Source organism: Alphaproteobacteria bacterium, assembly GCA_019635875.1.
Classification (GTDB): domain Bacteria; phylum Pseudomonadota; class Alphaproteobacteria; order Reyranellales; family Reyranellaceae; genus JAFAZJ01.
On the sequence record JAHBYP010000015.1, the window covers coordinates 1 to 56,942 of the forward strand.

General features: G+C 67.5%; 54 protein-coding genes (1 of these 54 running past the window's edge). 24 read left to right on the forward strand and 30 right to left on the reverse strand.

Annotation, left to right across the window (positions count from 1 at the left end):
* A partial coding sequence (locus KF889_30125) for a hypothetical protein (protein ID MBX3503721.1) occupies positions 1-400 on the forward strand: 400 nt, incomplete at its 5' end.
* A gap of 49 nt (positions 401-449) precedes the next feature.
* On the opposite strand, the gene KF889_30130 is transcribed toward KF889_30125, so the two are convergent.
* Positions 450-1,391, reverse strand: coding sequence for a dihydrodipicolinate synthase family protein (locus tag KF889_30130; protein ID MBX3503722.1), 942 nt, complete (start codon positions 1,389-1,391; stop codon positions 450-452).
* A gap of 239 nt (positions 1,392-1,630) precedes the next feature.
* Here KF889_30130 and KF889_30135 point away from each other — a divergent pair, with 239 nt between their 5' ends.
* From KF889_30135 to KF889_30150, 4 genes are all read left to right on the forward strand, one after another.
* Positions 1,631-2,791, forward strand: a complete 1,161-nt coding sequence (locus KF889_30135) for a fumarylacetoacetate hydrolase family protein (protein ID MBX3503723.1) — start codon at positions 1,631-1,633, stop codon at positions 2,789-2,791.
* 1 nt (position 2,792) lies between these two features.
* Entirely contained in the window at positions 2,793-3,569 is a 777-nt protein-coding gene (locus tag KF889_30140) for a GNAT family N-acetyltransferase (protein MBX3503724.1), read from the forward strand.
* Positions 3,570-3,571: 2 nt separating this feature from the next.
* The gene (locus KF889_30145; GenBank protein MBX3503725.1) at positions 3,572-4,996 is read left to right on the forward strand and encodes an amidase; all 1,425 of its coding nucleotides are present in this window, start codon (positions 3,572-3,574) and stop codon (positions 4,994-4,996) included.
* A 97-nt stretch (positions 4,997-5,093) separates the two neighbouring features.
* Complete coding sequence (locus KF889_30150) at positions 5,094-5,819, forward strand: M23 family metallopeptidase (protein MBX3503726.1); 726 nt, start codon at positions 5,094-5,096, stop codon at positions 5,817-5,819.
* A gap of 15 nt (positions 5,820-5,834) precedes the next feature.
* Here KF889_30150 and KF889_30155 read toward each other — a convergent pair whose 3' ends face one another.
* On the reverse strand, positions 5,835-6,677 hold the full coding sequence (locus KF889_30155; protein ID MBX3503727.1) for a TauD/TfdA family dioxygenase: 843 nt from the start codon (positions 6,675-6,677) through the stop codon (positions 5,835-5,837).
* 129 nt (positions 6,678-6,806) lie between these two features.
* On the opposite strand from KF889_30155, the gene KF889_30160 reads away from it, so the two are divergent.
* Genes KF889_30160 through KF889_30180 form a run of 5 tightly spaced genes read left to right on the forward strand, consistent with a single transcriptional unit; the run spans position 6,807 to position 13,118 of the window.
* Positions 6,807-7,778 carry an ABC transporter substrate-binding protein gene (locus KF889_30160; protein ID MBX3503728.1) on the forward strand — a complete coding sequence of 324 codons (972 nt, stop codon included), beginning with the start codon at positions 6,807-6,809 and terminating at the stop codon, positions 7,776-7,778.
* Positions 7,775-8,731, forward strand: a complete 957-nt coding sequence (locus KF889_30165) for an ABC transporter substrate-binding protein (GenBank protein ID MBX3503729.1) — start codon at positions 7,775-7,777, stop codon at positions 8,729-8,731. Before KF889_30160 ends, KF889_30165 begins: the two co-directional genes overlap by 4 nt.
* The gene (locus KF889_30170; protein MBX3503730.1) at positions 8,728-11,598 is read left to right on the forward strand and encodes a GAF domain-containing protein; all 2,871 of its coding nucleotides are present in this window, start codon (positions 8,728-8,730) and stop codon (positions 11,596-11,598) included. Before KF889_30165 ends, KF889_30170 begins: the two co-directional genes overlap by 4 nt.
* Positions 11,595-11,960, forward strand: coding sequence for a response regulator (locus tag KF889_30175; protein ID MBX3503731.1), 366 nt, complete (start codon positions 11,595-11,597; stop codon positions 11,958-11,960). The genes KF889_30170 and KF889_30175 overlap by 4 nt, the downstream gene beginning before the upstream one ends.
* Positions 11,961-13,118 (forward strand): response regulator, encoded by a 1,158-nt coding sequence (locus tag KF889_30180; GenBank protein ID MBX3503732.1) that lies wholly within the window; start codon positions 11,961-11,963, stop codon positions 13,116-13,118. It abuts the gene before it with no gap.
* Positions 13,119-13,147: 29 nt separating this feature from the next.
* Here the strand turns inward: KF889_30180 and KF889_30185 are convergent, their stop codons facing one another.
* On the reverse strand, positions 13,148-13,984 hold the full coding sequence (locus KF889_30185) for an enoyl-CoA hydratase/isomerase family protein (GenBank protein ID MBX3503733.1): 837 nt from the start codon (positions 13,982-13,984) through the stop codon (positions 13,148-13,150).
* A 197-nt stretch (positions 13,985-14,181) separates the two neighbouring features.
* Between KF889_30185 and mepA the strand changes: the two genes are divergently transcribed.
* Positions 14,182-15,003, forward strand: coding sequence for a penicillin-insensitive murein endopeptidase (mepA, locus tag KF889_30190; protein MBX3503734.1), 822 nt, complete (start codon positions 14,182-14,184; stop codon positions 15,001-15,003).
* 53 nt (positions 15,004-15,056) lie between these two features.
* Here mepA and KF889_30195 read toward each other — a convergent pair whose 3' ends face one another.
* From KF889_30195 to KF889_30240, 10 genes are all read right to left on the reverse strand, one after another.
* Positions 15,057-15,854, reverse strand: coding sequence for an ABC transporter permease (locus tag KF889_30195; protein MBX3503735.1), 798 nt, complete (start codon positions 15,852-15,854; stop codon positions 15,057-15,059).
* Between the two features lie 3 nt (positions 15,855-15,857).
* Positions 15,858-16,619: an ABC transporter ATP-binding protein gene (locus KF889_30200; GenBank protein ID MBX3503736.1), complete on the reverse strand. Its 762-nt coding sequence runs from the start codon at positions 16,617-16,619 to the stop codon at positions 15,858-15,860.
* Positions 16,620-16,775: 156 nt separating this feature from the next.
* Positions 16,776-17,969, reverse strand: coding sequence for a pyridoxal phosphate-dependent aminotransferase (locus KF889_30205; protein ID MBX3503737.1), 1,194 nt, complete (start codon positions 17,967-17,969; stop codon positions 16,776-16,778).
* An 82-nt stretch (positions 17,970-18,051) separates the two neighbouring features.
* On the reverse strand, positions 18,052-19,029 hold the full coding sequence (locus KF889_30210) for a phosphotransferase (GenBank protein MBX3503738.1): 978 nt from the start codon (positions 19,027-19,029) through the stop codon (positions 18,052-18,054).
* A complete protein-coding gene (locus KF889_30215) occupies positions 19,019-19,912 on the reverse strand; it encodes a polysaccharide deacetylase family protein (GenBank protein ID MBX3503739.1) in 894 nt (297 codons plus the stop codon). Before KF889_30215 ends, KF889_30210 begins: the two co-directional genes overlap by 11 nt.
* A 2-nt stretch (positions 19,913-19,914) precedes the next feature.
* On the reverse strand, positions 19,915-20,817 hold the full coding sequence (locus tag KF889_30220) for a polysaccharide deacetylase family protein (protein ID MBX3503740.1): 903 nt from the start codon (positions 20,815-20,817) through the stop codon (positions 19,915-19,917).
* 180 nt (positions 20,818-20,997) lie between these two features.
* A complete protein-coding gene (locus KF889_30225; GenBank protein ID MBX3503741.1) occupies positions 20,998-21,672 on the reverse strand; it encodes an amino acid ABC transporter permease in 675 nt (224 codons plus the stop codon).
* Positions 21,660-22,340: an amino acid ABC transporter permease gene (locus KF889_30230; GenBank protein ID MBX3503742.1), complete on the reverse strand. Its 681-nt coding sequence runs from the start codon at positions 22,338-22,340 to the stop codon at positions 21,660-21,662. The genes KF889_30225 and KF889_30230 overlap by 13 nt, the downstream gene beginning before the upstream one ends.
* A gap of 73 nt (positions 22,341-22,413) precedes the next feature.
* Positions 22,414-23,154 carry an amino acid ABC transporter ATP-binding protein gene (locus KF889_30235; protein ID MBX3503743.1) on the reverse strand — a complete coding sequence of 247 codons (741 nt, stop codon included), beginning with the start codon at positions 23,152-23,154 and terminating at the stop codon, positions 22,414-22,416.
* Positions 23,155-23,167: 13 nt separating this feature from the next.
* On the reverse strand, positions 23,168-24,010 hold the full coding sequence (locus KF889_30240) for a transporter substrate-binding domain-containing protein (GenBank protein MBX3503744.1): 843 nt from the start codon (positions 24,008-24,010) through the stop codon (positions 23,168-23,170).
* Positions 24,011-24,141: 131 nt separating this feature from the next.
* Here KF889_30240 and KF889_30245 point away from each other — a divergent pair, with 131 nt between their 5' ends.
* Positions 24,142-24,807: an aspartate/glutamate racemase family protein gene (locus KF889_30245; protein ID MBX3503745.1), complete on the forward strand. Its 666-nt coding sequence runs from the start codon at positions 24,142-24,144 to the stop codon at positions 24,805-24,807.
* 2 nt (positions 24,808-24,809) lie between these two features.
* Positions 24,810-26,018, forward strand: a complete 1,209-nt coding sequence (locus KF889_30250; protein MBX3503746.1) for a hypothetical protein — start codon at positions 24,810-24,812, stop codon at positions 26,016-26,018.
* Positions 26,019-26,111: 93 nt separating this feature from the next.
* Here the strand turns inward: KF889_30250 and KF889_30255 are convergent, their stop codons facing one another.
* The 6 genes from KF889_30255 to KF889_30280 all read right to left on the reverse strand — a co-directional run bounded on the left by KF889_30255 (position 26,112) and on the right by KF889_30280 (position 31,263).
* Positions 26,112-26,732: a flavin reductase family protein gene (locus tag KF889_30255; GenBank protein MBX3503747.1), complete on the reverse strand. Its 621-nt coding sequence runs from the start codon at positions 26,730-26,732 to the stop codon at positions 26,112-26,114.
* Between the two features lie 28 nt (positions 26,733-26,760).
* The gene (locus KF889_30260; protein MBX3503748.1) at positions 26,761-27,714 is read right to left on the reverse strand and encodes an N-carbamoyl-D-amino-acid hydrolase; all 954 of its coding nucleotides are present in this window, start codon (positions 27,712-27,714) and stop codon (positions 26,761-26,763) included.
* A 14-nt stretch (positions 27,715-27,728) separates the two neighbouring features.
* Positions 27,729-28,055, reverse strand: coding sequence for a type II toxin-antitoxin system RelE/ParE family toxin (locus tag KF889_30265; protein MBX3503749.1), 327 nt, complete (start codon positions 28,053-28,055; stop codon positions 27,729-27,731).
* A 3-nt stretch (positions 28,056-28,058) separates the two neighbouring features.
* Positions 28,059-28,307 carry a type II toxin-antitoxin system ParD family antitoxin gene (locus KF889_30270; protein ID MBX3503750.1) on the reverse strand — a complete coding sequence of 83 codons (249 nt, stop codon included), beginning with the start codon at positions 28,305-28,307 and terminating at the stop codon, positions 28,059-28,061.
* 531 nt (positions 28,308-28,838) lie between these two features.
* On the reverse strand, positions 28,839-30,305 hold the full coding sequence (gene hydA / locus KF889_30275; GenBank protein ID MBX3503751.1) for a dihydropyrimidinase: 1,467 nt from the start codon (positions 30,303-30,305) through the stop codon (positions 28,839-28,841).
* A 4-nt stretch (positions 30,306-30,309) separates the two neighbouring features.
* Positions 30,310-31,263 carry a dihydrodipicolinate synthase family protein gene (locus tag KF889_30280; GenBank protein ID MBX3503752.1) on the reverse strand — a complete coding sequence of 318 codons (954 nt, stop codon included), beginning with the start codon at positions 31,261-31,263 and terminating at the stop codon, positions 30,310-30,312.
* Between the two features lie 100 nt (positions 31,264-31,363).
* Between KF889_30280 and KF889_30285 the strand changes: the two genes are divergently transcribed.
* From KF889_30285 to KF889_30315, 7 genes are all read left to right on the forward strand, one after another.
* Positions 31,364-32,833 carry an amidohydrolase family protein gene (locus tag KF889_30285; GenBank protein ID MBX3503753.1) on the forward strand — a complete coding sequence of 490 codons (1,470 nt, stop codon included), beginning with the start codon at positions 31,364-31,366 and terminating at the stop codon, positions 32,831-32,833.
* A gap of 64 nt (positions 32,834-32,897) precedes the next feature.
* Positions 32,898-33,605, forward strand: coding sequence for an RraA family protein (locus KF889_30290; protein MBX3503754.1), 708 nt, complete (start codon positions 32,898-32,900; stop codon positions 33,603-33,605).
* A 319-nt stretch (positions 33,606-33,924) separates the two neighbouring features.
* Entirely contained in the window at positions 33,925-35,265 is a 1,341-nt protein-coding gene (locus KF889_30295) for an extracellular solute-binding protein (protein ID MBX3503755.1), read from the forward strand.
* A 69-nt stretch (positions 35,266-35,334) separates the two neighbouring features.
* A complete protein-coding gene (locus KF889_30300; GenBank protein ID MBX3503756.1) occupies positions 35,335-36,264 on the forward strand; it encodes a sugar ABC transporter permease in 930 nt (309 codons plus the stop codon).
* Positions 36,264-37,178, forward strand: a complete 915-nt coding sequence (locus KF889_30305; GenBank protein MBX3503757.1) for a carbohydrate ABC transporter permease — start codon at positions 36,264-36,266, stop codon at positions 37,176-37,178. Before KF889_30300 ends, KF889_30305 begins: the two co-directional genes overlap by 1 nt.
* Positions 37,179-37,184: 6 nt before the next feature.
* Positions 37,185-38,285 (forward strand): sn-glycerol-3-phosphate ABC transporter ATP-binding protein UgpC, encoded by a 1,101-nt coding sequence (gene ugpC / locus KF889_30310; protein ID MBX3503758.1) that lies wholly within the window; start codon positions 37,185-37,187, stop codon positions 38,283-38,285.
* 76 nt (positions 38,286-38,361) lie between these two features.
* A complete protein-coding gene (locus tag KF889_30315; protein ID MBX3503759.1) occupies positions 38,362-39,135 on the forward strand; it encodes an SDR family oxidoreductase in 774 nt (257 codons plus the stop codon).
* A gap of 138 nt (positions 39,136-39,273) precedes the next feature.
* On the opposite strand, the gene KF889_30320 is transcribed toward KF889_30315, so the two are convergent.
* Positions 39,274-40,281 (reverse strand): fatty acid desaturase, encoded by a 1,008-nt coding sequence (locus KF889_30320; GenBank protein ID MBX3503760.1) that lies wholly within the window; start codon positions 40,279-40,281, stop codon positions 39,274-39,276.
* Positions 40,282-40,358: 77 nt separating this feature from the next.
* Between KF889_30320 and KF889_30325 the strand changes: the two genes are divergently transcribed.
* Together KF889_30325 and KF889_30330 are read left to right on the forward strand one after the other, a co-directional pair.
* Positions 40,359-41,447, forward strand: a complete 1,089-nt coding sequence (locus KF889_30325) for a malate/lactate/ureidoglycolate dehydrogenase (protein ID MBX3503761.1) — start codon at positions 40,359-40,361, stop codon at positions 41,445-41,447.
* 20 nt (positions 41,448-41,467) lie between these two features.
* Positions 41,468-43,237 carry a dihydroxy-acid dehydratase gene (locus KF889_30330; protein ID MBX3503762.1) on the forward strand — a complete coding sequence of 590 codons (1,770 nt, stop codon included), beginning with the start codon at positions 41,468-41,470 and terminating at the stop codon, positions 43,235-43,237.
* On the opposite strand, the gene KF889_30335 is transcribed toward KF889_30330, so the two are convergent.
* Together KF889_30335 and KF889_30340 are read right to left on the reverse strand one after the other, a co-directional pair.
* Positions 43,234-45,435: a TRAP transporter permease gene (locus tag KF889_30335; protein ID MBX3503763.1), complete on the reverse strand. Its 2,202-nt coding sequence runs from the start codon at positions 45,433-45,435 to the stop codon at positions 43,234-43,236. The genes KF889_30330 and KF889_30335 overlap by 4 nt on opposite strands.
* Positions 45,436-45,558: 123 nt before the next feature.
* Positions 45,559-46,563 carry a TAXI family TRAP transporter solute-binding subunit gene (locus KF889_30340; GenBank protein ID MBX3503764.1) on the reverse strand — a complete coding sequence of 335 codons (1,005 nt, stop codon included), beginning with the start codon at positions 46,561-46,563 and terminating at the stop codon, positions 45,559-45,561.
* Between the two features lie 116 nt (positions 46,564-46,679).
* Here KF889_30340 and KF889_30345 point away from each other — a divergent pair, with 116 nt between their 5' ends.
* Complete coding sequence (locus tag KF889_30345; protein ID MBX3503765.1) at positions 46,680-47,276, forward strand: DUF4337 domain-containing protein; 597 nt, start codon at positions 46,680-46,682, stop codon at positions 47,274-47,276.
* 73 nt (positions 47,277-47,349) lie between these two features.
* Here the strand turns inward: KF889_30345 and KF889_30350 are convergent, their stop codons facing one another.
* The 8 genes from KF889_30350 to KF889_30385 all read right to left on the reverse strand — a co-directional run bounded on the left by KF889_30350 (position 47,350) and on the right by KF889_30385 (position 56,379).
* Positions 47,350-48,309: a terminase small subunit gene (locus KF889_30350; GenBank protein ID MBX3503766.1), complete on the reverse strand. Its 960-nt coding sequence runs from the start codon at positions 48,307-48,309 to the stop codon at positions 47,350-47,352.
* A gap of 179 nt (positions 48,310-48,488) precedes the next feature.
* Entirely contained in the window at positions 48,489-49,235 is a 747-nt protein-coding gene (locus tag KF889_30355; GenBank protein MBX3503767.1) for a Sir2 family NAD-dependent protein deacetylase, read from the reverse strand.
* A gap of 29 nt (positions 49,236-49,264) precedes the next feature.
* The gene (locus tag KF889_30360; protein ID MBX3503768.1) at positions 49,265-50,059 is read right to left on the reverse strand and encodes an ABC transporter ATP-binding protein; all 795 of its coding nucleotides are present in this window, start codon (positions 50,057-50,059) and stop codon (positions 49,265-49,267) included.
* A gap of 96 nt (positions 50,060-50,155) precedes the next feature.
* Positions 50,156-51,412, reverse strand: coding sequence for an ABC transporter substrate-binding protein (locus KF889_30365; GenBank protein ID MBX3503769.1), 1,257 nt, complete (start codon positions 51,410-51,412; stop codon positions 50,156-50,158).
* Positions 51,413-51,442: 30 nt separating this feature from the next.
* Complete coding sequence (locus KF889_30370; GenBank protein ID MBX3503770.1) at positions 51,443-52,531, reverse strand: branched-chain amino acid ABC transporter permease; 1,089 nt, start codon at positions 52,529-52,531, stop codon at positions 51,443-51,445.
* Positions 52,531-53,415, reverse strand: a complete 885-nt coding sequence (locus tag KF889_30375) for a branched-chain amino acid ABC transporter permease (protein ID MBX3503771.1) — start codon at positions 53,413-53,415, stop codon at positions 52,531-52,533. Before KF889_30375 ends, KF889_30370 begins: the two co-directional genes overlap by 1 nt.
* Before the next feature lie 199 nt (positions 53,416-53,614).
* Complete coding sequence (locus KF889_30380; protein MBX3503772.1) at positions 53,615-55,558, reverse strand: AMP-binding protein; 1,944 nt, start codon at positions 55,556-55,558, stop codon at positions 53,615-53,617.
* Complete coding sequence (locus KF889_30385; GenBank protein MBX3503773.1) at positions 55,555-56,379, reverse strand: ABC transporter ATP-binding protein; 825 nt, start codon at positions 56,377-56,379, stop codon at positions 55,555-55,557. The genes KF889_30380 and KF889_30385 overlap by 4 nt, the downstream gene beginning before the upstream one ends.
* A 272-nt stretch (positions 56,380-56,651) precedes the next feature.
* Here KF889_30385 and KF889_30390 point away from each other — a divergent pair, with 272 nt between their 5' ends.
* Positions 56,652-56,942 carry the 5' portion of a polysaccharide deacetylase gene (locus KF889_30390; protein MBX3503774.1) on the forward strand. The gene runs 564 nt beyond the window's last position, so only the first 291 of its 855 coding nucleotides appear in the window; its start codon is at positions 56,652-56,654; the stop codon falls past the right edge of the window.

Genomic DNA, 56,942 nt, shown 5'->3' on the forward strand with positions numbered 1-56,942 from the left:
CGCGCTCGCGGCGGCGCACGCCACCATCGACGCCGCCAACCTGATCCGCCCCGGCCCCGGCAAGCCGCCGCCAGAGTCGCCTACAGAGTCGCCGCCCGCCGAGTCGCCACCCGCCGAGTCGCCGCCTGCCGAGACGAAAGCCGAGCCGCAGCGCGTGGTCGAGCCGCAGCGCGTGGTCGAGCCGGGCATGCCGACGACGCCGCCGCCGAACTTCGCGCCCGGCCTCCATTCTTACGCCCAGCTCGTCTACACAAACGGGCGCCAGCGCCGCCCGGAACCGGACTCGGGCAACGCCCGGCGCGATACGGAACCCGGCGACTTCGACCCACTCGGCTATTCCCAGGAAGCCGAGGATGCCATCGCCGAACTGCAGGCCTCGATCTACGGGACAGGTGAGTGAGGCAGCTTCAACTTCCCCCGTGTTTGGAGGGACGAGTGACGCCTCTGCCCTACTCCGCCGCCTGCTGCATCGCCTGGCGCAGGCCGGGCATGGTGAAGCCCAGCGCCTCGAGCTTGTCGATCGCCTGGCGGCCCTGCTCGGCGGTGACCTCGACCAGCGGCGGGCGCACCACCGTCCAGCCCGGATCCTGGCCGTAATGCGCGATCAGGTGCTTCATCGCCGGGATCATGACGTAGCCCGACATCACGCCGCGCACGTCGTTGATCTGCTTCTGCAGGGCGTCGCCCTCTGCGGTGCCGACCTTGGCGTAGGTCTCGGCGATCGCGCCCGGGTTGATGTTGGCGGTGGCGCTGATGCAGCCGGCGCCGCCCGACTTCACGTTGTCGACCAGCGGCTTCTCGTTGCCCGAGAAGACGTCGAAGCCCGACTTGGCGAAGGCGTCGATCATGCTCTTGGTGTGCGGCCAGTCGTCGGAGCTGTCCTTCATGCCGACGACCTGCTGCGGGTAGGCCTTGATCAGGCGCTCGACCAGCGCATGGGTGATAGGCACCTGGGCCACCGGCGGGATGTGATAGAGATAGATGCGCAGCCGCGAGTCGCCGACGCGCTGCACGACCTCCGAGAAATGCCGGTACAGACCCTCGTCGCTGACGCCCTTGTAGTAGAAGGGCGGCAGCATCAGCACGCCGGCCACGCCATGCCTGGTGGCGTGCGCCGTGACCTTCACCGTCTCGGTCAGCGAGCAGGCGCCGGTGCCCGGCATCATGCGCTGCGGATCGACGCCCGCCGCCACCAGCGCGTCGAGCAGTTCCATGCGCTCCTCGGCCGCCATCGAGTTGGCTTCGCTGTTGGTGCCGAACACCGCCAGGCCGCAATTCTGGCTGACCAGCCACTTGCAATGGGCGATGAAGCGCCGCGTGTCGGGGCTGTAGTCGGGCTTGAACGGCGTGACGACGGGCGACAGCACGCCCTTGATGCGGGCCTGGGCCATGGAAAGCTCCTCAGCAGGGTCACGGCTGGATTGCCACGCCCGATGCGCGCCGTCCAGAGCGCTTGCTTGCAGGCGGTCGAGACGACACGATCAAGTCTCATTCCCGTCATTCCGAGCGCAGCGAGGAATCTCCCTGGAACGGGCGCTCCTTCTCGGGAGATCCCTCGCTGCGCTCGGGATGACGAAGTGTCCAGGAGAATTCGTCCGTGACCCAGAAGCTCAGCCTCGCCGGCCATCCCATCCTGCCCGATGACGGCACCACCGGCACGCTGGTGGGCCGCGTCTGGCGACCGGCGCATGGCGCCTGGCCGGCCGGTCCCAGCGTCGTGGCGATCCGCGCCCGCGGCGTCTTCGACATCTCGCGCGCCGTGCCGACCATCGCCGACCTGCTGGCGCAGGCGAACCCGGCGGAAGTGGCGGCCCACGCCACCGGCGATCGCATCGGCTCGCTGGAGGAGATCGTCGCCAACACCGTGGCCGACCAGCCCTCGCCCGAATTCCCCACCCTGCTGGCGCCGGTCGACCTGCAGGCGGTGAAGGCCGCCGGCGTCACCTTTGCCGTGAGCCTGCTGGAACGGCTGATCGAGGAGCAGGCCAAGGGCGACCCCTCGCGCGCCGCCCAAGTGCGCGCCGAACTCGGCACAGCCATCGGCGGCGACATCGCGCGCGTGAAGCCGGGCTCGCCCGACGCCGAGAAGCTGAAGCAGGCGCTGATCGCCAAGGGCATGTGGTCGCAATACCTCGAGGTCGGCATCGGCCCGCATGCCGAGATCTTCACCAAGGCGCCGCCCATGGCCTCGGTCGGCTACGGCGCCGAGGTCGGGCTGCGCGACGATGCCGAGTGGACCAACCCCGAGCCCGAGGTGGTGCTGGTGGTCACGCCCGATGGCCGCATCGTCGGCGCGACGCTGGGCAACGACGTCAACCTGCGCGACATCGAGGGCCGCAGCGCGCTGCTCCTGGGCAAGGCCAAGGACAACAACGCGTCCTCCGCCATCGGCCCGTTCATCCGCCTGTTCGATGCGACCTACTCGCTCGACGACGTGCGCAAGGCCGAGGTGTCGCTGGAGATCACAGGCACCGACCAGTTCCGGCTCACGGGGCGCAGCGACCTCACCCAGATCAGCCGCGATCCCACCGAGCTGGTGGCGCAGACCATCGGCGCCAATCACCAGTATCCCGACGGCGTGGTGCTCTACACCGGCACCCTGTTCGCGCCGACGCAGCAGCGCGGCTCGGGCGGCAAGGGCTTCACCCACGAGGTCGGCGACATCGTGTCGATCCGCTCGCCCAAGCTGGGCGCGCTGGTCAATCGGGTGAACCTCTGCAAAGCCGTGCCGCCCTGGACCTTCGGCGCGCGCGATCTGATGCGCAACCTCGCCGCCCGCGGGCTGCTCTGAGATGAATCCTGTCGTCGAAGCGCTGGAGCGCGAGCCGCTGCGCAACATCGTGCTGCTCAAGCACCTGGACGCGTACCCTGACCACACAACGCTACATCGCGTCGAACGCGACGGCGGCGCTGCCACGATGGTGCTGCTGGAGGTGGCGGCCAGCGCCTACGACCTGCGCACCTATCCCGGGGCACGCTACGCCGCGTTGATCTCCAGCGATGGCCCCGACCTCACGCGCGAGCTGATCGAGGCGGTACCGCGCAAGGAGGGCGTGGTGTTCAAGCTCTCCAGCGACGCCGACCGCGATGTCGTGGCGTTGTCGTTCCCCCACCTGCAACGCACGACGGCCGTCTTGTCGTTCACCTGCGACCCCGAGTTCGTCCGCGACGACTCCGTGCGGACGACCATGACGCCATCCGATGCGGTGTTCGCCTGTTTCGAGTCGCAGAAGCACGGTAGGGATTGGCTCAAGCCCCTGCTCCACACCGGTCGTGCCTTCATCTGCGTGACCGGGCCGGACGAGCAGCCGCATGCGGTCTGCTTCGCCTTCGAGAACTACCGCCGGATCTGGGAGATCGGCGGTGTCTTCACGCCGCCGGAGGTGCGCGGCCGAGGCTACGCCGCGCGTGTCGTGCGCACAGCGTTGGCCGAGCTGGGCGCGCGCCGCCTGTCGCCGCGCTACCAGGTGCACGACGACAACATCCCTTCCATCCGCCTGGCCGAATCGATCGGCCTGACGCGCTTCCTCGAGACCACGCATTTCCTCTACACGCCGGGAGCCGCCTGATCATGTCCTCCGAACTCTGGCAGCTCACGGCCGAGACCCTGCGCGGCATGATCGCCAGCAGGCAGGTCTCGCCGGTCGAGGTCACCAAAGCCGTGCTGGCGCGCATCGACGCGCTGCAGCCGAAGCTCAACTGCTTCATCACCGTGTGCCACGAGCATGCGCTGGCGCAGGCGCGCTGGGCCGAGGAGACGGTGATGCGCGGCGGCGCGCTGGGCCTGCTGCACGGCGTGCCCTATCACGTGAAGGATCTGGTCAACACCGCCGGGGTGCGCACGACCTTCGGCTCGCTGCTGCACGAGAGCAACGTGCCCAAGACGGACGCGGCGGCGGCGGCGCGCGTGAAGGCGGCCGGCGGCATCCTGGTAGGCAAGACGACGACCCCGGAGTTCGGCCACAAGGCGCTGAGCGACGGCCCGCTGTTCGGCAAGTGCCACAACGCCTGGGACCAGAGCCGCACGTCCGGAGGCTCCAGCGGCGGCTCCGCCGTCGCCGTGGCCGCCGGCCTGGCGCCGATCGGCATCGCCACCGATGGCGGCGGCTCGACGCGCATCCCGGCGGCCTGCAACGGCATGGTCGGGCTGAAGCAGAGTAACGGCGTGATCCCGCACAGCCAGGCGCCCGACGCCTTCGGCAACTACACCTATGTCACGCCGATGACGCGCACGGTGATGGACACCGCGCTGATGCTGCAGGCCATGGCCGGCGAGGACGCCAGCGATCCCTGGTCGATCGGCGTGCCGGTGCAGGACTACGTCGCCGCCGCGCGGCCCGAGGGTGACCTCGGGGGCAAGCGCGTCCTCTTCGCCGCACGGCTGGGCAACACGGTGGTGGCGCGCGACGTCGAAGCTGCCTTTCGCGCCGCCGTCCAGCGGCTGGAATCGCTGGGCGCCATCGTCGAGGAACTGCAGGACATGCCACCGTCGAACTACGAGGTGTGGCAGATCATCAACCACAGCACCTGGCGGGCGCGCTTCGCCGACATGGTGGCGCGCGACGGCAACCGCATGACGCCCTCGCTCGTGCGCCAGGTGCAGATGGCCGCCGACTGGAGCGCCGCCGACTACCAGAAGGCGATGTTCGCGCGCGGCGAGCTGTTCCGTCACATCCAGGGCTGGTTCGAGCGCTACGACTATTTCGTCACGCCGACGCTGTCGCGCACCGCGCTGCCGGTCGATCACGACCTGTTCGACCCGATCGAGATCGACGGCCAGGTCGTCGGCGAGCTGCGCCAGAGCCTGTTCCCCTACACCATGCCGTTCAACATCACCGGCCATCCGGCGATGAGCATTTGTTGCGGCTTCGCATCGGACGGCTTGCCGATCGGCCTCCAGCTGGTCGGCCGCTTCCGCGACGAGGCATCGGTGCTGCGGCTGGGCGCGCTCTACGAGGCAGCCACCGACTGGCATCGACGCTGGCCGGCCCTGTAGCGGAGGTGCGATACAAACGATACCAATTTCCGTTGCAGAGAAACGCCGCCGATACGCTCGACGCGCATGGTGCCCTCCGACAGCAACGGAGGGTTCCATGCACTTTCCCATCGCACCAGGCCACGGCTACACCAAGAAGTGGCGTACCGCAGGCAGCTCCGCTGGCTTCGGCGCGGATCGCAAGGGCCGTCTGCACGCCGGCTGCGACATCGGCGCGGCCCACGGCACCCCGGTGATCGCGATCGAAGGCGGCAAGGTCGTGGAACGCGGCACCAAGCCGTTCATCGCGGGCACGATGCTCTTCGCCATCGCGATCAAGCACGATTCGGGCTTCGTGGGGCGCTACACCGAGATCAACGGCATCCCGGAGAGCCTGCAGACGGGTGCCTCCGTCAGCGCCGGCCAGGAACTCGGATACACCCAGCAGGGTGGCGAGAAGTGCATGCTGCACTTCGAGCTCTATCGCGGCACCCGCAAGGGCTCGCTGAGCTGCCCCAAGGCCAAGCTGCCCAAGGGCAAGAGACCCAACGAGTACACCGAGGCCGAGGCCGCGGCGATCCGTGCCGCCGGCTACCTGCCGATGTACGGCCGTCGCGACGATGTGCTCGATCCGCGCGACTTCCTGCTCAAGCTCGAGAAGGGCTCGGCGGCCGGTGCACAGGACATTCTCAAGGGCTCGGCCAACGGGCTGGGCGCCGGCACGGTGATCGACACGGCGCAGAACCTCGCCAGCACGATCTACAAGGGCATCTCATCGCCCTTCAACCAACTGCTCGCGCTGGACTTCTTCGGCGCCACCGACCAGCACGAGATGGCCGACTGAACGCCCGGGAGCGCATCACGCCGGCCGGTCTCCGGCCAGCGTGATGCGGTGCAGGATGCGGCGATAGCCGTGATAGTCGTTGATCGCGTTGTGCATGGCGCAGCGATTGTCCCACAGCGCCAGCGAGCCCGGCCGCCAGCGGAAGCGGCAGGTGAGCTCCGGCCGGATCTGGTGCTCGAACAGGAAGGCCAGCAGGCCGGCACTCTCCTGCTCGGTCCAGCCCCTGATCCGCACGGTGTGGCCGATGTTCAGGTACAGCGCCTTGCGTCCGGTCTCCGGATGCGTGCGCACGATCGGGTGCTCGGCCTCAAGCGGCCTGACCTCGACACCGGCGGCCTTCAGCCTGTCCTCGCGCGTCTTCGACGCCTCGGCCTTCGTCGAGGAGCTGACGCCGACCAGCCCGTCGAGCATCGCGCGCATGCCCTCCGACAGCGTGTCGTAGGCCAGGTACTGGTTGGCGAACTCGGTGTCGCCGCCGACCGGCGGCAGCTCGATGGCGTAGAGCATGCTCGCCATCGGCGGCACCTGCAGATAGGTCGTGTCGGAGTGCCAGACGCCGCCGAAATTGTTGCGCTCGTTCTCCAGCTTGACCACGGGCGTGATCATCGGGAAGTCGTCGAGGCCCCTGAGCTGGGGATACTCGATCGGTTCGCCCAGCCGCCGCGCGAACGCCAGCTGCTGCGCCGGCGTGATCTTCTGGTCGCGGAAGAACACCACGAGATGGTCGAGCCAGGCCTGGCGGATCTCCGCAATCACGTCGTCGCCCAGGTCGCGGGCCAGATCGACGCCGTGCAGTTCCGCCCCCAGCGCGCCGGCGACGCGCCGGACCTCGAAGTGCCTGAAATTGCGCCGTGCCATCCTTACCACCCCTGGTCCTGCCCGATCATTAGAGCAGTCGCGCCGGGCCGGAAACAGCGTCCTGTCAGGTTTGCTGGATTGCGCGGGACGGCCGGCTCCTAGAAGCTGGAGGGGTCAAGGGGGGCAACGATGAGAAGACGGCATCTCCTGGCAATGTCGGGCGGCCTGGCGGGCGCTTCTCTCCTTCCCGCGCGCCACGGCCTCGCCGCCAGCCGGACGATCGGCTGGATCGCCCCCGAGCCACAGAGCACGATCGCGCCCTTCCTCGAGGCCTTCAAGGCCGGCATGCGAGTGGCGCCCGGTGGCGAGCAGGTCCGCATCCTCGAGCGCTACGCCGTCAGCGGCCCCGACAGCATCGTCGCGGCGGTGCATGAACTGCAGAACCAGGGCGTCAGCCTGATCGTGACCCAGGGCGCCGCGACCCCGGCCGCGGCGCGCGCCAGGCCGACCGTGCCGATCGTCTTCGGCTTCAGCGCCGACCCGGTGGCCGCCGGCATCGCCCAGTCGCTCGCCCGCCCCGGCGGCAATTTCACCGGCGTCACCTTCATGTCGGTGGAGCTCAGTCCCAAGCGCATCGACCTGCTGCGCGCCGCCCTGCCGGACTGCCGCAGGATGGGCCTGCTCTCCAACACGATGCACGCCGGCGAGGAGAACGAGATTGCCGCCTGCCAGAAGGCGGTGCAGTCGGTCGGCATCTCGCTCGACGCCTATCGCGTCGCCGGCGCCGGTCAGATCCAGCCAACCGTGGCGCGCGCCCTCGACGACGGCATCCAGGCGCTGATCGTGCTGCCGAGCTCGACCATGGTGCGGCAGGCCGCGGCGATCGCCGCGCAGTGCCTGGCACGCAAGGTGCCGATCGCCTCCGGCTGGGCCTCGATCGCGCAGGCCGGCGCCCTGCTGACCTACGGGCCGAACCTCACCGAGGCCTACAAGCGCGTCGCGCTCTACGCGATGCGGATCCTCAACGGCGCCGCGCCCGGCAGCCTGCCGATCGAGCAGCCCAGCGTGCTCGAGCTGGTCGTCAACCTGAAGACCGCCGGAGCGCTGGGACTTAGGCTGCCGCCCAGCCTTCTCGCGCAGGCCAACGAGGTGATCGAATGAGGCGCCGGCTCCTCGTCACCGGCGCAGCCGCGGCGATCGCCGCGGGAGCCCGCGCGCCCGCGCTGGCGCAGCGCACCGGGACGGCACGTGTCGGCTTCCTGATCGCCGGCGACGCCGAGCCCGGCTGGTCGCTCTTCCGCAAGGCGATGACGGCGCTCGGCCATGTCGAAGGCCAGACCATCCACTACGAGTTCCGTGCCTCGGATGCCAATCGCGCCCGCCTGGCCGCGCATGCCCAGTCGCTGGTCGATGCCAGGGTCGACGTCATCGTCGCCGTGCTGACGCCGGCGATCCTTGCGGCGAAGCGGGCGACCAGCACCATCCCGATCGTCTTCAACGGTGGCGCGCCCGAAACGGGAATCGTCAGCAACATCGCTCGCCCCGAGGGCAATCTCACCGGCGTCGGCGGCGCCTCGACGGAACTCGCCGGCAAGAGCATCCAGCTCTTCCGCGACATCAAGCCCGCGACCAAGGCTGTGGGTGTCCTGCTGAACGCGCCCGATCCGTTCAACGTGCCGCTGCGGCGCGAGATCGACGCCGCCGGCAGGGCGCAGCAGATCGAGATCGTCGCACAGATGGTGTCGACACCGCAGGATCTGGCGCCGGCCTTCGAAGCGCTGGCGCAGCGCGGCGTCGACGGCGTCGTCGTTCAGCCCAGCCTGCCGGTCCAGGAAGCCGCCAGACTTGCCATCCGTCACCGCCTGCCGTCGGTGTCGTATCGCCGGCAGTTCGCCGATGCCGGCGGACTCTTCACCCTGGGTGCCGATCAGGCCGAGCTCTATCGCATCCTCGCCGGCTACGTCGACCGGGTGCTGAAGGGCACCCCCACCGCCGATCTGCCCGTGCAGAAGGCCACGCACTTCGAGCTCGTGCTGAACCAGAAGACTGCCAAGGCGATCGGCCTGTCATTCACGCCGATGTTCCTCGCGCGCGTCAACGAGGTGATCGAGTGAGGCGCGGCCTCTTCACCAAGTACGTCGTCCTGTTCATCGGGCTGGTCGCGCTCGTGCTGACGATCAATGCCGCGCTCGACCTCTACTTCACTTACGAGGAGAACCGCAGCGCCGCGATCACCGTGCAGCGGGAGAAGGCCGAGGCCGCCGCCCAGCGCATCGAATCGTTCGTGCGCGAGATCGAGCGCCAGATCGGCTGGGTCGCACATCCGCAATGGGCCCTGCTGGACGAGGAGCAGCGCCGCTTCGACTATGTGCGCCTGCAGCGCCAGGTGCCGGCGATCGCCGAGCTCTCCTTCATTGACAGGCGGGGCCGCGAGCAGCTGAAGGTATCGCGGCTGACCATGGACGTGATCGGCAGCGGCACCGACCGCTCGACGGAGAAGGCCTATGTCGATGCCCGGGCGCATCGCCTGTACTTCGGGCCGGTCTATTTCCACAAGGACAGCGAGCCGCATCTGACCATGGCGGTCAGCCATGGCGGCCGCGGCGGCGTCACCGTGGCGGTGATCAACCTCAAGCTGATCGTCGACGTCGTGGCGCAGATCCGCGTCGGCAAGGACGGCTATGCCTACGTCGTCGACAGCCTGGGCCGGCTGGTCGCCCATCCCGACATGTCGCTGGTCCTGCGCGGCACCGACATGACGCGTGTGTCGCAGGTCGCCGCGGCGCTTAGCCGCGAGGGCGGTACCGCCGTGGACGACGCACGCAATCTCCAGGGCGTCTCGGTGCTGTCGTCGCACGCCGCCATTCCGGCGTTGAACTGGCTGGTGTTCGTCGAGCTGCCCACGTCGGAAGCCCGCGAGCCGGTGATCGCCGCCGGCTATCGCGCACTGGCGCTGCTGGCCGGCGGCATCCTCGTCGCCGCCCTGGCGGCGGCTTTGCTCGCCCGCCGCATGGTGATCCCCATCCGCGCCCTGCAGGCCGGAGCAGCTCGCATCGGCGGCGGCGAGCTCGGCTACAGACTCGACATCAGAACCGGCGACGAGCTGGAGGCGCTGGCCAGGCAGTTCAACCATTCGGCGGAGGCGCTCGAGGAATCTTACGCGACGCTCGAGCAACGAGTCACCGATCGGACCCGGGAACTGTCCGAATCACTGGAGCAGCAGACAGCGACGACTCAAGTCCTGCAGGTCATCAATTCCTCTCCTAGCGTCCTTGCGCCCGTTTTCGATGCCATGCTCGAGAAAGCCATGACGCTGTGTCAGGCCGATTTCGGCTTCCTGATGGTCTATGAAGGCGGAGCGTTCAGCCCCGCCGCCATGCGCGGCGTCCCGGACGGGCTTGCGCGCTACTTTTCCGCCGGCATGGACCAGCCACGGCCGGGCGAGGCGCATGCGCGAGTCCTGTCGGGCGAGGACGTGATTCACAACCTCGACCTGAAGGACGACGATGTCTACCGCTCCGGCAATCCGCTCCGCCACGCCGTGGTCGACCTGGGCGGTGCTCGCAGCGCTCTCGTCGTCGCTTTGCGCAGGGACGGTATTACTCGCGGCGCACTGACGGTCTATCGCAAGGAGGTCCGGCCGTTCTCCGAGAAGCAGATCGCGCTGATGCAGAACTTCGCGGCGCAGGCCGTGATCGCGATAGAGAATGCCCGCCTGATCACCGAGTTGCGCGAATCGCTGGAGCAGCAGACCGCCACCGCCGAGATCCTGCGCGTCATCTCCGAGTCGCCGACCGACGTCCAGCCGGTGCTCGACGTCGTGGTGAGCGCCGCCCGTAGGTTCTGCGGCGCGAGCGATGCTGTCATCGCCTTGCACGACGGCAACGAAGTCGTGCTCCAGGCCCATGACGGTACGCTGACCGCGTCCGTTGGTGCACGCAGGCCTCTCGATGCCAGCAACGGCGTGGTGCAGTCGATCATCGCCGGCCGCACCGTCCACATTCCCGACGTATCGCAGCTTGATCCCGCGCAGTTCGCCCCGACCATCGCGCTGGCCCGCGAGCACAAGTGGCACTCAGCGATCATCGCCCCCATGCTCCGCGAGGGCGACGCGATCGGCAGCATCACCCTGCGACGGATCGAGCGCGGGCCCTTCACCGCCCGCCAGATCGAGCTGCTCGAGACGTTCGCGTCGCAGGCGGTGATTGCCATCGGCAATGTGCGGCTGTTCACCGAGATCCAGGAGAAGAGCCGTCAGCTCGAGATCGCCAGCCAGCACAAGTCGCAGTTCCTCGCCAACATGAGTCACGAGCTGCGCACGCCGCTCAACGCCATCCTGGGCTACACTGAAATGATGGCGGACGGACTGTATGGCGATGTCGGCGACAAGGCCCAGGGCGTCCTGGAACGCGTGCAGACCAACGGCCGGCATCTGCTGGGCCTGATCAACGACGTGCTCGACCTGTCGAAGATCGAGGCCGGCCAGCTCACGCTGTCGCTCGAGGAGTACAGCGTCGCCGATGCCGTCGGCACCGTGGTCTCGGCGACCGAATCGCTGGCGCGCGCCAAGGGCTTGTCGCTTACGACCGATGTCGCCGAGGGCCTGCCGACCGGAACCGCCGATGCCCGGCGATTGAGCCAGGTCCTGCTCAACCTCGTCGGAAATGCTCTGAAGTTCACCGACCAGGGCGGCGTCGAGATCCGGGCGGTGAAAGTCGCGGACCGCTTCGAGCTGTCGGTCGTCGACACCGGTCCGGGTATCGCCGAGGCCGACCAGGCCAAGATCTTCGACGAGTTCCAGCAGGTCGACAACACGAGCACGCGCAGGAAGGGCGGCACCGGGCTCGGCCTGTCGATCTCGCGCAAGATCGTCGAGCTGCACGGCGGTCGCATCACCGTGCAATCCGAGCCGGGCAAGGGCTCGACCTTCACCGTCTCGATCCCGATCCACGCCGCATCGGTGAGGGAAGCCGCACAATGAGCAAGAAGATCCTTGTCGTCGAGGACACCGAGGACAACCGCCAGATCCTGCGCGATCTGCTGGGCCTGGCGGGCTACGACCTGGTCGAGGCGCATGACGGCGCCGAGGGCGTGGCCAGGGCGAGCGAGCACAGGCCCGACCTGATCCTGATGGATATCCAGATGCCGGTCATGGACGGCTACGAGGCGACGCGGCGCATCAAGGCCGATCCGGCGCTCAAGGCCATCCCGGTGATCGCCGTGACCTCCTATGCGCTGTCCGGTGACGAGGAGAAGGCCCGCGCCGCCGGCTGCGACGGCTACATCGCCAAGCCGTTCAGCCCGCGCCAGATGCTGGCCAAGGTGCGGGAGATCCTCGGCTAGATGCGCGATCCGGCCCGCATCCTCGTCGTCGACGACGTCGCCGACAATGTCGAGATCCTGCGCATGCGGCTGTCGAGCCTTGGCTACGAGGTGGTGACGGCGTCGGACGGCGAGCAGGCGCTCGCCGCGGTGCGCGAGCTTCTGCCCGATCTGGTCCTGCTCGACATCATGATGCCGAAGATCGACGGGCTCGAGGTCGTGCGGCGGCTCAAGGCCGACAAGACCCTGCCCTTCATCCCGGTGATCCTGGTGACCGCCAGGGCGCAGCCGAAGGAGGTGATCGCCGGCCTCGACGCGGGCGGCGACGACTACCTCACCAAGCCGGTCGATCACGGCGCGCTGGTGGCGCGCGTGCGCGCCATGCTGCGCATCAAGGCGCTGCACGACGAGATCGAGACGCTCAATCGCGGGCTGGAGCGGCGCGTGCAGGAGCAGGTGGCCGAGCTGGAGCGCGCCAACCAGCTGCGCCGCTTCCTCGCGCCGCAGCTTGCCCAGGCGATCGTCTCGGCGGGCGACGACGATGTCCTGAAGAACCATCGGCGCGAGATCGTGGCCCTGTTCTGCGACCTGCGCGGCTTCACCACCTTCTCGGAAACCGCCGAGCCCGAGGACATCATGACGTTGCTGGGCGAGTTCCACGGCGCGGTGGGCCCGCTGATCCGCCACTACGAAGGCACGCTGGACCGCTTCCTGGGCGACGGCCTGATGGTCTTCTTCAACGATCCCCTGCCCTGTCCCGACGCGCCGGCGCGCGCCGCGAAACTGGCGCTGGAGATGCGTGGGGCCGTCCAGGCGCTGATGCCGCGCTGGATCCGGCGCGGCCATCGCCTCGGCTTCGGCATCGGCATGGCCCAGGGCTACGCCACGCTGGGCCGCATCGGCTTCGAGGATCGGCTCGACTACACGGCGATCGGCGCCGTGGTGAACCTCGCGGCGCGGCTCTGCTCGGAAGCCAGGGATGGCGAGGTGCTGCTGAGCGGCCGCCTCGCCGCAGCCGTCGAGGAGTTCGCCGAACTGCAGGATTTCGGCGAGCGCGAGGTGCGCGGCATGAGCCGGCCGGTGGCGGTCTGCAACCTCGTGGCACTGAAGGTGACCGATACTGCGGCGTCGTACGAGAATGTCATCCCGAGCGGCAGCGAGGGATCCAGGACTTCATAGATCCCTCGCTGCCGCTCGGGATGACAGGGCTATCGGCCGTCCCGCGGCACCCAGGGCGGACGCTGCTTCTCCAGGAATGCCTTCATGCCGGCGCGTGCCGGCGCACCGCGCAGCAGGCGGATCAGGTCGAGCGCCGCTGCGTCGAGCACCGCCGCGTCGCTCTCGGTGGCGCACATCAGCACCAGCCGCTTCACTGTCGCCACCGCGCCGGGCTCGCCGCGCCTGATGTCGTCGAGCGTGCGCGCCAGGACCGCCTGGATCGCCGCCTCGTCAGCGCACAGATGGCGACCGACGCCGACCTCCAGCGCCTCGCGCGCGTCCATCATGCGCGTCGTCAGTGCCAGCTCGCGCGTCGCGCCCTCGCCGATGCGCCGCGCGATCAGCGGCAGGACCTGCGAGGGGATGAACCCGGCGCGCGGCTCCGGGATTCCGAACCGCGCACTTTCGTGCATGATCACCACGTCGGAAGCGCAGGCCATGCCGAAGCCACCGCCTGCCGCCGGGCCGTCGACGATGGCGATCACCGCCAGCGGCAGGCGATTGAGCTCCAGCAGGGTGTCGCCGAAGGCGCGATAGGGCGCCACCAGCGGATCGCGCCGGCCATCCGCCGGCGCCGGCGGCAGCTCCTTCATGAAGCCGATATCGCCGCCGGCGCAGAAGAAGCCGCCGGCGCCGCGCAGCACCAGGGCGCGCAGGCCGATGGGGTCGCGCTCGACCTCCGCCGCGATGCGCGCGAAGGCGTCGGACAGTTCCTGCATCATCTCGTGGGTGAGCGCATTGCGGCGCTCCGGACGATTGAAGGTCAGGCGCGCGACGTCGCCGTCGCAGGTCGCCAGCAGGCAGCGGTAGTCGGGAAAGGCCAGCATCGCCGCGACTCTAGAACAACGCGCATAATGGCGAAATCACGCTGTCATCCCGAGCGCAGCGAGGGATCCATGTGCAGCCTGGATCCCTCGCTGCGCTCGGGATGACAGAGGCATCCGATCCATTGGGCGTTGTCGCAGACACACGCCGACCAACGGAAGTCCGTGCGCGAAGTGCCGAGTTGCGGCATCATGCCGGGATGCGTCCCAGCGTCCTGCTCGCCTGCCTCGCCCTCCTCGCGATCACGACTTCAGCCCGCGGGCAGGACATCCCGACCACGCCCGCGCCCGGGCCGCAGCGCATTTTCGGCATCTACATGAACGGCTGCATCGCCGGTGCCGGCGCCCTGCCGCTCGAAGGGCCGGGCTACGAGGTGGTCCGCGTCAGCCGCAATCGCTACTGGGGCCACGACCGCGCCATCCGCTTCGTGCAGGAGTTCGGCCGGCGCATCGAGGCACTCAAGCTGCAGCACGTCTATATCGGCGACATTTCCCAGCCACGCGGCGGGCGCATGAGCTTCGGCCATGCCAGCCACCAGGTCGGCCTCGACGTCGACATCTGGTTCGAGCAATCCAAGCGGCCGCGTCTTGCGGCGGCGCTGCGCGAATCGCCGGTGCTGCGCTCGCTGGTGCTCAAGGGCGAGGCCGGCATCGACGAGGCCGTCTGGCTGCCGGCGCACGCGACCCTGCTGAAGACGGCCGCGAGCTTCCCCGAAGTCGACCGCATCTTCGTCAACAAGCTCATCAAGCAGCGTCTGTGCCAGACGGCGACGGGCGATCGCGCCTGGCTGCGCAAGATCGTGCCGTGGTTCTACCACGACGCCCATTTCCACGTGCGGCTGCACTGCCCGCCGGGCGATCGTGGCTGCCAGGCGCAGGCCCCGGTGCCGCCGGGCGACGGCTGCGGCAAGGCGCTCGACGACTGGTTCGCCCTGCCCGATCCCGACACGATCCCCCGCGGACCGCCACCACCGCGACCGAAGCCGCCGGCGGCGTGCCTGTCGGTGACCAGCGCGCGGTAGAGCGGCGACCCGAGGCTATCGCGTAGCGCCCCAACCCGGCGCACGAGGCTTGATCACTCGCCCTGTTGCAGCAGGGTCCCCTTGCGGCGCGACGACTTGAAGAACCACAGGAAGATCCTGAAGCCGATCGCCAGGTAGACGATCGCCAGCCCGAACGCCGGCGCCATCAGGTCCCAGCGCACGACCTGCTGGGTGAGGATGGTGCGCATGCCCTCGAAGACATAGGCCGTGGGCAGGCACCAGGCGATGTACTGCAGCCAGGTCGGCAGGGCCGAGACCGGATAGTAGACGCCGCTCACCGGCAGCAGGATGAAGATACCGGCCCAGGCGAAGGTCTCGGCGCTGAGCCCCAGGCGCATGATCATGCCCGACATTGACAGGCCGACCGACCAGCCGAACATCTGCAGCACGAGGAAGAAGGCGATCAGCGGTAGGCCGAGGTCGTAGACCGAATAGCCGAAGAAGGCCCAGGCCATCAGCGACACCGGGATCATGCCCAGCAGCGTGCGCAGCAGCGAGACGGTGACGATGCCGGCCGCCATCTCGAAGGGCCTGAGCGGGCTGACGAAGAGATGGCCGAGATTGCGCGACCACATCTCCTCGAGGAAGGCGATCGACAGCGAGAGGTTGCCGCGGATCAGCACCTCCCACAGCAGCAGGCCCGAGAGCAGCACGCCGAAGGCCTGCGCCACGTAGTTGGTCTGGCTCGACAGGAACTGCGTGAGGAAACCCCACATCACCATCTGCACGGCGGGCCAGTAGATCGAATCGAGGATGCGCAGCCAGGAGGTCCGGAACAGGTAGAGGTGGCGCAGCACCACCGCGTAGATGCGCCGAACGGAAGCAGCCATCGCCTACTCCGCCACCTTCTTCAGATCGTCGAGCCCGCGCTGGCGGCCGCGTGCCATGTCGAGGAACACCTCCTCCATGTCGTTGCGGCCGAAGCGCGCGATCAGATCGTCGGGCGCGCCGCGCTGGAAGACCTTGCCCTGCTGCATCATGATGACGTCGTCGCACAGCCGCTCGACCTCGGTCATGTTGTGCGAGGCGAGCAGGATCGTCGCACCCGTGCGGCGCTGGTAGTCCTTCAGCAGCGTGCGCACCCAGTCGGCGGTGTCGGGATCGAGCGATGCCGTCGGCTCGTCGAGCAGCAGCACGTCGGGCTTGTTGATCAGCGCCTTGGCCAGCGCCACGCGCGTCTTCTGGCCGGCCGACAGCGCGCCTGCGGGGCGCTCCAGCATGTCGCCGATCTGCAGGGTCTCGGCGATCTCGGCCAGCCGCTTCGTCAGGTCGGGCACGCCGTAGAGCCGGCCGTAGAAGTCGAGGTTCTGCTGCACCGTCAGGCGATGCGGCAGGTCGACATAGGGCGAGGAGAAGTTCATGCGCGGCAGCGCCTTGAAGCGCTGCGTCAGCATGTCGATGCCCAACACCCTGACCGAGCCGGAGGTCGGCTCGAGCAGGCCCAGCAGCATGGAGATTGTCGTCGTCTTGCCCGCGCCGTTGCCGCCCAGCAGGCCGAGCACCGCCCCGCCGGCGACGGTGAACGACAGATCGTCGACGGCGACGATCGTGCCGTACTCCTTGCGCAGGTGCGCGACCTCGATGGCGTGGGTCATGGCCGTATTCCTACCTTCTCCCGGAGGGGGAAGGTGGCGCGCAGCGCCGGATGGGGGATGTCGAAGGCGAACCCCTGCGTTCGGCTTCGACATCCCCCTTCCGCCCTTCGGGCACCTTCCCCCTCCGGGGGAAGGCAAGAGCATGGTTGCGCACCATCAGTTCGCCTTGATGCCCGCCTCGATGCGGTCCATGGCGCGGCTCAGGCGCTCGGCGCCCGACGCGAAGCACAGGCGGAAATTGCCCTCGCCGCCGGCGCCGAAGGCCACGCCCGGCGCGATGCCGACCTTGTAGTCGGTCACCAGCTTCGAGGCGAATCCCAGGCTGTCGTCGATGCCATCGATCGAGAAGAAGGCGTAGAACGCCGCCTCCGGCCGCGCCACGCGCACGCGCGGCAGCGCCGTGAGGCGCTGGTACACCAGCTCGCCGCCGGCGCGGCAGCGCTCGACCATCTCCTTCACGAAAGGCTCGCCCTGCTCGATCGCCGCCAGCCCGCCGCACTGGATGAATTCCGGCGTGCCCGAGATGTTGAACTGCACCAGCTTGGCCAGCTCCTCGCCGAAGCCGTGCGGCGAGGTCATCCAGCCCAGGCGCCAGCCGGTCATCGCCCAGGGCTTGGAGAAGCTCTGCAGCGAGATCACCGGGTCATCGGGGCTGGCATGCTCGAGGAACGACGGCGCATACGGGCGGTTGTAGACCAGCCGCGTGTAGACCTCGTCGGCCATGATCCAGATGCGGCGCGTGCGGGCGAAATCGAGCAGCGCCTTCTGCTGCTCCGAGGGCATCATCCAGCCGGTGGGATTGCCCGGCGAGTTCACGAAGATCGCGCGCGTACGATCATCGACCGCGTCGAATACCTTCTGCAGGTCGAGCGAGAAGCGGCCGTCCTCGGAGCGGTCGAGTGTCACGGGCCTGGCTTGCGCGCGGGTGACGTTCACGGCAGCGGTGATGTTGGGCCACACCGGCGAGACGACGACGATGTTGTCGCCGGCGTCGAAGATCAGCTGGCTGGCGAGCGCGATGGTCTGCATGCCCGAGCTGGTGACGGTGATGCGATCGGCCGCGCAGGAAATGCCGTAGAGCTCGCTCTGGTACCTGGCGATCGCCGCGCGCAGCTCGGGAATGCCGCGCTGCCAGGTGTAGAAGGTGCGGCCCGCGCGCATCGCCTGCTCGGCGGCGTCCATGATGAAGGACGGCGTCACCAGATCGCCCTCGCCGAACCACAGCGGGATCACGTCGGGGTCGCCGCGGCCGAGCGTTGCGACGTCTCCGATGCGCGAGGTCGGCATGGCCGCGACGTAGCCGCTCACCGAAGCCTTGGTGCCGGGCAGGATGGTACGCGCGGGAATCATCACAAATCCTGATATTTCAAAGAGTTGCGGCCGCACGTGGCGGCCGCGAAGGGGCGCACTATGGCAAGGTCGGGCGCGAACCTCAATGACCCCAGGGGAAGGGCACCAATGGCGGCACGGGAGCGCCGGTGAGGAAGCCCCGGAGGTACAGTTTGCCGCTGGCGTGCAGCGCCGCTGGTCCCATGCAGGGCATCCGCTCCACAGCGAGATCCGTGTCCGGCTCGGCACGCCAACCCGACGCTGCCGAGCCACTGAGAAAGAAACCAGCGAAATAGAGCCGCGTAAGCGCACGTGCCGTTTGAAGGCGCTGATGGTCATCCGCGTCGAGATCGCGGCCGAGGCAGGCGCGCAGCACCACCGCCTCCAGCTCCGCCGACGGCGCGACGTTGTCGAGCAGAATCGCCACGTCGACGAACGGATCGTTGCGATAGGCCGATTCCCAATCGACCAGCCACAGCCGCTCGCCGTCGAACAGGAAATTGCCGGGATGGCAGTCGTTGTGACTGGAGACCAGGCGCGCCGGATCGCGATCCCAGGCCGCGCGAATCTGCTCCAGCCGATCCCAATGCGGATCGAGCACGCCCGCAGCGAACAGGCCGGTGCGGCGCACATGGGCGAAGAGTCGCGCCACCATGTCGGGATAGTCGACGAAGGCCGGGATGGCGGGCGATGCCTGCAACCGCGCGATGATCGCGCCCATCGCCTCGACCAGCGCGGCGGGGCCACCGGGGTAGTCGTCCAACTCTCGCTGCTCGATGAAGTCCATCACGGCGACCCCGGCGGTCGCATTCACGTAGTGGACACGGGGCGACAGGCCTGCTTCGGCCGCCATGCACATGGCCTCGTACTGGGTCGGAACGCGCAGTGGGCTGCGCTCTCCTTCGATACGCAACAGATAGCGACTCGAGGCGAGATCGACCTGAAACAGCGATGCCGGCGACGCGCCACCTCTCACCGCCGTCACGTTGGTCTTCACTCCGCCAAACGCCTCGAGCAGGGCCTTGCGCGCCAGCTCGCGCCGTTCCTCCGGAAGGTCGGCAAACGAATCGCTACTGGGCACGGAAGGCGTCGACGATCTCGCTGCCGGTGGCCTGCCAGACATCGCTGAACGTCGCCAGGCGCCGCACCGCCTCTTCGAGATAGCGGATGCGCTGCGCCATGCCCATCAGCCAGGGATGCACGGCCAGGCAGAAGGTGCGGCCGCCCTCCGCGTGCAGCGTCTCGAAGGCCTCGGCGACGATGTCGGGATAGCGCCAGCTCGGCACGCGCCGCAGCCACAGCTGCTGCACGTCGTCCCATTCCGGTTGCGTCGGCAGCGACACCAGCGGCGGCTGGCCGACCTTCATCGCATAGGGCTGATCGTCGTTGGGCCAGTCGGCGACGTAGTCGAGCCCCGCTTCCGCCAGCAGCGCCGGCGTGCGCGCCGACTCGCCATAGTCCTGGCCGTGCCAGCCGCGCGGGCGCCTGCCGGTGGCGCGCTCGACGGCGCGCAGGGCGCCGGCGATCTCCGCGCGCTCCTCCTCCTCGCCCAGCTTCGAGGTCAGCATGCGCGTGGCGTGGCTGCCGTGGCCGATGAACTCGTAGCCGCGCTTCGTACACTGCTCGACGAGGTACGGATTGGTGGCCGCGACATGGGCGTTGATCGCCACCGTGGCGCGGATGCCATGGCGGTCGAAGCTCTCCAGCACGCGGAAGATGCCGACGCGGTTGCCGTACTCGCGCTGCGTCCAGGTGCGATAGTCCGGCTCGTAGGTGCCGAACTCGCCGACATAGCGCGGGTCGCGCTTTGCCTCCTTCGGCGGCGTGAGCTCCCAGTGCTCCAGATGCAGCATCACCCAGCAGGCGATGCGCTTGCCTTTGGGCCAACGGATCGGCTTGCGCCGGTCGATCGGCGAATAGTCGTAATGCGGGTTGTCCATGCCCGCGGGAATCGGATCAGGCATGATCAGGCCTCCGCGCCGAGGTGCTGCTGATAGGCCGCCATGCCATGGGCGATGTACCAGTCGGCGATCTCCTCGCCCGTGGTGATCCAGGCATCGCTGTGCGAGCGGATATAGGCCAGCGCGCGGTCGAGATGCTTCACGCGATGCGGCGCGCCCATCATGTACGGGTGCAGCGCGATGCACATCACGCGCGGCTGCGTGGCACCTTCGCGGTAGAGCGTGTCGAACTGGTCGACGATCATGCGCGCGAACTCGGCCGCCTCGAAGGGCTGGCGGTAGATCATCGCGTCGTTGATATCCATCGAGTACGGGATCGAGACCAGCCTGCCCTTGCGCACCTTCAGGGGCGTCGGCTGGTCGTCGTGATAGAAGTCGCAGTAATAGGTGATGCCGGCCTCGGCGATCAGATCGGGCGTGTTGTGCGTGAACGACACCGCCGGCGAGAACCAGCCGCGCAGCTTGCGCCCGGTGCAGCGCTCGTGGATCTCCTGGCAATGGGCGATGGCGGCGCGCTCCTCCTCCTCGCTGTAGCCCCAGTGGTAGCGCGTGTTGAGCAGGCCGTGGCTCATGTACTCCCAGCGCCGCGCCTCCATCGCCTCGAGGATCTGCGGGTACATCTCGATCACCGACAGCGACAGCGAGACGGTGCAGCGTATGTCGTGACGGTCGGTAACCTCGAACATGCGCCACAGGCCGACACGGTTGCCGTAGTCGCGCCCGCCATAGCCCAGGATGTCCGGATGCGGGCTGCGCGGCCACGGATTGCGCACCCGCACCTCGGCCGGCAGGTACTCGTAATGCTCGATGTTGGGCACCACCCAGACGGCGATCCGCGCGTCGTTGGGCAGCGTCCATTTCGGACGCTCGACGATCGGCGAATAGCGGAAGCGGTCGGGTTCGGTCACAGGCACGGCTCCAGTCTGGCGACACGCATCGTGGCCCGGTCGCTTGCCAAATTCTAGCGCAGCATCCGGGCAGGTTGGATTTCCTGTCATCCCGAGCGCAGCGAGAGGTCCAGGCGGCTTCCCTGGATCCCTCGCTGCGCTCGGTGTGACAACCCTGATTCAACCTGCCCGGAGGTTGCTCTAGCGCCGAGCGGCCAGCGCGCGGTTTTCCAGGCGGCTGAGCAGGCGTACCAGGGGCCAGAGAATCAGGAAGTAGATCACCGCGGCCATGACGATCGGTGTCGGGTTGTAGGTCACGCTCTGCGCCTGGCGGGCCTGGAACAATAGTTCGGGAACAGCCACGACGCTGCCCAGCGAGGTGAGCTTCACGACCTCCAGCGTGTTGGACATCAGGTCGGGCAGAACGTTGCGCACGGCTTGCGGCAGCACGACATGGGCCATGGCCTGCAGGCGCGACAGGCCGGTCGAGCGTGCGGCTTCGATCTGGCCCGACGGCACCGAGTCGATGCCGGCGCGCAGGATCTCGCCGTAGTAGGCGCCGGTGTTGAGGAAGAAGGCGATGGCGACGCAGGCGAAGCCGCCCAGTTCCAGGCCGGCGAAGGGCAGGCCGGCGAACAGCAGCACCAGCAGGACCAGCGGCGGGAAGGCGCGGAAGAAGTCGACCCAGGCCATCAGCGGCCAGCGCACCAGCGGGTGGCGGATGCTGGCGAGCAGCGCCAGGATCAGGCCGCCGAGCAGGCCCAGCGGCACCACCAGCAGCGACAGCAGGATCGTGTTGAGCAGGCCGGCCAGCACGATCGGCATGGCGGCGGCGGCGATCTCGGCGTTGAAGAAGCTCTGGATCATCGCTTCCACGCGAACTTGGTCTCGATCCAGCGGCCGGCCACGACCACCGGAAAGAACAGCACGATGTAGGCGGCCGCCCCCATCATCAGCGGCGAGGGATTGTAGCTGTTGGACACCGCCGAGGACGCCTGGCCGAGGATCTCCGTCACCGCCACCACCGTGCCCAGCGCCGTGCCCTTGGTGATGGCGATGGTGCGGTTGGTGAGCGGCGGGATGGTGAGCCTCAGCGCCTGCGGCAGGATCACGTTGATCAGCGTCTGGCCGTAGGATAGGCCGGTCGAGCGCGACGCCTCCCACTGACCCTTGGGGATCGACGTGATGCCGGCCCAGAAAATCTCCTCGGAGAACGCCATCAGCACGAAGGCCAGCGACAGCCAGGTCGAGACGAAGCCCGAGGGTGAGATGTCGGCCGCCGGCAGGCCGAAATACATCAGCACGATGATCACCAGCGGCGGCAGCGAACGGAACAGGTCGACGACAAAGATGATCAGCCAGTTCAGCGGCCGAAAGCCCAGGCTGCGGATGAGCGCGAGCGCAAGGCCCGAGGCGAGGCCCGTGAGCACGATCAGCACCGCCAGCTCGATGGTCACCACCACGCCGGACAGGATGTCCGGCAGGTAGCGCGCCATGACCTTGGCGTTGAAGAACGTGTCGAGGAACCGCTCCCATGTGGTCATGAAGTGCGCCACGCCTTCATACCTTCCCCCGGAGGGGGAAGGCAGGAGACAGATGAAGTCCCGCCGCACATCGTCAATGCCGCTGGATCTGGCTGATGAAGGCGCGCGTGCGTTCGTGGCTGGGGTTCTCGAAGATCGTCGCGGGCGACCCCTGCTCCACCACAACGCCGTGGTCCATGAACAGCACGCGATCGGCCGCGGCGCGCGCGAAGCCCATCTCGTGGCTCACCACCACCATGGTCATGCCGTCGTCGCGCAGGTCGCGCATCACGCCCAGCACCGAGCCGACGAGTTCCGGATCGAGCGCGCTGGTCGGCTCGTCGAACAGCATGACGCGCGGCTCCAGCGCGATGGCGCGCGCGATCGCCACGCGCTGCTGCTGGCCGCCGGAGAGCTGGCCCGGCGTGTGGCCGGCGCGATCGGCCAGCCCCACCCGCTCCAGTGCCCCCCGACCGATGGCATCGGCCTCGGCGCGCGACTTGCCGGCAACCTTGCGCAAGGCCAGGGTGACGTTGCCCAGGGCCGTCATGTGCGGATAGAGGTTGAACGACTGGAACACCATGCCGATGCGCTGGCGCGCATGGTTGATGTCAGTCCTGGGATCGAGCAGGTCGATGCCGTCCACCACGACGCTGCCCGAGCTGGGCTCCTCCAGCCGGTTCAGGCAGCGCAGCAGCGTCGACTTGCCGGAGCCCGACGGGCCGATCACGAACACAAGCTCGCGCTCGGCCACCGTCAGGTCGACGCCCTTCAGCACATGAAGGGCGCCGAAATGCTTGTGCAGGCCGCGTGCCTCGACGATCGCCTTGGCCATCAACGTCCGGTCATCAGCACTTCAGCTCGTGCGGCGTCGGATCGTAGCCCGGCATGCCCGGCACGCCGTAGCCCGGCGTGATCACCCGCTCCAGCCCGTCGGCCGGCGGCTCGCGGCCGAACCACTTGGTCGACAGCTTCACGATCGTGCCGTCCTTCTTCATGCAGTCGATCGCGTCCTGCAGCTCCATGCGCAGCTTCGGGTTGGTCTTGGGCACCGGCGCCGCCCAGTGCGCGCGCGTCTCCTTGAGCTCGAGGTCGGCGACGAATTGCGGGTTCTTGCTGGCGGCGTAGACGATGGTGGTGTTGCCGCCCAGGGTGGCGTAGGCACGGCCCGAGATCACGGCCTGCGTGGCGTCGGGCTGGGTGTCGTAGACCTGCACGGTGAAGCCGTGCTTCTCGCCCATCTCCTTGCTGAGCCTCTCGTAGGGCGTGCCTTTGTTGACCGACACCGCCTTGCCCTTGAGATCCGCCCAGCCCTTGATCGGCGCCGAGCCTTTCTTGATGCCGAACTGGAAGGCGGTCCACAGATAGCCGGCGGTGAACAGCATGTTCTCGGCGCGCTCCTTCGTGACCGTAGTCGGCGCGGCGATGAAGTCGTAGCGGCCGGCCTGCATGCCCGGGATCAAGGTCGAGAAGCTTACGGAATCGATGGTGATCTCGCGCTTCATGCGCCTGGCCACCTCGGTGAAGAGGTCGATCTGGAAGCCCTCCGTGCCGCCGCCCAGCTTGGGCATGGCGTGCGGCGCGAAGGTGCCGTCGACGCCGGTACGCAGCGGCGGCAGCTTGTCCTGGGCGAAGGCGGGAGCCGCGAGGATCAGCGCGGCGGCCGCGGCTGCGGCAATTCGGTTCAGCATGACAATTCCCCCGTCGAACACACCTGGCAAACGTTGCAGCGCCCGCCGCAGCGGCGCAAGCCGACAATGAGCCGGAGATTGCAATTCAGGTGCCAAGCTTGGACAATCCTCGCCGACAAAGTGAGGCGCCGATGCCCGAGCGAATCCTGGTCATCAACCCCAACTCCACCGAGGCCGTGACCCGCGGCATCGACGACGCGATGGCGCCGTTGCGCATGGCCGGTGGGCCGACGATCGAGTGCATGACGCTGAAAGAAGGCCCGCCGGGCATCCAGAGCCAGGCCGACGTCGAGAGCGTGGTGCAGCCGATCGGCCGCACCGTGTCGGCGCGCGACAATGACTGCGCCGCCTTCGTCATCGCCTGCTTCAGCGATCCCGGCCTGCATGCCGCGCGCGAGGCCACGGCCAAGCCGGTGCTGGGCATCGCCGAATGCGGCGTCCTTACCGCCATGACGCTCGGCCAGCGCTTCGGCGTCATCGCCATCCTCGACCGCTCGATTCCCCGCCATCTGCGCTACATCAGGCAGATGGGCGTGCAGGACCGCTTCGCCGGCGACCGCGCCATCGGCCTGGGCGTGGTCGAGCTCAGCAACGAGGACCGCACGTTCAGCCGGATGGCGGAGGTCGGCACGGAGCTGCGCCGGCGCGATGGCGCCGACGTGCTGGTGATGGGCTGCGCCGGCATGGCGCGCTATCGCGACCGCCTGCAACGCGAGGTCGGCGTGCCGGTGGTCGAGCCGACGCAGGCCGCCGTCGCCATGGCCATCGGCCAGGCGCGGCTCGGCTGGGCGGGCTGACCGTGCGCCTGTCGCGACGCTCGGCGCTGGCTGGAGCCGCGGCGCTCGCCGCGGGCGGCACATCGCGCACCTGGGCGCAGCCGCGCGGCCAGGTGGGTGAGCGGCTGTACAAGCTGGTGGAGGCCTACAGCAGGCTGCCGCACCACCGCAGCGCCACGCCCCAGGGCCGCAACACCGTCACCTTCATCGACACCGAGCTCAAGCGGCTGGGCGCGCCAACCAGGCGCATCCCGTACCTGTTCGAGCGCTACGAGTTCTTCGTCGAGGTCAAGGCCAGGGGCCGCCTGCTCGAGGCGCTGCCGCTGTTCTACGAGGCCTTCAACCAGGTCAGCTCGACGACGCCGATCATCCGGCCCGTGACCCTGGAGAACAACGTCGACCGCAAGGAGATCGCCGGCTCGATCAGCTCACCGCCCAACGCCAAGTCGCCGATCGTTCTGCTGCCGACCTTCGGCAGGTTCGGCAGCGAGCCGCCCAGGGGCATGCTGATCGGCGTCGACGCCGATCCCGGGCGCAAGGGCAGCGGCATCCCCACCGTGATGATCTCGGGCGAGCACCTGGAGCTCCTGAAGGCGGGCGGCGTGTCCGTGGAGTTCCGCGCGCGCCGCGTGTCGGATCGCGACGAGACCGTGATCGGCGAGCTGGGCGCCGGCGGCCTGCGGCCCCTGGTGATCACCACGCCGATCGGCGGCTGGTTCGCCGCCGCCGGCGAGCGCGGCACCGGCATCGCCATCGCGCTGGAGCTCGCCGCGCATTTCGCACGCGACATGCCGGTGATCTTCATCGCCACCACGGGCAACGAGCTGGAGTTCAACGGGCTGAAGAACCTGATCAAGTGGGGCTACCAGGTCGAGCCCTACGGCGTGGTGCATATCGGCGCGGCGGCCGGTGCCGGCGTGAAGAAGCCGGGCGAGCGCAACCTGTCCCTGGCGCCCACGCGCGTGGCGATGTCGACAAAGCCCGCCGGCCCGAACACGGGCATGGGCGCCGCATTGAAGGCCGGCAACTTCGCCGGCACCGAGCGCTTCACCGACGAGGGCGCGATCTGGCGCGAGTTCCTCGGCAAGGACGTGCCGCTGCTGTCCTTCGACGGCACCTTCCCGCTGATGCGCACGCCCGACGACGTGCCCGACCTCGTCACGTCGCCGGCGCTGATGGACATCGCCTACAGATCGATCTTCCAGGCGACGCGCTCGTTGCTGGCGGCTTGAAGCGCAGCAAGCCTGTCATCCCGAGCGCAAGGGATCCAGGTCATTCTGGATCCCTCGCTGCGCTCGGGATGACAGGCCCGCAGGCAGATCGCCTCAGCCGTCGCGGCGCGGCCCCTCGGCGGCCGGGAACAGCAGGCGATCGTCGGTCCTGCAGTAGCGATCGGCGAACATGCGGCCCACCGGGTGGTACTTGTCCATCAGCACGCGCATCGCCTTGGGATCCCACAGCTCGTCGCGCACGTGGAAATGCACGCCCTCGCCGATGATCAGCTGGCGGTCGTCCTTGACGGTGATCACCTGCCAGATCCTGCACTCCAGCGACCACGGCGCCGCGGCGAGACGCGGCGGCTTGATCGCGGTCGAGGGCGACAGGCCTAGCTTGAGGTAATCGGGCTCGCCGATATCAGGCGGAAAGTCGCCGCTCGATTCGTGCATCGCCTGCGCCAGCGGCTCGTCGGTGAGGTTCACCACGAACTCGCCGGTGCGCTGGATGTTGCTCCAGGTGTCCTTGATCCGCCCGTCCGGCCGCTTGTTGATCGCGAACATGCACAGCGGCGGGTCCTCGGCGAAGACGTTGAAGAAGCTGAACGGCGCGGCGTTGACTACGCCTGAGGAACCGATGGTGGTCACCCAGGCAATCGGCCGCGGCAGCACGAAGGAGATCAGCAGCTTGTAGCGCTCGTGGGCGCTGAGCTCGGAAGCGGCGTATTGCATCGTCCCCTGCTTTGCTTGCTTGCGTGGGCTATCTGCGTGTTGGGGGCGGCGGCTCGGCGCCGACGCGTTCGGTGATGAGCTTATAGTGCTCGGGCCGGCGGTGCCTGGCGAAGTTGAAGACGTTCTGCCTAATTGACTCGCCAAGGGACAAGTCGGCGTCGAACATGATCAGCTCGTCGTCCTCGCTCATCGCCTGCGCGGCGATCTCGCCGGTCGGCGCCACGATCACCGAGGCGCCGTACATGCCGAAGCCGTCCTCCTTGCCCGCCTTGGCGGTGGCCACGATCCAGGTACCGTTCTGGTAGGCATTGGCCTGCACCGACAGCAGGTGATGGAACACGCGACGATAGGGCGGCTCGTGGAAATAGATGTTGTCTGTGGGCGTGTTGTAGCCCAGTGCCACCATCTCGACGCCCTGCAGACCCATGACGCGGAAGGTCTCCGGCCAGCGCCGGTCGTTGCAGATGCACTGGCCCATGACGACGTCCTCGTCGAACATGCGCCAGACGTTGAAGCCGAGATTGCCGACGTCGAAATAGCGCTTCTCCAGATGCTGGAACGGCGCCTTGGGCAGGTGGTCGGAATGGCCCGGCAGATGCACCTTGCGGTACTTGCCGACGATCCTGCCGTCGGCACCGACCAGGATCGACGTGTTGAACCGCCTGGTCTTGCCCTCCTCCTCGGTCAGCTCGGCATAGCCAAGGTAGAAGCCGACCTTCTTCTCCCGCGCCAGCTCGAACAGCGGCAAGGTCTCCGGGCTGGGCATCTGCGCCTCGAAGAACCGGTCGATCTCGGCTTGATCCGTCATCCACCAACGCGGAAAGAACGTCGTCAGCGCCAGCTCGGGAAACACCACGAACCTGCAGCCCGAGTCAGCCGCCTCACGCAACATCGCCAACATGCGCTTCACCGCCGACGCCTTGCTGTCGGCGAGATGGATCGGCCCGAGCTGGGCAGCGGCGACTTTCAGGTGGCGGGACATGCGGGAGTTCCTCGTTACTGCTCGGCGAGCCTGTACTCGAACGGATCAGATAGCAGATGTCGCGCCGGGTCGCGAACGCCAGGCAGAAACCGGATCACGCGGATGCCGGCGGGGACGATGATGTAGTAGATGATGTGGGAGCCGCTGGGTGTGCTGCGATAACCAGGGCCGAGGTCCGGGCGCGCCGGCGCACTGAACGGGAACGACGCCAAGCGGTCGAGCCGCACCCTGAGACTCGCGATATAGCGGCTCTTCTGATCCGGCCCCCATCGCAGCAGCGATTCAACACCGGCCTCGATGATGTCCTCGACGGCCGCCTGCGTATACTCGATCTCGCCCACGGACTATGCCCGCTTGCGCGCCCGTCGATCAATTTCCCTGTTGATGTCATCGAGCGTCCACCCGGTCGCGACGCCACTCTCCTCGCCCTCGCGCAGGGCGTTGCGCAACCGCTTCAGGTCCCGCTTTTCGGAGTCGCGTTCCTGCATCGCACGCAGGGCCTCGCGAATCACTTCGCTCGCATTGTTGTAATCGCCAGATTTGACCTTGGCCTTGACGAAGCCCTCAAGCTTGGCGGTCAACGAGATGTTCATGGTGAACCTCAGCCGGAGCATACTTTGGCAATGATTGTTATCAGTCTGGCTCGGGAAGGGCAATGACAACGGCGGTAGCGACGCTCAAACGGCGGCTCATTCGATGCACCTATTTACTGCCGCACAAACCACTCCACCCGACGATGCTGTGGCTCGCCGACGCATTCACTGAGTTGGATCATCGGCAATCGGTCCCGCTGGTCTCGGATCACAACCGCGGAAAGTGGAACACTCAACTCCCTGAGATATCCATACACCGCCAGTGCGCGACGCTCGCCGAGCCCCGTTGTCACCTTTTCCTCAGCGCAGTCGGTGTGACCGATGATCACTAGATCCCGAAACGTGCAGGTCTTCGGGCACCAACGCTTGAAGGCAGCTGAAACGGTGCGCTTCGATTCATGCGTCAGCTCGTATGATCCAGACGCAAAAAAGACCGAATTGACCCAAGACTCTGCTAGCGCGTCTCCCGCCAGCAGTAGGAGAATCGGACCTACCGAGATCAGGCGGGGGAATCCGCGCACATCAATGCTCCTAAAACAACGGTCGCGCACCGAAGCTCGCCATCTTCGTCATCTCAGGCGCCGCACGGCCGAGCGGGCGCGAGGCGTCGGGGGTGACGCATTTGAGGAACTGGCCGCTGCCCTTCTCGGCGTTGAGCGTGCCGTTCTCGACCACGACGCGGCCACGGCTGATCACGGTGGTCGGCCAGCCGGTGATGCGGCGGCCTTCGTAGGGTGAGTAGCCGACATTGTCGTGCAGGTCGGTCCAGCGCACAGTGACGTCCTTCTGGGCGTCCCAGATCGCGAGGTCGGCGTCGGAGCCGACGACGATCGTGCCCTTGCGCGGGTAGAGGCCGTAGAGCTTGGCGTGATTGGTCGACGACAGCGCCACGAACTGGTGCAGGTCGATGCGGCCCTTCTGCACGCCCTCGGAGAACAGCAGCGGCAGGCGCAGCTCGAGGCCGGGCACCCCGTTGGCCATCTCCTTGAACGTGGTCTTCAGCCCCTTGGGGATCTTGCCGCCCTCGTTGAACTGATAGGGCGCGTGGTCGGAGGAGAAGACGTCGAAGGTGCCGTCTTTCAGCGCCGCCCACACCGCCTCCTGGGCCGCCTGATCGCGCGGCGGCGGGCTGCAGCACCACATCGCGCCCTGGACGTCGGGCTTGTCGAGATCGTCGGCGGTGAGCGCGATGTATTGCGGGCAGGTCTCGGCGAAGATCTTCAGGCCCCTGGCGCGCGCCTGGCGCACCGTCTCGATCGCCTCGATCTCCGACATGTGCACGATCAGCATCGGCGCGTCGACCAGGCGGGCGAGCGAGATCGCGCGGTTGGTCGCCTCGGCCTCAGCGATTCGGGCATGGGCGATGGCGTGGTACCTGGGCGCGACGTGGCCCTGCTCGACCAGGTGATGCGCCAGCCACTGGATCATGTCGTGGTTCTCGGCGTGCACCATCACCAGCGCGCCTTCCCTGCGCGCCAGGGCGAGGATGTCGAGCAGCTGGTAGTCGCTGACCTTCAGCGCGTCGTAGGTCATGTAGATCTTGAACGAGGTGTAGCCGTCCTTGATCAGTGCCGGCAGCTCCTGGCCCATCACCTGCGGCGAGGGATCGGAGATGATCAGGTGAAATGCGTAATCGATCAGCGCCTTGGGCGTGGCCTCCTCGTGATAGTCCTGCACCACCTTGCGCAGCGACATGCCGCGATGCTGCGCGGCGAAGGGAATGATCGTCGTCGTACCGCCGAACACGGCGGAGCGCGTGCCGGTGTAGAAATCGTCGGCGCACATGATGCCCATGCCCGATTTCTGCGCGACGTGCACATGGCTGTCGACGCCGCCGGGCAGCACGAACTTGCCGCCGGCGTCGATCTCGCGCGCGGCGTCGCCGCTGACCTTGCCGATGGCGGCGATCACGCCGTCCTTCACGGCGATGTCGCCCTCGGTAACCGCCTCGACGGTGACGATGCGGGCGTTGCGGATGATCAGGTCGTGAGTGGGCATCTGCCTACTCCGCCGCCAGCGGTCGCGCCTTGCCGGCCGCGGCGAGACGGCGTTCGAGGCGTGCGATCAGGTTGTCCAGCTCGACCACGTCGGCGGCGGTCAGCGACGAGCCCGGCGCACGTTGCTTCGCGCTCTTGATTGCACCGCGGCGGCGCAGGACTTCCTTGCGCAGCGCCAAGCCGATGCCCGGCTGCACCTCGTGGCGCACGAGCGGCAGGTAGATGTCGAACAGGTCCTCGCCCTCCTCCGCCTTCCCGGCGGCGAACAGCGCATGCACCTGCACCAGCATCTCGGGCCAGGCGAAGCCGGTCATCGCGCCATCGACGCCGCGGCGCAGCTCCTGCGGATAGTAGATGCCGCCATTGCCGACCAGGATCGACACACGCCGCTGTCCCTTGGACTCTGCCTCGCGGATGCGGGTGATCTTGTTCAGCGCCGGCGCATCCTCGTGCTTGAGCATCACCAGCTGCGGGAACTCCGCCACCATGCGGTTGAACAGCGGCACCGGCAGGAACACGCCGGTGGCCTGCGGGTAGTCCTGGTAGACCACGGGAACGTCGGGGCCGAGCGCCTCGAACACCTGCCTGTAGTAGCCGTAGAGCGCATCATCGCCCTTCAGCCCCGGCGTCGGCGCCACCATCACGCCGGCGGCGCCGGCCGCCATCACCTCGTGCGACAGGCGGCGCAGCGGATCGATCGCGGCGTGGCTGACGCCGACGATCACCTTGCGCCCGCCGGCGCGCGTGATCACGCGCTTGACCACGGAAAGCGACTCGTCGGGCGTCAGCTTGTGCGCCTCGCCCATCATGCCCAGCAGGGTGAAGCCGTGCACGCCGCAGCCGATATAGAAGTCGGTCAGCGAATCGACGCTGTCGTAGTCGACCGCGCCCGCATCGGTGAACGGCGTGGCGGCGATGATGAAGACGCCCTTGGCGGTTTCGTCGAGGCGCGCGGACATCGGATACTCCAGGCGGACAGTCGCGGCCGATCATGCCACCCGTGGCGCGGGCCGCCTACGCGTATATCATCGCGCCGACCGCCGATTCCTGGGAGCAGCCATGAGCGACAGCATCACCCTCATCCGCGACCTCGATGTCGTCGTCGCCTGGGACGAGTCCGAGGGCCGGCATGTCTATCTCCAGCGCGCCGACTTCGTCTTCCGCGGCAACGAGATCGTGCATGTCGGCCCGGGCTATGCCGGTGCGACCGACACCACCGTCGAAGGCCGCGGCCTGATGGCCATGCCCGGCCTGATCAACGTGCATACCCATCCGTTCTCGGAGCCCGGCAACAAGGGCCTCACCGAGGAGGTCGCCAGCGACAAGCTGGGCCAGAGCTCGCTCTACGAGTTCCTGCCGGTCTTCGGCATGGAGGCGGACGCCGCCGGTGCCTCCTCGCGGGTGGCGATCTCCGAGCTCCTGAAAAGCGGCGTCACCACGGTCACCGACCTGTCGATCGCGCGCGAGGGCTGGATCGACGATCTCGCCTCGACCGGCATCCGCGCCGTGCTCTGCCCGATGTTCCGCTCGGGCTACTGGTACACGAAGAACGGCCACGTCGTGGACTACGCCTGGGACATCAAGGCGGGCGAAGCAGCCTTCGCCGCCGCGCTCAAGACCATCGACGCCGCCATGGCCCATCCCAGCGGCCGGCTGTCGGGCATGATGGGCCCCTCGCAGATCGACACCTGCACCGAGGGCCTGTTCAGGGACGCGCTGGCCGAGGCGCGCCGGCGAAAGATCCCGTTGCAAACCCATGCCGGCCAGGCGGTGGTCGAGTTCAACGAGATGACGCGGCGCCACGGCCGGACGCCGATCGAATGGCTCGACGACATCGGCGTGCTGTCGCCCGACCTGATCATCGGCCACTGCATCTTCCTCAACGATCACCCGCAGCTGCACTGGCCGCACAGCGACGACTTCAGGCGGCTCAAGGCGTCGGGCGCGGCGGTGGCGCATTGCCCGACGGTCTTCGCGCGCCGCGGCATCGCGCTCAACAGCATGGGCCGCTACATGGAAGCCGGTATCCCGCTGGGCATCGGCACCGACACCTTCCCGCACAACATGCTCGATGAGCTACGGCTGGCCTGCTACCTCGGCCGCGTGGTGAGCGGCAACTACAAGATGGGCATGACGCGCCATGCCTTCGAGGCGGCCACCGTCGGCGGCGCGAGGATCCTGCGACGGCCCGATCTCGGCCGCCTACTGCCGGGCTGCAAGGCCGACTTCTCGCTCATCGACATGACCCATCCCTACATGCAGCCGGCGATCGAGCCGGTGCGCAGCCTGATCTTCTCTGCCGCCGACCGCGCCGTGCGCCACGTCTACATCGACGGCACCCAGGTCGTGCGCGACGGCAGGGTGCTGACCGTCGACGTCGAGTCGATGACCGAGAAGCTCGTCGCCGGCCAGGCCAGACGCATCGCCACGGTGCCGCAGCGCGACTGGGCGGGGCGCACCGCCGAGCAGCTGGCGCCGCCGGTCTACGGCAAGCGCGATCGCCTGCCGCAAGCGCGGCCGGTGCACTGAGCTTGAACCCGGCGCGCATGCGCGACACAGTGCGCGCGTCCTATCGACTCCGAGGAATGTGCCAATGCCCGCGTTAGACGCCAGAATCCTGAAGACCCTGCAGAAGTTCGACACGCCGACGATCTGCAACGCGCTGGAGATCGTGGCGCCGCAGCGCCGCCTGCACGGCTACAATGTCGAGCCGCTGCAATGCGTCTATCCCGACCTGCCGCCGATCGTCGGCTACGCGCGCACCGGCACGATCCGCTCCTGCGAGCCCTCGTTCCGCTCGCCGGCCGAAGACCGCGACATGCGGCTGAAGTGGTACAAGTACGTCGACCAGGGCGGGCCGAAGCCCTCGATCATCGTGCTGCAGGATCTCGACGGCATCCGCGCCGGCTACGGCTCGTTCTGGGGCGAGGTCAACAGCCACGTGCATCGCGGCCTGGGCGCGCTGGGCGTCGTCACCAATGGCTGCATCCGCGACGTGCCGATGAACGCCACCAAGTTCCAGATGCTGGCCGGTTCCATCATGCCGAGCCACGCCTATGTCCATGTCGTCGATGTCGGCGTGCCGGTGACGATCTGCGGCATGTCGGTGCGCGACGGCGATCTGATGCACGCCGACATGCACGGCGCGGTGATCATCCCGCACGAGGTCGCCGGCAAGATCGCCGGCGCCGTCGACCTGCTGACGCGCAAGGAGAAGGTGATCATCGACGCCTCGAAGAAGAAGGGCTTCTCCTTCGCCGTGCTCGAGAAGGCGCTGAAGCAGTCGGCAGACATTCATTGATCGTCCGTCTCCCCGCTTGCGGGGAGACGGCGCCGAGCGCTGGCGAGGCGGATGGGGGGCTTCAATCCTCTCATCCGCCTCAAGTTCGTTGGAGCGCTGTCGGCCCCCTCGCGCGCCGGCGGAGGAGTAGCGTCCGATCGCACTGGGATCGACATCTGTGACCCTGAATATGGGTGGACCGGCGATTGGCGATGGGGTTAGCATCGCGACGCGAGCGCCGACCAACAGGCGCCGCTTTAGGGCCTTCCATCCGATCGCCAACTGGCGACGGCTCATGAGAACGCCGGTGTCGCCCGGCCGTCTGGAGGAGGAAACGCACATGACCACAAGTAAAGTCACGCGTAGATTCGTCGCCAAGACGGCGGCCGCTTCGAGCGCCCTGATCGCCGCGCCGTTCGTGCGCGGCGCTTTCGCCGCCGGCAAGCTGTCGATCGGCTTCTGGGACCATTGGGTCCCGGGCGCCAACAAGGGCGCCGAGGCCACCGCCAGGGCCTGGGCGGAGAAGGAGAAGGTCGATCTCTCGATCGATTTCATCACCTCACAGGGCAACAAGCTCATTTTGACGGCCGCCGCAGAATCGCAGGCCAAGTCAGGCCACGACATTCTGGCGCTCGGCAGCTGGGATCCGGCGCGCTACGCCGACCAGCTCGTGCCGGTCGATGACATCATGGGACCGCTGGTCAAGGCAAACGGCAAGGCCAGCGCTATCACGACCTATCTCGGCAATATCGACGGCAAGTGGCGCGCCGTGCCGGCGACGCCCGGCGCCCAGTTCAAGGGCCCCTGCTCGCGCATCGACCTGCTGAAGCAGCATGCCGGCATCGACATCCAGGCGATGTATCCCGCGGGCGGGCCGCCCAAGGCGGATGCCTGGACCCTGGATGCCTTCCTCAAGGCGGCGGGCGCCTGCCACAAGGCCGGCGTTCCCTTCGCCATCGGGTTGGGCACCACGGCCGACTCGGTCGACACCTGCGGCGCGATCTTCCAGAGCTTCGGCGCCGAAGTGGTCAACGCCAAGGGCGACATCACGGTCAAGTCCGACAAGGTCAAGCAGGCGCTGGAGTACTGGAAGCAGCTCGCCGCCTTCCTGCCGCCGGATGCGCCGTCCTACGACGACGCCACCAACAACCGCGCCTTCGTCGCCGGCAAGACGGCGCTGATCATGAACCCGCCCAGCGCCTGGGCGGTGGCACGCCGCGACCAGCCGAAGATCGCCGAGCAGACCTGGCACCACGGCATGGCGGCCGGACCGGCCGGCCGCTATGGGCCATTCACCACGCCGTTCTGGGGCGTCTGGAACTTCGGCAAGAACCAGTCGGCGGCAAAGAGCCTGCTGACGGCGCTGTCGCAGTCGTCGGCGATCGAGACAATGGTCACGGCCAGTGCCGGCTACGACATCCCCGCTTTCGCCAACCTGACGACAATGAAGGTGTGGGCGGAAGAGGGTCCGCCGAAGGGCACGCTCTATCACTACCCGAATCCCTACGACCACCAGATCCTGTCGATCGCCGCGGCGCCGGCCCCGCACAAGATCGCCGTGCAGATCTACCGGCACGGCCTGCAGACGCAGATGGTGGTGCGCTACGCCATCAAGGGCGAAGCGATGGACAGGGTACTCAGCTGGGCCGAAGGCGAGCTCGAGGGCTTCATGCGCAGCTGACCTGCTGGAGAACCGGGGCGCCCCGGCGCCCCGGTTCTGCCGCACTCACCGATACGCCAGGAGCACCCGATGGCCGATACCGCCCTGAGGGCCGCCGATACCGCGGGCACCGACAAGCGCAGCAGTCTGCATCGGCTCATGCAGCGCAAGTCGACCATCGCCTTCCTGATGACCCTGCCACTGATTCTGCTGATCCTCATCCTGGTGGCGTATCCGGCAGCCTACGCGATCTATCTCGCCATGCTCAACAAGGGCATGACCAAGTTCGTCGGCTTCGGGAACTTCGACTTCCTGTTCGGCCGCGAGACCTTCTGGATGGTGGTCTGGCAGTCCTGCCTGTTCGCCATCTCGGCCGTGATCTTCAAGGCCCTCATCGGCTTCATCGTCGCCCATCTGGTCAACAACGTCCCGGGCAGGAAGCAGCGCAAATGGCGCGGCATGCTGCTGGTGCCGTGGGTCATCCCGGCGGCGATGAGCACCCTGTCCTGGCTGTGGCTCTTCGATCCCGCCTACAGCGCCTTCAACTGGCTGCTGGCACCGCTGGGCATCGGCCCGATCCCCTGGCTCGGCGAGACCGCGTGGGCGCGCTTCTGCGTCATCCTGGTCAACGTCTGGATCGGCGCGCCGTTCTTCATGATCATGTACCTGGCAGCGCTGAAATCCGTGCCCGAGCAATTGCACGAGGCCGCCGCGATCGATGGCGCCAGCTGGTGGCAGCGCATCTGGTACATCAACCTGCCGATGATGCGAAACATCATCGCCATCACGGCGCTGTTCTCGACCATCCTGACATTCGCCAATTTCGACATCGTGCGCGTGCTGACGCGCGGCGATCCGCTGAACTCGACGCATCTGTTCGCGACCTGGGCATTCAGGCTGGGCATCGAAAGCGGCGACATCCCGCTGGGCGCCGCGGTATCGCTGTTCATGGTTCCGATTCTCGCCATCGCCGCGACGGTGATCTTGCGCGACATCAACAAGCGCGGGAGTGAGGTCTGATGGCCACCGACACCGCGATCGCCACATCGGGGGCGCCGACGCGCGTCCGCTACGGCAGCATGAGCCGCGACCGGCGCTGGGCGCTGCGCTGGTCGTACTTCTTCCTGATCCTGTTCGCGATCTTCTTCCTCACGCCCCCGGTCTACATGTTCGTCACCTCGATCAAGACGAGCGCGGAGATGTCGGCCGAGATCAATCCGTGGTGGGTCTACGAGCCGACCCTCTCGAACTACGAAGCGCTGCTCACCAACAACGAGTTCCTGGGCTTCTTCCGCAACTCGGCGCTGATCGCCATCTGCGTCGTGACCATCACCATGCTGATCAGCGTCGTCGCCGCCTTCGCGCTCGCGCGCATGAAGTTCTGGGGCTCGGCGACGCTCGCTACCGGGGTGTTCCTCACCTACCTGATCCCCGAGACCCTGCTGTTCATCCCGTTGTTCAAGATGTTCGCCTGGGTCTACGACCTCACCGGCATCCAGTTGCTCAACAACTGGTGGACGATGATCATCCTCTATCCGACGCTCACCGTGCCGTTCTGCACCTGGATCATGATCGGCTACTTCGCCTCGATCCCCAAGGAGCTCGACGAGGCGGCCCTGATCGACGGCGCCACATGGTTCCAGACGCTGACCAAGATCTTCATCCCGGTGGCATTGCCCGGCATCATCGCGGCGACCATCTTCGCCTTCACCGTGTCGTGGGCGCAGTTTCTCTATCCGCTGGCCTTCACCACGTCGAACAGCGATCTGGTGCTGCCGGTCGGCATCATCAGCACCCTGATCAAGGGCGACGTCTTCAACTGGGGGCAGATCATGGCCGGCGCCCTGCTCGGCGCCGCGCCGCCGCTGATCATCTACGCCTTCCTGATGGACTATTACATTGCGGGCCTGACGGCCGGCGCCACGAAGGGTTAGTCGGCCATGGCTCAGGTAACGTTGCGCAAGGTCATCAAGAAGTACGACGAGGTCCTGGCCGTCCGCGGCATCGACCTCGACATCATGGACAAGGAGTTCGTCGTCCTCGTCGGTCCCTCGGGCTGCGGCAAGAGCACGACCCTGCGCATGATCGCCGGCCTCGAGGAGATCACCGGCGGCGACATCGCCATCGGCGGCGACGTGATCAACGACGTGCCGCCGAAGGACCGGGACATCGCCATGGTGTTCCAGAACTACGCGCTCTACCCGCACATGAACGTCTACGAGAACATGTCGTTCGGGCTGAAGCTCAAGCGCACGCCCAAGGACATCATCGACCAGCGGGTGCGCCAGGCGGCGCAGATCCTCGACATCACCGAGCTGCTCGACCGCAAGCCCAAGCAGCTCTCCGGCGGCCAGCGCCAGCGCGTCGCCATGGGCCGGGCCATCGTGCGCGACCCCAAGGTATTCCTGTTCGACGAACCGCTCAGCAATCTCGACGCCAAGCTGCGCGTGCAGATGCGCACCGAGATCAAGAAGGTGCACCAGAAGGTGCGCACTACCACGGTCTACGTCACCCACGACCAGATCGAGGCGATGACCTTGGCCGACCGCGTGGTGGTGATGAACGGCGGCAACATCGAGCAGGTCGGGCCGCCCAACGAGCTCTACCACTCGCCCAAGACCAAGTTCGTCGCGGGCTTCATCGGCTCGCCGGCGATGAACATGCTGTCCTGCCAGCTCGAGGGCTCGGGCGATGCGCTGAAGGTCAGGCTGTCGGACACGATCAGCCTGGCGGTGCCGGCCTCGCGCGCGGCGCGCTACCGCGCCCATGTCGGCAAGCCCGGCCTGCTGTTCGGCCTGCGGCCGGAGCACCTCACCGAGACGCGCCCGCATCTCGAGGCCGACATGCAGACCTTCGACGTCAGGCTCGACGTCACCGAGCCGATGGGCATGGAGACGCTGGTCTATTTCGCGGTCAACGGCGTCGACGTCTGCGGCCGGGTCAATCCCAATTCCGGTGCGCGCGAGGGCGAGTCCATGAAGCTGTGCGCCGACATGGCCAACATGCATCTGATCGACGACAAGACCGAGCAGGTTCTCTGAGCGTCGTCGGCGATTCCCAGGCGGCGCCCCAGCGGCGCCGCTTTGCGTTTGCGGCAATCCGGTCGAAGGGAGAAGCATCATGGGCGCGTTGAACGGCAAGGTCGCATGGGTCACCGGTGCGGGCAGCGGCATCGGTCAGGCCGCCGCCATCGCGCTGGCCGGTGAAGGTGCCACGGTGGTGCTGACCGGAAGGCGCAAGGAGCCGCTGGAGGCGACGGCCGCGACCATCAAGCGGGCCGGCGGCAAGACCGTGGTGCAGGCCGGCGACCTGATGAAGGCGAGCGTGGTGACGCGCATCGCCGCCGGCATCGAGAAGCGGTTCGGCCGCTGCGACATCCTGGTCAACAACGCCGGGCTCAACATCCTGGAGCGCAGCTGGAAGCAGCTGACGCCGGCCGGCGCCGAGCAGGTGATCGACGGCAACCTGTCGAGCGCGTTCTACTGCGTCAGCGCCGTGCTGCCGATGATGCGCAAGCGCGGCGACGGCGTGCTGATCCACACCTCCTCGATGGCCGGCCGCCAGCCCAGCGTGCTGAGCGGTGCCGCCTACTCCGCCGCCAAGCACGGCGTGGTGGCGATGAGCCACACCATCAACATGGAGGAGTGCGTCAACGGCATCCGCTCCTGCGTCGTCTGCCCCGGTGAGGTGGCCACTCCGATCCTCGACAAGCGGCCGGTGCCGGTGAGCAAGGCGGATCGCGCGAAGATGGTGCAGTCCGAGGATTGCGGCGATCTGATCCGCTACATCGCCTGCCTGCCGCCGCACGTGGTGATCAACGAGGTGACGATCACGCCGACACACAACAGGGGCTACATCGCCGGCCTGCGCCAGCCGCACGTCAAGGCATAAGGTTTTTTGTTCCCTCTCCCCGCCTGCGGGGAGAGGGTTAGGGTGAGGGGCTGCACCAGGTGTCGCACCGTCGTCGTGCGCAACCAGAAACTGCCCCTCACCCCGACCCTCTCCCCGCAAGCGGGGAGAGGGAGAACCTCACGCCGCGACTACGTCCTTCATGCCCTCGGGCATCGGCCGCACGATGCGGTTGTGCAGGCGGAACCTGCGGCTGAAGAGGACGTGGAACAGCAGCCTGGTCCACGACCGGTGGTGATAGAGGTGGTCGTAGAACTCCGGCGCCGCGGCGCGCACATCAGGCAGGCGCGACCACGGCACCTGGGGGAAGTCGTGGTGCTCGTTGTGGTAACCCATGTTGAACGACAGCTTGTTGAGCGGGCCGTAATAGGAATAGGTCTCCTGCCCCTCCTTGAACACGTAGTGCTCCTGGATCCAGCGCGCGCCCACCGGGTGCACGCCCAGCGAGAACAGGGTGGAGATGAACAGGTAGGCAACCGGCCACCAGCCGAAGAACCAGACGATCGGCGCCATCGCCGCGGCCATGGCGACAGCGTTGAACACCACCCAGCCGTCGACGGTGCGGATCGCCTTCACCGTGGTCGGCCGCAGGATGCCCTGCACCGCCCAGAACATGGAAAGCCAGAAGGTCTTGCGCCACCAGCTGTTGCCCACCCAGCGCGCCTCGGTCGGCGTCGGCACGTCGGCGTCCAGCCCGGGGATGCCGAGATACTTGTGGTGCAGCAGGTGGTAGTTGCGGAAGCCGATCGCCGCCGGGAAGACGATGGCGATGTTGGCGAAGATCGAGCCCAGCCGGTTGGCGTTGGCGGTCCTGAACACGGCGTTGTGCGTGTAGTCGTGGATCAGCACGAAGAGCGCGTGATTGACGAAGGCGCCGACGGCGTAGGCTGCGATGACGATCGCCCACCACGGCGCGTCGAGCACGGCAAGCCCGATGGCGATGGCGACCTGCAGCGCCACCAGCAGCACCGTCCACAGCGCCGACCATGGGTCGCGCTCGAACAGCGCGCGCACCCCAGGGTGCGCGGCGAGAATCTGCTTCGCCCGCTCCGGGTGCGGCAGCGGCGTCTCAGTCTGCGTGAACGCCGCGTTGGGCGCTGTCTCGGCGACCATCCGGTCAGTCCTCATCAAGGGGACTTCCATATAGGCTGAACGCCGTTCAACGTCCATTCACCATCCCCTACACAGTGTGACGAGCCTGGTCCATGGTCACGATCAAAGCATTGAATCTCAAGGAATTTGTCCGCGACATCTTCGCGTCCGCGGGGTGCTCGGCGGCCGAGGCCCAGCGCATCGGCCACTACCTGGTCGAATCCAACCTCACCGGCCACGACAGCCACGGCGTCATCCGCGTGCCGCGCTACGTCAGGAACCTCGCCGACAAGCTCACCCGGGCCGATGTCGAGGTCGAGGTGCTGATCGACACGCCGGTGCTGGCGGTGGTCGACGGCAAGTTCGGCTTCGGCCAGACGGTGGGCCCGCAGGCGGTGCGCATCGGCATCGACAAGTGCCGGCGCAACGGGCTGTCCGCCGTGGCCCTGCGCAACGCCGGCCATACCGGCCGCACCGGCGACTGGGCCGAGATGGCCGCGGCCGAGGGCCTGGTCTCGGTGCACTTCGTCAACGCCGCCGGCTCGGTGCTGGTGGCGCCCTATGGCGGCGTCGACCGGCGCTTCTCGACGGCGCCCTACTGCGTCGGCATCCCCCGCCCCGGCCGCGAGCCGCTGGTGCTCGACTTCGCCACCTCGATCGTCGCCGAGGGCAAGGTTCTGGTCGCCAGCCAGGGCGGCAAGAAGGTGCCCGACGACGCGCTGATCGACCAGGACGGCAAGGCCAGCGGCGATCCGCACATTCTGTACGGCGCGTACACGCCCGAGGGCCCGCGCGATCACCGCAAGAGCAAGGGCGCGATCCGCGCCTTCGGCGAGCACAAGGGCTCGGGACTGGCCTTCATGTGCGAGCTGCTGGGCGGGGCGCTCTCCGGCAACGGTGCCACCCGGTTCGACCGGCCCTTCGCCAACGGCATGTTCTCGTTCTACGTCGATCCCAGGGTAATCGACCCTACCGGCTTCTTCGGCCCCGAGGTCGACCGCTACACCGACTTCGTGAAAGGCTCCAAGCCGGTGAGCGCCGGCGAAGAGGTGCTGGTCCCCGGCGAGCCCGAGGCGCGCTACCGGGCCAGGCGCACCGCCGAAGGCATCCCGCTGCCTGACGACACCTGGGCCAGCCTTGTGGTCTGCGCCCGCTCCGTGGGCCTCGACGAACGCCGTATCCAGCGCGCTACTATGCCGTAGGGATCAAGGAGGAAACCGAGATGGCCAAAAGCACGAAGAAGAGCGCCGCATCGAAGTCGGCGAAGCCTCGCAAAAAGGCGCTGCGCAGTTCCGCGTGGTTCGGCCATTCCGATCGCGACGGCTACACCCATCGCAGCTGGATGAAGAACCAGGGCCATCCCTCGCATCTGTTCGACGGCCGCCCGGTGATCGGCATCTGCAACACCTGGTCCGACCTGACGCCGTGCAACGCGCATTTCCGCACCCTGGCCGAGCACGTGAAGCGCGGCGTCTACGAGGCCGGCGGCTTCCCGCTGGAGTTCCCCGTGTTCTCGACCGGCGAGACCCTGCTGCGGCCCACCGCGATGCTCTACCGCAACCTCGCCAGCATGGATGTCGAGGAGGCGATCCGTGCCAACCCGCTGGACGGCGTGGTGCTGATGGTCGGCTGCGACAAGACCACCCCCGCCCTGCTGATGGGCGCGGCGAGCTGCGACCTGCCCAGCATCGCGCTGTCGGGCGGGCCGATGCTCAACGGCCACTACAGGGGCGAGCTGATCGGCTCGGGCACGCATGTCTGGAAGTTCAGCGAGATGGTGCGCGCCGGCGAGATGACCCTGCAGGATTTCATGAACGCCGAGGCCGCCAACTCGCGCAGCGCCGGCCATTGCATGACCATGGGCACCGCCTCGACCATGGCCAGCATGGTCGAGTCGCTGGGCATGGGCCTGCCGACCAACGCCGCGATCCCCGCCGCCGACTCCCGCCGCTATGCGCTCGCCTTCATGGTCGGCCGCCGCATCGTCGAGATGGTCAAGCAGGACCTCAGGATGTCCAAGGTGCTGACGAAGGCGAACTTCGAGAACGCGATCCGCGTCAACGGCGCGATCGGCGGCTCGACCAACGCGGTGATCCACCTGCTGGCGCTCGCCGGGCGCATGGGCATCGACATCACGCTCGACGACTGGGACCGGCTGGGCCGCGACATTCCCTGCCTGGTCAACCTGATGCCGTCGGGCGAGTACCTGATGGAGGATTTCTACTACGCCGGCGGCGTGCCCGCGGTAGTGCGCGAGCTGGGCGAGGCCGGCCTGCTCGACAAGAAGGCGGTGACGGTCAACGGCGAGACCCTGTGGAACAACAGCAAGGACGCCGAGGTCTGGAACCGCAAGGTGATCTTCCCGGTCAGCAAGCCGTTCAAGCCCAATGGCGGCGTCGCTGTGCTGCGCGGCAACCTCGCCCCCGACGGCGCCATCCTCAAGCCTTCGGCCGCGACGCCCAGGCTGATGAAGCATCGCGGCCGCGCCATCGTCTTCGAAAGCATCGAGGACCTGCGCGCGCGCACCGACGATCCCAGGCTCGACGTCGACGAGAACAGCGTCATGGTGCTGAAGTACTGCGGGCCCAAGGGCTATCCCGGCATGGCCGAGGTCGGCAACATGCCGCTGCCCAAGAAGCTGCTCGAGAAGGGCGTCAAGGACATGGTGCGCATCTCCGACGCACGCATGTCGGGCACCGCCTACGGCACGGTGGTGCTGCACGTGGCGCCCGAGGCGGCGGCCGGCGGTCCGCTGGCGCTGGTGAAGACCGGTGACTGGATCGAGCTCGACGTGAAGAAGCGCCGCCTGCATCTCGACGTGCCGGAGGAAGAGCTGGAAAAGCGCCGCAGGGCCTGGAAGGGCTTCGCCTCACCGCATCTCAGCGGCTACGCCAAGCTCTACGTCGACCACGTCACCCAGGCCGACAAGGGTGCCGACCTCGACTTCCTGGCCGGCAAGCGCGGCGCGGCGGTACCGCGCGAATCGCACTAGGCGGGAGCCGCCGCCCGTCTCGCCTTGACGATCTGGCTGACTAGCACCGGCGCGCCCGCCGCCAGCCCGACCAGCGTCGGGGTCAGGCCGGGCGCGACCACCGGCAGCGAGGCGATGCCGATCAGCCACCGCTCCCATTGCGACATGTGGGTGAACAGCCAGCCGGCGAAGGCGGCCGACAGCATGGCGATGCCGATCAGGCAGCCGCCGACGGTGACGATGAACTCGCCCCAGTGGAAGCCGGGCAGCACGATCATCATCACGGGCGAGTAGACGAAGACGAAGGGCACCAGCGCCTTGCCCAGGGCGAGGCGGAAGGCGGTGTTGCCGGTCTTGAACGGATCGGCGTTGGCCATGCTCGCGGCCGCGTACGCGGCAACCGCCACCGGCGGCGTGATGTCGGCCAGCACCCCGTAGTAGAAGACGAAGAAGTGGCTCACCAGGTCGGGCACGCCCAGCAGCTTCAGCGCCGGCGCGGCGACCGCGACCATGATGATGTAGGTCGAGGTCGTGGGGATGCCGCAGCCCATCACGATGCAGACCATGGCGATCAGCACCAGGGTGAAGAACAGCACGAGCGCCTGCTCGCCCGAACCGTAGCCCAGCAGGCCGGCGACCGCGGTGACCGGCGCGCTCTCGGACAGCGCTCTCGCCGCCTCGACGGTGATGAAGGCGATCTTGAAGCCGACGCCCGTGAGCGTGACGATGCCGATGATGATGCCGACGCAGGCCGCCGCCGCACCGACAGCGAGCGCGTACTTGGCGCCGACGACGAAGCCGTCGAACAGCTCCGTCCAGGGCTGCCTGGGCGCCTTGTTAAGCCGCCACAGCACGAGCAGCAGCGCGATCATCAGCAGCCCGCTGACCATCTCGAAGTGATCGAGCACGATCGGCGGCAGGAAGGATCGCCCCTTGAAGAAGAAGACGAACCACAGCGCGACCAGCACGGTCTCGACGATCGGCGGCCGACCGTCGCTGCGGCGCGCCAGCCCCACGACCAGGCACAGCAGGATGCCGGTGAAGGCGGCCACGTAGGGCGTGAAGTCGGCGAACAGCACGATCAGCAGGCCGAACAGCGGTATCAGGGTCGGCCAGTCGCGCCGGAGCGATTGCCGGAGGTTCGGCAGGTCCTCCGGCGCCACGCCGCGCAGGCCATGGCGCTTGGCCTCGAAGTGCGTCTGCACGAAGACGCCGAAGAAATGCATGGCGGCCGGCAGGGTCGCGGCGATGATGATCGTCTGGTACGGCAGGCCAAGGTACTCGATCATGAGGAAGGCGGCGGCGCCCATGACCGGTGGCGTGATCTGCCCGCCGGTGCTGGCGGTCGACTCGACGCCGGCCGCGAAGTGCCGCTGGTAGCCCAGCCGAGTCATCATCGGGATGGTCAGCGAGCCCACAGTCACGGCGTTGGCCACCGACGAGCCGGAGATCATGCCGAACAGTCCCGAGCCGAAGATCGACACCTTGGCCGGCCCGCCGGCGTAGCGGCCGGCGGCCGCCATGGCGAGATCGAGGAAGAGCTGGCCCAGGCCGATGCGCATGGCCAGCACGCCGAACAGCACGTAGTGGAAGACGTAGGTCGCCACCACGCCGATCGGGATGCCGTAGATTCCCTGGCTGGTGAGATAGAGGTGGTTCACCACCTCGTTCCAGGTCGCGCCGGGGTGCACCAGGATGCCGGGCATCCACGGCCCGACCAGCGCGTAGACGATGAAGACGCCGGCGATGATCACCAGCGGCCAGCCCATGGTGCGCCGCGTCGCCTCGAGCACCGCCCCGATCAGCACCGTGCCCATGACGACGTCGATGAGCAGCGGATTGCCGACGCGGAACGCCAGGTCATGGAAGACGAACGGGATGTAGAGCGCCGCCGCCACAGTCGCGGCCATCAGCAGCCAGTCGAACAGAGGCACGCCGCCGGGCGCCAGCAGGCTCGCCGGACGCCCGCGATCGGCCTGGCTGCGCGCCAGCGCGAAGACCAGGAAGATCAGGCCGATGACGAAGGCCATGTGGATGCCGCGATGCGTCGTCTCGCGCAGCAGCCCGAAGCCCGCGGTGTAGAAATGGAAGCACGACAGGACGAACAGCAGGCCGGCGACGATCCACGACGCCGGCGGCAGGATGGGGCGGAAGCGGACCTCGGTATCGAACTTCCGCTCGAGCTCCTCCGCCTTCTTGAGGTCGATGTCGGTGGTCATCAGGACTTCGGACAGATTGACTCAAGGGCCTCTCATCCCGAGCACAGCGAGGGATCTAGTGGTTGTCCTAGATCCCTCGCTGCGCTCGGGATGACAGATGGTACCGTGTGTGGCCCCGTGGCCCTATTTCTTCAGCCCCTTCTCCTTGTAGAACTTCTCGGCGCCGGGATGCAGCGGGATGCCGATGCCGGTGAGTGCCGTTTCCAGCTTGATCTCTTTGCCCTTGGCATGGCCGGCGTCGAGCAGCTTGCGGGTGTTGGCGTTCCACAGGGCCTGGACGATGCCGTAGACCAGCGCCTCGGACTGCTTGGTCGAGGTCAGCCACTGGGCGTTGACGCTCACCGTCTTGACGCCGGCGACGCCCTTGTAGGCGGTGTCCGGAATCGCGTCCTTGGCGAAGAAGCTGTACTGCGCCAGCAGCTTGTCGACCGCCGGTCCCTCGATCGGGATCAGCTCGATGCCCGCGGTTGCGGCCAGCTCGGCGATGGCGCCTTGGGGATAGCCCGAGACGCTGATGAAGGCGTCGATCGCGCCGTCCTTGAGCTTGTCGGCGGATTGCTGGGGCTTGAGATACTCGGCCTTGACATCCTTTTCCGTCATGCCGAAGGCGGCGAGGATCAGGCGGGCATCGACCAGCGTGCCGGAGCCCGGCTCGTCGAGCGACACCCGCTTGCCCTTCAGGTCGGGCACGCCCTTGATGCCGCTGCCCTTGCGCGCCACCAGGTGGAAGCTCTCGGGATAGAGGTTGGCGATGGCGCGCAGCGTGTCGACCTTGGGCTTGCCTTCGTAGATGCCGGTGCCGGTATAGGCCCAGAAGGCGACGTCCGACTGCGAGAACCCCGACTCGAGGCTGCCGCCGGCGATGCCGTTGACGTTGGCCACCGAGCCGTTGGTCGCCACCGCCGTGGCCACCAGACCGGGCACGCCGCACGAGCCCCCGGCGTCGCAGGCCCGGCTGCCCGGCGGGTTCGAAACCGCATTGGCGATCACGCCGGCAAGCGGATAGTACGTGCCGGCCGTGCCGCCCGTGCCGATGCGGAAGAATTGCAACTGCTGCGCCGACGCGACGCTCGTCATGGCGCCGAACGCGACGGCCGCCACGACAGTGGTCCATCTGGCGAAGTTCATGGCGTTATCCCCTCAGGTTGTCAGATTGCGATTAAACCTGCCTGCTAGCGTGCTGGCAATCGACACGCGTACGGCGCGATGTCGTCACGCTCACAGCTGGACGGGAGAGGCAATCGATGGCCGGACACGGGCACGCACCGCACGAGCAGGCGGAGCACGCCGAGCATCACGGCGCCAGCAACAAGCAGATCGCCCTGATCATTTCCATCCTCGCGCTCCTGCTGGCGATCTCCGAGACGCTGGGCAAGGCGGCCCAGACCACGACCCTGGCGCAGAACATCGAGGCGGCCAATTTGTGGGGCTATTTCCAGGGCAAGACCGTGCGCCTGACCGTGGTGCGCGCGCAGATCGAGGACACCGAGATCGCGATGCACGCCATGACCAACGAGGCGCAGCGCGAGGCGGCCCGGCGCGGCATCGAGCACTGGAAGCGCCAGATCGCGCGCTACGAGAGCGATCCAAAGGAGAACGATGGCCGCCGCGAGCTGACCACGCGAGCCAAGGCGGCGGAAAAGAAGCGCGACGACGCCGCGGCGGCGCATCACCACTACGAGGTGGCGTCGGCCTCCATCCAGATCGCCATCGTGCTCGCTTCGGCCGCGATCATTACCGGCATCGGCATGCTGGTCTGGTTCGCCGTCGGTCTCGGCGCGGTCGGGGCCGCCTTCGCCGCCATCGGTCTCTTCGCGCCGCACGTGATTCATCTGTTTTGAGTCTCTCTTCCCCAGCCTCCCCCGGAGGGGAAGCTTGAGAGCCGGGCGCGGCGCCAGACCTGTCATCGCCGCGTCATTGTTCCGGCCCGTACAGCCAGTCCGGCAGATCGTCGTCGGTGTCCTCGGCTTGCATGGCATAGCCGGGCGGGTCGAAGCCGCCGGGTTTCATGTCGCGCAGGGCGTCGGCCCAGTTCGGCCCGAGCCGGGTCCCGCTGCGTTGGATCATCTTGCCGTTGAGGTGGCCGGGCGTGTAATCCGGCGGCGGCGTCGTCGGCATGCCCGGCTCGACCACGCGCTGCGGCTCGGCTTTCGTCTCGGCAGGCGGTGACTCGGCGGGCGGCGACTCGGTGGGTGGCGACTCTGTAGGCGACTCTGGCGGCGGCGGCTTGCCGGGGCCGGGGCGGATCAGGTTGGCGGCGTCGATGGTGGCGTGCGCCGCCGCGAGCGCGGCGCGCACCTCCTCGAGCTCCTGGCGCCAGCGCCGTTTCTCTTCATCTCTATGGTCGAGCCCGCGCTCGTAGCCGGCGATGCGCTCCTCGTAGCGCTCGCGATCCTCCGGCGTCAGCCCCGGCTTCGGCTTGGCCACCAGCAGGCCGACCTGCTTCGTCAGCATGTTCAGCGCCTGCAGCTTGCCGAGCTTCAGGGTCACGGTCTGCTCTTGTTTGCCATGGTTGCTGACCTTCAGCTCGACGATGCTGGCGCACTGCGCCTGGCTCGCCTTCATCAGGTCGACGCGCACCCGGCCGTCGGCCTCGACGGTGAGGAAGTCCACGACATTGGCGAAGGCGATCCTGGCGTATTCCTGGGCCAGGCGGGTGACGTCGACCTCGAGGGCCTGGGCCATGCGCGCCCGGCCGGCGGCGATGGCGGCCTCAATCTTGGGGTCACGCAAGAGCCGGGAGGCGCTGGGCTGGGCGCCGCGCGGCGAATAGCCGGCGCGGACATAGGCCTGGGTGGCATTGCCGTCCTTGAGGAACTCCAGGACGAAGCGCTCGTGGCGCGGCGAGAGAGGGGGTGTGGTTTCCGTGCTCATGGCGGCGAAGCTACACCTCTCGCCGCCGGGAGCAATTTTAACCCCTACGCGTGTCGCCGACGCCCCTTTGGTGCAAGTGGGACAGGGATTATTTAGATTCCTAGCCGTGCTCGGCGTGGCAGCACCGCTTACCTTCTCCCACTGGCGGGGGAAGGCATGACCTGTTCCCTTGGGGAAGCCTAGTTCACCCCAACGGCCCGGCTCATGATCGGGCCGATCTCGTCGTGCACGACAAGGTCGGCGATCCTGTCCTGGTCGGTGGGATCGCGATTGATGATCGCCAGCTTCGCGCCGTTGCGCTTGGCCATGGTCGGGAACGCCGCCGCCGGATAGACCACCAGCGAGCTGCCGAGCACGATGAACAGGTCGGCCGCCATCGTCTCTTCCTGGGCGCGCGCCATCGGCACGACGGGCATCGCCTGCCCGAACGAGATCGTCGCGGTCTTGATGATGCCGTCGCACTTGCGGCATTCCGGCAGCGTCTCGTCCCTGCCGAACACCTTCCTGATGTCGTCGAGCTCGTGGCGCTCGCCGCAATCGAGGCAGGTGGCGTAGGTCGAGTTGCCGTGCAGCTCGATCACCTTCGAGTCGGGAACGCCCGACGCCTGGTGCAGGCCGTCGACGTTCTGGGTGATGATGGCGCTCATCTTGCCCATCTCGACCAGCCGCGCCATGGCGCGATGGCCGGCATTGGGCGTCGCCTTGCGCATCACCTCGTCGGTGGCGAACTTGCGCCGCCAGGATTCGCGGCGCATCTCCTCGGAGGCCATGAAGTCCTGGAACTGGATCGGCTGGTAGCGCGTCCAGATGCCGCCGGGCGAGCGGAAGTCTGGAATGCCCGACTCGGTCGAGATGCCCGCGCCCGTGAATCCCACGATGCGCGTGGCGTTCTCGAACAGCTTGCGGAGATCGTCGTGGGCTGCCATGGCGGCAGTATAGCCGCCTCAGGCGCGCTTCACGAGAGCCAGCGCTTGCGCCGGCGGTAGTGCTTGACGTCGCGGTAGGACTTGCGCGTGCCGACCTCGTTGAGGCCGAGGTAGAATTCCTTGATGTCGGAGTTCGTGCGCAGCTTCTCGGCGTCGCCCTCGAGCACGATGCGGCCGTTCTCCATGACGTAGCCGTGCTCGGCGATGCCAAGCGCCATGGTGGCGTTCTGCTCGACCAGCAGCACGGTGAGCTTCTCCTGCTTCACCAACCGCTGCACGATGGCGAAGATCTCTTCGACCAGCATCGGCGCCAGGCCGAGCGACGGCTCGTCGAGCAGCACGACCTTCGGCTTGCTCATCAGCGCGCGGCCGATCGCCAGCATCTGCTGCTCGCCGCCCGAGAGGTAGCCCGATTGCTGGTTGCGCCGTTCCTTCAGGCGCGGGAAGTAGCTGTAGACCATGTCGATCCCCTGGCGGATCGACTTAATGTCCGGCTGGATGTGGCCGCCGGCGATCAGGTTCTCCTCGGCGGTGAGGTGCTCGAAGACGCGGCGGCCCTCGAAGACCTGGGCGATGCCCAGCCGCGCCACCTCGTGCGCGCGCTGGCCGTTGAGCCGCTGCCCGTCGAGCTCGATCGAGCCCTTGGTGATCTCGCCGCGCTCGCTGTAGAGCACGCCGGAGATCGCCTTGAGCGTCGTCGTCTTGCCGGCGCCGTTGGCGCCGAGAATGGTCGTGATGGCGCCTTCGCGCACCTCGACCGAGACGCCCTTCAGCACCAGGATCACGCCGTCGTAGACGACCTCGATGTTGTTCAGGCTCAGCATGGCCCTTGCCTTGACTGTCTGCTCCCTCTCCCCGCTTGCGGGGAGAGGGAGAGAAGAAGAGGCGGAGCCCGAGGGCCCCGCCCCGCCCATGTGTCGTCAGGACTTCTTGGCGTCGGCCTCGATGTGCTTTTTGATCACGTCGGGGTACGCGCGGAACCAGTCCGAGGCCTTGGTCAGCTTGCCGCCCTTGACCGTGAAGATCTGAACCCAGCCGCCACCCTCGTGGTCGGTCGGCGTCAGCTCCATCGGCGGCATCAGGCCGCCCAGCGTGACACCCTTGATCTTCTCGAAGCCGTTCTTGACGTCCTCGCCGGTGATCTGCGCGTTGGCGCCCTTGGCCTTCAGCGCGTTGCGGATCGCCTCGACATGCGTCGCCATGTGGAAGATGCCGCGGTTGTAGTACACCGTGGAGGCCATCTCCTTGGGCGGCTGCTTGCCCTGCTTCTTGTACATCTCGGCGATGTCCTTGTGCACCTGGTAGTCGGTGCCCACGCCGGCGAACTGGATGGTGTTGTAGCCTTCGGCGATGGCGCCGCCGCCGGCCGCCGCGAGGTCAGCCTCGGCGCCGCCCCACACCAGCGACACGACCTTCGACAGCGGATAGCCGACGCGCTTGAACTCCTTGATCGACACCGACGGCGAGCGGCCGAACAGGTGGGCGATCACGTAGTCGGCGCGGAAGCGCTGGGCGATGTCGAGCACCTGCGGCCCCATCTCGACGCCCGGCGCCGGCACGGCGAAGGTCCTGAGCTCGAAGCCCTCCAGCTTGGCGAGGTCCTCGAGGATCACCAGCGGTTCCTTGCCCGCCGGGTTGTCGTAGAACAGGTAGGCGATCTTCTTGCCCTTGAGGTTGCCGCCCAGCTTGTCCTTGGTGAACTTCACCGCGGCGGCCGCCTGCGACCAGTAGGTCGCGGCCACCGGGAACAGGTACGGATAGCGCTGGCCGTCGGCGCCCGCGGCGCTGCCGAAGCCGGGCGACGTGCCGGGGATCTTGTCCTCGCGCATCTTCGCCGTCAGCGCCTGGGTGTGCGGCGTGCCGTAGAGCAGGATGCTCACGGCGCCTTCCTTCTTGTGGCGCTCGTAGGACTCGACGCCCTGCGGCACCTTGTACTCGTGGTCGATCTCGATCGCCTTGATCTGCCGGCCCTCGACGCCGCCGCGCGAGTTGATCAACGCGACGTAGTCGTGGTTGCCCGGGCAGAACACGACGCCCACCGTCTGCGTGGCACCGGTGCGGTCGCACTGGACGCCGACGACGATCTCCTTCTGCTGCGCCATGGCCGGCAGGGCCAGCCCCAGCGTGAGGGCGCCCGCCGCGATGGCTGCGGCGCCAGATAGCCGAACACTCAGCATGTCACCCTCCCTCTTTGAAACGCACGACATTCAGTACGAGAACGGCCAGACGCGGAAGTAACTTCGCACATTGCGCCATAGCCTGTTCAGCCCCTCCGGCTCGAGCACCAGGAAAATGATGATCAGAAGGCCGAAGGCGCCCAGACGCACCGCAGGAATGATATTGTTGAGCTCCGCCGTGGTGAACAGCAGCGTGCCGAAATTCTCCATGCCCAGCCGGATCACGATCGGCAGCAGGGTGACGAAGATCGCGCCGAAGATCGAGCCCAGAACCGAGCCGAGTCCGCCGATGATGATCATCGCCAGGTAGTCGATCGAGGTCGTGATCAGGAAGTTCTCGTAGTTCGCGATCCCCAGGTAGTAGGTGTACAGCACGCCGGTGACCCCGGCGTAGAACGAGGAGATCGCGAAGGCGATCAGCTTGTACCTGAAGATGTCGATGCCGATGATCTCGGCGGCGATGTCCTGGTCGCGGATCGCCACGAAGGCGCGGCCGATGCGGCTGCGCACCAGGTTCAGGGTGGCGACCACCGCGATCACGGCGAAGAACAGCAGGAAGTAGTAGAGGTCGCGCTGGGTCTTGACCTCGTAGCCGAAAACCGTCGGCCGCGGCACCTCGATCGAGGCCTGCGATCCGCCGGAGATCCACGGCACGTGGTTGATGACCCACTCGATGATCAGCTGGGCCGCCAGCGTGGCGATGGCAAGGTAGAGGCCCTTGATGCGCAGCGAGGGGATGCCGACCAGCCCGCCGATCGCCGCCGCCATGAAGCCGCCGGCCGGCAGGGTGATCCAGAACGGCAGGTCGAGCCGCACCGCCAGGTTGGCCGCGGTGTAGGCGCCGACCGACATGAAGGCGGCGTGACCGATCGAGATCTGGCCGGTGTAGCCAACCAGGATGTTGAGCCCCAGCGCGCCGACCACGGCGATCATGATGATGTTGAGGATCGACGTGTAGTACTCGGCCGACTGCCCGCCGCCCGCCGCGGTGAGCAGCGGCGGCAGGACGAGGAAGACAAGCGCCAGCAATCCGACGGTCCAGCGCGCGACCGGCAGCGGGTAGAGCGCCTGATCCGCCTTGTAGGTCGTCTTGAAGTAACCGGACTCGCGATGAAACATCAGACGCGCTCGATCTTGCGTTTGCCGAAGATGCCGTAGGGCCTGACCATCAGCGCCAAGATCATCAGCACGTAAGGTGCGAAGTCCTTGGTGCCGCCGCCGACATAGGGGTCGAGATAGCCGGCGGCGACGTTCTCGACGATGCCGATGATCAGGCCGCCGACCACGGCGCCCGGGATCGAATCGAGCCCGCCCAGGATCACCACGGGAAACACCTTCAGTCCCACCAGGGCCACGTGCACGTCGATGCCCAGCATCGAGCCCCAGACGATGCCGCCGAGCGCGGCGACGATGCCGGCCATCGCCCAGGCCAGCGCGAAGTAGCGCTCGACGTTGATGCCCATCGCCGAGGCGACCTGCTGGTTGTCGGCGACGGCGCGCATCGCCACACCCATGCGGCTCTTGAGGAAGAACCAGGTGAATCCGCCGAGGAACATCAGAGCGACCAGCGCGCCGGTGAGCTGCACCGGCTGCAGGAAGAATGGACCGAGAATGATCGGATCGTCGCTCACCGGCAGGGAGATCGAGCGTGTCTCGACGCCGAAGATGAACGGGCCCAGGCCGCGCAGGATCGCCGCCAGGCCGATGGTCGCCATGATCACCGCGACGATCGGCCGGCCGAGCAGCGGGCGCAGCACGACGCGCTCCAGCCCGAAGCTGAATCCGATCATTGCCGCCAGCACGATCAGGACCGCGATCCAGAACGGCAGCCCGGCGACCACGATCACCGCGCCGGCGATCAGGGCGGAAAGCATGACGAACTCGCCCTGGGCGAAATTGATCGCGTCGGTCGCCTTGTAGACCAGGACGAAACCCAGCGCGATCAGCGAGTACATCAGGCCGATCAGGATGCCGTTGCCCATCAGCAGCAGGAAGAACTCCACGCTATCCCTCCCTACGTTCCAGGCGATCCGCCTTGCCTTCCCCCGGAGAGGGAAGGTGGCGCGCAGCGCCGGAAGGGGGATGTCGAAGACGAGCGCCGGAGTCGGTCTTCGACATCCCCCTTCCGCCCTTCGGGCACCTTCCCCCTCCGGGGGAAGGCAAGATCCTGTCGCGGCGATTGCAGGTCACTTGTGCCCACTCCTACGCCGCGCGCCGCGCGGCACCGGCCGCGGGCACGTCGTGGATCGCGATGGTGTTGCGCAGGGTGCTGCGCCTGCCGTCCTCGAAGGTGATCTCCATCGTCACCTCGACATCGGCCTTGCCGCCGTAGAAAGCCTCGATCACCGGCGCGTACTTCTCGGCGACGAACCGGCGGCGGACCTTGCGGGTGCGGGTCATCTCGGCGTCGTCCGCCTCGAGCTCCTTGTTGAGCAGCAGCACGCGCCTGACCTGCGCCGCCTCCGGCAGGCCGACGTTGCACTTGCCGACCTCCTCGAGGATCAGCGCGGCGACCTCGGGCTTGCGGCTGAGGTCCATGAAGCTGGTGTAGGCGAGATTGCGCTTCTCGGCCCAGGTCCCGACCGTGTTGAGGTCGACGGCGATCATCGCGGCGACGAACGGGCGCTGGTCGCCGAAGGCCACGACCTCGCGGATGAACGGGCTGAACTTCAGCTTGTTCTCGACGAATTGCGGCGCGAAGGGCGTGCCGTCCGACAGCTTGCCGACATCCTTGGCGCGATCGATGATCACGACGTGGCCCTGCGGATCGACATAGCCGGCATCGCCGGTCTTCAGCCAGCCATCCGCGGTGATGGTCTCGGCGGTCACGTCGTCCTGCTTGAAGTAGCCCTTGAAGATGTTGGGGCCCTGGACATGCACCTCGCCATTCTCGGCAACGCGCACCTGTACGCCCGGCAGGGTGCGGCCGACGGTGTTGGGGTTGGCCTCGGCATTGGGCTGCACGGCGATCAGCGCGCTGGCTTCGGTGGCGCCATAGACCTGCTTGAGGTTGACGCCGAAGGAGCGGAAGAAGCGGAAATTGTCAGGTCCCAGCGGCGCGCCGCCGGTGTAGCAGGTGCGCGCGTTGCGCAGCCCGAGCTGGTCGCGCACCGGACCGAAGACCAGGAACTCGCCGAGCGCGTAACCCAGCCGGTCGACGGCCGAGACCGGCCTGCCCTCCGAACGCGCCAGCTCGACCCGTTCGGCCAGGCCGCGGAAGCGCTCGAACACCCACTTCTTCAGCCGGGTCGAGTCGCCGCTCTTGACCTGCAGCGTGGTGAGCATGTTCTCCCAGATGCGCGGCGGCGCCAGCAGCGCGTCGGGGCCCAGCTCGCGCAGGTCGCGCTGCACGGTCTCGGGGTTCTCCGGGCAATTGCCGATGATCGGCACGACGAGGCCCAGCCCGACTGTGAAGGTCGTATCGCCGACCCAGGCCATCGGCAGGTAGGACAGCCAGTTGTCGCCCGGCTTGATCCCCTCGGCAGCGGCGAAGCCTTCCGAGATCGAGATCATGTTGCGGTGCGAGAGCATCACGCCTTTCGGGTTGCCCGTGGTGCCCGAGGTGTAGGCGATCATCGCCAGATCGTCGGCCTGGCCCTTCTTCAGCTCGGCCTCGAAGGCGGCGACACCGGATGCGCCCTGGCCGCGGCCGGCTTCCTGCACCGAGGCAAAGGAGCGGATGAAATCGTGGCCGGCGTAGCCCGTCATGCCGCGGGCGTCATCATAGATCACCCAGCGCAGATTGGGCAGCTGGTCGCGCAGCGACAGGATCTTGTCGACCTGCTCCTGATCCTCGGCGACGACCACCGAGACCTCGGCGTGATTGAGCACGTAGACCAGCTCACTGGCGATCGAGTCCTGGTAGACCGGGACCGAATAGCCGCCCAGCGCCTGCGCGGCGATCTGCGCGAAATAGAGCCTTGGCCGGTTGTCGCCGACCACGGTGAGCTTCTCGCCGCGCTTGAAGCCCAGCGCCATCAGGCCGAGCGCGAAGTCCCTGGTCTGCTCCTGGTACTCCGCCCAGCCGCAGGTGCGCCAGATGCCGCGATCCTTGCCGCGCAGGGCCGGCATCGTTGGCCACTGTCGGGCGTTGCGCGCCATCAGCTTGGGCAGGGTGTCGGTGTCGGTCGATTGCAGGACGCTCATGCCGCGTCGCCCCCCTTCGCCGTGCCGAGATAGGCTTCGATCACCTTGGGGTCGCGCTGGACCTCTTCGGGCGTGCCGCCGCCGATGCGCCGGCCGCGGTCAAGCACGACGACCTCGTCGGAGATGTCCATCACCACGCCCATGTCGTGCTCGATCAACACGACGGTGACGCCGCGCTCCTGATTCACGTCGAGGATGAAGCGCGCCATCTCCTCCTTCTCTTCCTGGTTCATGCCGCCCATCGGCTCGTCGAGCAGCAGCACCTGCGGCTCAAGCGCCAGCGCGCGGCCGAGCTCGACGCGCTTGCGCAGGCCGTACGCCAGCGCCGCCGTCTGCTGCTTGCGCAGGTCCTGCAGCTTGAGGAACTCGATGATTTCCTCGCAGCGCTCGCGGTGCGCGACCTCCTCCTTCTGCGCCCAGCCCCAGTACAGAGCGCTGGCGAAGACGCCGGACTTCATGCGCACATGGCGGCCCAGCATCAGGTTGTCGAGCACGGTCAGGCCGCTGAACAGCGCGATGTTCTGGAAGGTGCGCGCGATGCCCATGGCCGCGATCTGATTGGGCTTCTTGTAGGTGATGTCCCGGCCGTCGAGGTGGATGTAGCCGGTGTCGGGCTTGTAGAAGCCCGAGATCATGTTGAGCAGCGACGTCTTGCCGGCGCCGTTCGGACCGATGACGGAGTAGATGCGGCCCCTGGGCACGCGCACCGACACCCCGTCGACGGCCGTCACGCCACCGAACTTCTTGGAGACATTCGCGATATCGAGGACGACCTTCGCTTCCTGCGCGCTGCCCGCGCTGGACGCCGACGCTTCCGTCACGGCGCTAGCCCCGTCCTGCCGCGGCCGACGAATTGTGCAACACCAACCCTGCTCCTCCCATCCGGACCGGCCGCCGCCGCCTCGTTGTCACCGGGAAAGTCCCGGCGCCGTGCGTTCGTTCGCCCGCGTTCTGCCCACCTGTCGCCACGGATCATGCGGTGTCCGCAAGGGAAAGACAACATGTAGCTGGCCGTGGGATCGCCATGCGGGTTGTCGCCTCGCCCTTCGGACCATACCATCGCATCGGCCCCACGTCAGCGGGAGACGCCGCCATGCGCCGCTACATCGTCTGCCTGACTTTCGACCACGACCACATGTCCGGCTTCATCTCGCGTGGCATGACCTCGCCGACGCCGATCTCGCGCGGCGAGTACGACCTCGTCGCCATCCCGCGCATCGTCGAGCTGCTCAGGCGCTACGACATCAAGGCGACCTTCTTCACGCCCGGCCACACCATCGAGAGCGCGACCGCCAGCGTCGAGTCGTACGTCGCCGCCGGCCACGAGCTGGCGCATCACGGCTGGACGCACCGCCTGCCGGTGTCGCTCAGCCGCGAGGAGGAG

Coding starts and splice junctions, on each gene's coding strand:
- KF889_30130 (MBX3503722.1), bottom strand. CDS start 1,391: ATGGCCCAGGCCCGCATCAAGGGCGTGCTGTCGCCCGTCGTCACGCCG.
- KF889_30140 (MBX3503724.1), top strand. CDS start 2,793: ATGAATCCTGTCGTCGAAGCGCTGGAGCGCGAGCCGCTGCGCAACATC.
- KF889_30145 (MBX3503725.1), top strand. CDS start 3,572: ATGTCCTCCGAACTCTGGCAGCTCACGGCCGAGACCCTGCGCGGCATG.
- KF889_30150 (MBX3503726.1), top strand. CDS start 5,094: ATGCACTTTCCCATCGCACCAGGCCACGGCTACACCAAGAAGTGGCGT.
- KF889_30155 (MBX3503727.1), bottom strand. CDS start 6,677: ATGGCACGGCGCAATTTCAGGCACTTCGAGGTCCGGCGCGTCGCCGGC.
- KF889_30160 (MBX3503728.1), top strand. CDS start 6,807: ATGAGAAGACGGCATCTCCTGGCAATGTCGGGCGGCCTGGCGGGCGCT.
- KF889_30165 (MBX3503729.1), top strand. CDS start 7,775: ATGAGGCGCCGGCTCCTCGTCACCGGCGCAGCCGCGGCGATCGCCGCG.
- KF889_30175 (MBX3503731.1), top strand. CDS start 11,595: ATGAGCAAGAAGATCCTTGTCGTCGAGGACACCGAGGACAACCGCCAG.
- KF889_30180 (MBX3503732.1), top strand. CDS start 11,961: ATGCGCGATCCGGCCCGCATCCTCGTCGTCGACGACGTCGCCGACAAT.
- KF889_30185 (MBX3503733.1), bottom strand. CDS start 13,984: ATGCTGGCCTTTCCCGACTACCGCTGCCTGCTGGCGACCTGCGACGGC.
- mepA (MBX3503734.1), top strand. CDS start 14,182: ATGCGTCCCAGCGTCCTGCTCGCCTGCCTCGCCCTCCTCGCGATCACG.
- KF889_30195 (MBX3503735.1), bottom strand. CDS start 15,854: ATGGCTGCTTCCGTTCGGCGCATCTACGCGGTGGTGCTGCGCCACCTC.
- KF889_30200 (MBX3503736.1), bottom strand. CDS start 16,619: ATGACCCACGCCATCGAGGTCGCGCACCTGCGCAAGGAGTACGGCACG.
- KF889_30205 (MBX3503737.1), bottom strand. CDS start 17,969: ATGATTCCCGCGCGTACCATCCTGCCCGGCACCAAGGCTTCGGTGAGC.
- KF889_30215 (MBX3503739.1), bottom strand. CDS start 19,912: ATGCCTGATCCGATTCCCGCGGGCATGGACAACCCGCATTACGACTAT.
- KF889_30230 (MBX3503742.1), bottom strand. CDS start 22,340: ATGACCACATGGGAGCGGTTCCTCGACACGTTCTTCAACGCCAAGGTC.
- KF889_30235 (MBX3503743.1), bottom strand. CDS start 23,154: ATGGCCAAGGCGATCGTCGAGGCACGCGGCCTGCACAAGCATTTCGGC.
- KF889_30240 (MBX3503744.1), bottom strand. CDS start 24,010: ATGCTGAACCGAATTGCCGCAGCCGCGGCCGCCGCGCTGATCCTCGCG.
- KF889_30245 (MBX3503745.1), top strand. CDS start 24,142: ATGCCCGAGCGAATCCTGGTCATCAACCCCAACTCCACCGAGGCCGTG.
- KF889_30255 (MBX3503747.1), bottom strand. CDS start 26,732: ATGCAATACGCCGCTTCCGAGCTCAGCGCCCACGAGCGCTACAAGCTG.
- KF889_30260 (MBX3503748.1), bottom strand. CDS start 27,714: ATGTCCCGCCACCTGAAAGTCGCCGCTGCCCAGCTCGGGCCGATCCAT.
- KF889_30270 (MBX3503750.1), bottom strand. CDS start 28,307: ATGAACATCTCGTTGACCGCCAAGCTTGAGGGCTTCGTCAAGGCCAAG.
- hydA (MBX3503751.1), bottom strand. CDS start 30,305: ATGCCCACTCACGACCTGATCATCCGCAACGCCCGCATCGTCACCGTC.
- KF889_30280 (MBX3503752.1), bottom strand. CDS start 31,263: ATGTCCGCGCGCCTCGACGAAACCGCCAAGGGCGTCTTCATCATCGCC.
- KF889_30285 (MBX3503753.1), top strand. CDS start 31,364: ATGAGCGACAGCATCACCCTCATCCGCGACCTCGATGTCGTCGTCGCC.
- KF889_30290 (MBX3503754.1), top strand. CDS start 32,898: ATGCCCGCGTTAGACGCCAGAATCCTGAAGACCCTGCAGAAGTTCGAC.
- KF889_30295 (MBX3503755.1), top strand. CDS start 33,925: ATGACCACAAGTAAAGTCACGCGTAGATTCGTCGCCAAGACGGCGGCC.
- KF889_30300 (MBX3503756.1), top strand. CDS start 35,335: ATGGCCGATACCGCCCTGAGGGCCGCCGATACCGCGGGCACCGACAAG.
- KF889_30305 (MBX3503757.1), top strand. CDS start 36,264: ATGGCCACCGACACCGCGATCGCCACATCGGGGGCGCCGACGCGCGTC.
- ugpC (MBX3503758.1), top strand. CDS start 37,185: ATGGCTCAGGTAACGTTGCGCAAGGTCATCAAGAAGTACGACGAGGTC.
- KF889_30320 (MBX3503760.1), bottom strand. CDS start 40,281: ATGAGGACTGACCGGATGGTCGCCGAGACAGCGCCCAACGCGGCGTTC.
- KF889_30325 (MBX3503761.1), top strand. CDS start 40,359: ATGGTCACGATCAAAGCATTGAATCTCAAGGAATTTGTCCGCGACATC.
- KF889_30330 (MBX3503762.1), top strand. CDS start 41,468: ATGGCCAAAAGCACGAAGAAGAGCGCCGCATCGAAGTCGGCGAAGCCT.
- KF889_30335 (MBX3503763.1), bottom strand. CDS start 45,435: ATGACCACCGACATCGACCTCAAGAAGGCGGAGGAGCTCGAGCGGAAG.
- KF889_30340 (MBX3503764.1), bottom strand. CDS start 46,563: ATGAACTTCGCCAGATGGACCACTGTCGTGGCGGCCGTCGCGTTCGGC.
- KF889_30345 (MBX3503765.1), top strand. CDS start 46,680: ATGGCCGGACACGGGCACGCACCGCACGAGCAGGCGGAGCACGCCGAG.
- KF889_30350 (MBX3503766.1), bottom strand. CDS start 48,309: ATGAGCACGGAAACCACACCCCCTCTCTCGCCGCGCCACGAGCGCTTC.
- KF889_30355 (MBX3503767.1), bottom strand. CDS start 49,235: ATGGCAGCCCACGACGATCTCCGCAAGCTGTTCGAGAACGCCACGCGC.
- KF889_30360 (MBX3503768.1), bottom strand. CDS start 50,059: ATGCTGAGCCTGAACAACATCGAGGTCGTCTACGACGGCGTGATCCTG.
- KF889_30365 (MBX3503769.1), bottom strand. CDS start 51,412: ATGCTGAGTGTTCGGCTATCTGGCGCCGCAGCCATCGCGGCGGGCGCC.
- KF889_30370 (MBX3503770.1), bottom strand. CDS start 52,531: ATGTTTCATCGCGAGTCCGGTTACTTCAAGACGACCTACAAGGCGGAT.
- KF889_30380 (MBX3503772.1), bottom strand. CDS start 55,558: ATGAGCGTCCTGCAATCGACCGACACCGACACCCTGCCCAAGCTGATG.